The 55,781-nt window shown below is 42.1% G+C and carries 65 protein-coding genes, 1 tRNA gene, 3 pseudogenes and 2 riboswitches (2 of these 71 running past the window's edge); of the genes and pseudogenes, 36 read left to right on the top strand and 33 right to left on the bottom strand.

Annotation, left to right across the window (positions count from 1 at the left end):
- The 10 genes from QF06_RS04770 to cotO form a co-directional block, all read left to right on the top strand.
- On the top strand, positions 1-182 hold the final stretch of the coding sequence (locus QF06_RS04770) for a monovalent cation:proton antiporter family protein (RefSeq protein WP_015715673.1). 1,663 nt of this gene lie to the left of the window's left edge; the window shows 182 of its 1,845 coding nt (coding positions 1,664-1,845); its start codon lies beyond the left edge, outside the window; the stop codon is at positions 180-182.
- A gap of 61 nt (positions 183-243) precedes the next feature.
- A riboswitch (TPP riboswitch) is annotated at positions 244-352 on the top strand.
- A gap of 78 nt (positions 353-430) precedes the next feature.
- Complete coding sequence (tenA, locus tag QF06_RS04775) at positions 431-1,141, top strand: thiaminase II (protein WP_003232909.1); 711 nt, start codon at positions 431-433, stop codon at positions 1,139-1,141.
- Positions 1,116-1,733 (top strand): thiazole tautomerase TenI, encoded by a 618-nt coding sequence (gene tenI, locus QF06_RS04780; protein ID WP_041850973.1) that lies wholly within the window; start codon positions 1,116-1,118, stop codon positions 1,731-1,733. Before tenA ends, tenI begins: the two co-directional genes overlap by 26 nt.
- Positions 1,717-2,826, top strand: a complete 1,110-nt coding sequence (gene thiO, locus QF06_RS04785) for a glycine oxidase ThiO (RefSeq protein ID WP_041850972.1) — start codon at positions 1,717-1,719, stop codon at positions 2,824-2,826. Before tenI ends, thiO begins: the two co-directional genes overlap by 17 nt.
- Positions 2,826-3,026, top strand: coding sequence for a sulfur carrier protein ThiS (gene thiS, locus QF06_RS04790; RefSeq protein ID WP_015252345.1), 201 nt, complete (start codon positions 2,826-2,828; stop codon positions 3,024-3,026). The genes thiO and thiS overlap by 1 nt, the downstream gene beginning before the upstream one ends.
- A complete protein-coding gene (gene thiG / locus QF06_RS04795; RefSeq protein ID WP_010886483.1) occupies positions 3,023-3,793 on the top strand; it encodes a thiazole synthase in 771 nt (256 codons plus the stop codon). The genes thiS and thiG overlap by 4 nt, the downstream gene beginning before the upstream one ends.
- Positions 3,790-4,800, top strand: coding sequence for a thiazole biosynthesis adenylyltransferase ThiF (gene thiF / locus QF06_RS04800; RefSeq protein WP_033883575.1), 1,011 nt, complete (start codon positions 3,790-3,792; stop codon positions 4,798-4,800). Before thiG ends, thiF begins: the two co-directional genes overlap by 4 nt.
- An 18-nt stretch (positions 4,801-4,818) precedes the next feature.
- Positions 4,819-5,634, top strand: a complete 816-nt coding sequence (gene thiD, locus QF06_RS04805; RefSeq protein WP_014479462.1) for a bifunctional hydroxymethylpyrimidine kinase/phosphomethylpyrimidine kinase — start codon at positions 4,819-4,821, stop codon at positions 5,632-5,634.
- Between the two features lie 135 nt (positions 5,635-5,769).
- Complete coding sequence (gene fabI, locus QF06_RS04810) at positions 5,770-6,546, top strand: enoyl-ACP reductase FabI (RefSeq protein WP_003232896.1); 777 nt, start codon at positions 5,770-5,772, stop codon at positions 6,544-6,546.
- Positions 6,547-6,646: 100 nt separating this feature from the next.
- Complete coding sequence (gene cotO / locus QF06_RS04815) at positions 6,647-7,330, top strand: spore coat protein CotO (protein ID WP_003232894.1); 684 nt, start codon at positions 6,647-6,649, stop codon at positions 7,328-7,330.
- Between the two features lie 92 nt (positions 7,331-7,422).
- On the opposite strand, the gene cotZ is transcribed toward cotO, so the two are convergent.
- The 5 genes from cotZ to cotV form a co-directional block, all read right to left on the bottom strand.
- A complete protein-coding gene (gene cotZ, locus QF06_RS04820) occupies positions 7,423-7,872 on the bottom strand; it encodes a spore coat protein CotZ (RefSeq protein WP_041850971.1) in 450 nt (149 codons plus the stop codon).
- A gap of 127 nt (positions 7,873-7,999) precedes the next feature.
- Positions 8,000-8,488, bottom strand: a complete 489-nt coding sequence (gene cotY / locus QF06_RS04825) for a spore coat protein CotY (RefSeq protein ID WP_014479465.1) — start codon at positions 8,486-8,488, stop codon at positions 8,000-8,002.
- A 150-nt stretch (positions 8,489-8,638) separates the two neighbouring features.
- On the bottom strand, positions 8,639-9,154 hold the full coding sequence (gene cotX / locus QF06_RS04830) for a spore coat protein CotX (RefSeq protein ID WP_014476454.1): 516 nt from the start codon (positions 9,152-9,154) through the stop codon (positions 8,639-8,641).
- Positions 9,155-9,242: 88 nt separating this feature from the next.
- A complete protein-coding gene (gene cotW / locus QF06_RS04835; protein ID WP_041850970.1) occupies positions 9,243-9,572 on the bottom strand; it encodes a spore coat protein CotW in 330 nt (109 codons plus the stop codon).
- A 40-nt stretch (positions 9,573-9,612) separates the two neighbouring features.
- Positions 9,613-9,999 (bottom strand): spore coat protein CotV, encoded by a 387-nt coding sequence (gene cotV / locus QF06_RS04840; RefSeq protein WP_041850969.1) that lies wholly within the window; start codon positions 9,997-9,999, stop codon positions 9,613-9,615.
- 159 nt (positions 10,000-10,158) lie between these two features.
- On the opposite strand from cotV, the gene yjcA reads away from it, so the two are divergent.
- The 4 genes from yjcA (at position 10,159) to spoVIF (ending at position 11,621) form a co-directional block, all read left to right on the top strand.
- Positions 10,159-10,515 (top strand): sporulation protein YjcA, encoded by a 357-nt coding sequence (gene yjcA, locus QF06_RS04845; protein WP_041850968.1) that lies wholly within the window; start codon positions 10,159-10,161, stop codon positions 10,513-10,515.
- A 281-nt stretch (positions 10,516-10,796) separates the two neighbouring features.
- Positions 10,797-11,003 (top strand): hypothetical protein, encoded by a 207-nt coding sequence (locus QF06_RS04850; protein WP_014479470.1) that lies wholly within the window; start codon positions 10,797-10,799, stop codon positions 11,001-11,003.
- 81 nt (positions 11,004-11,084) lie between these two features.
- Positions 11,085-11,234, top strand: a complete 150-nt coding sequence (gene yjcZ, locus QF06_RS04855) for a sporulation protein YjcZ (RefSeq protein WP_003232872.1) — start codon at positions 11,085-11,087, stop codon at positions 11,232-11,234.
- A gap of 132 nt (positions 11,235-11,366) precedes the next feature.
- Positions 11,367-11,621: a sporulation-specific transcription regulator SpoVIF gene (gene spoVIF / locus QF06_RS04860; protein WP_003232870.1), complete on the top strand. Its 255-nt coding sequence runs from the start codon at positions 11,367-11,369 to the stop codon at positions 11,619-11,621.
- A 73-nt stretch (positions 11,622-11,694) separates the two neighbouring features.
- On the opposite strand, the gene QF06_RS04865 is transcribed toward spoVIF, so the two are convergent.
- Positions 11,695-13,974, bottom strand: a complete 2,280-nt coding sequence (locus QF06_RS04865) for an ATP-dependent helicase (RefSeq protein WP_014479472.1) — start codon at positions 13,972-13,974, stop codon at positions 11,695-11,697.
- A gap of 116 nt (positions 13,975-14,090) precedes the next feature.
- On the opposite strand from QF06_RS04865, the gene QF06_RS04870 reads away from it, so the two are divergent.
- The gene (locus QF06_RS04870; RefSeq protein ID WP_003232866.1) at positions 14,091-14,345 is read left to right on the top strand and encodes a hypothetical protein; all 255 of its coding nucleotides are present in this window, start codon (positions 14,091-14,093) and stop codon (positions 14,343-14,345) included.
- Between the two features lie 72 nt (positions 14,346-14,417).
- Here QF06_RS04870 and QF06_RS04875 read toward each other — a convergent pair whose 3' ends face one another.
- The 3 genes from QF06_RS04875 to QF06_RS04885 are packed head-to-tail and all read right to left on the bottom strand — an operon-like array spanning position 14,418 to position 16,118.
- A complete protein-coding gene (locus QF06_RS04875; protein ID WP_043940093.1) occupies positions 14,418-14,840 on the bottom strand; it encodes a GNAT family N-acetyltransferase in 423 nt (140 codons plus the stop codon).
- A gap of 3 nt (positions 14,841-14,843) precedes the next feature.
- A complete protein-coding gene (locus tag QF06_RS04880; protein WP_003232861.1) occupies positions 14,844-15,359 on the bottom strand; it encodes a YjcG family protein in 516 nt (171 codons plus the stop codon).
- Between the two features lie 36 nt (positions 15,360-15,395).
- Entirely contained in the window at positions 15,396-16,118 is a 723-nt protein-coding gene (locus QF06_RS04885; protein WP_029726266.1) for an esterase family protein, read from the bottom strand.
- 167 nt (positions 16,119-16,285) lie between these two features.
- Positions 16,286-16,406, top strand: a riboswitch (SAM riboswitch).
- A gap of 67 nt (positions 16,407-16,473) precedes the next feature.
- Between QF06_RS04885 and metI the strand changes: the two genes are divergently transcribed.
- Together metI and metC are read left to right on the top strand one after the other, a co-directional pair.
- On the top strand, positions 16,474-17,595 hold the full coding sequence (gene metI, locus QF06_RS04890; protein ID WP_015715681.1) for a cystathionine gamma-synthase/O-acetylhomoserine thiolyase: 1,122 nt from the start codon (positions 16,474-16,476) through the stop codon (positions 17,593-17,595).
- Complete coding sequence (gene metC / locus QF06_RS04895; RefSeq protein WP_021479530.1) at positions 17,588-18,760, top strand: cystathionine beta-lyase; 1,173 nt, start codon at positions 17,588-17,590, stop codon at positions 18,758-18,760. Before metI ends, metC begins: the two co-directional genes overlap by 8 nt.
- 32 nt (positions 18,761-18,792) lie before the next feature.
- Here metC and QF06_RS04900 read toward each other — a convergent pair whose 3' ends face one another.
- Positions 18,793-19,338 (bottom strand): GNAT family N-acetyltransferase, encoded by a 546-nt coding sequence (locus QF06_RS04900; RefSeq protein ID WP_003232852.1) that lies wholly within the window; start codon positions 19,336-19,338, stop codon positions 18,793-18,795.
- Positions 19,339-19,407: 69 nt separating this feature from the next.
- A complete protein-coding gene (locus tag QF06_RS04905; protein WP_038428797.1) occupies positions 19,408-20,598 on the bottom strand; it encodes a DUF819 family protein in 1,191 nt (396 codons plus the stop codon).
- 172 nt (positions 20,599-20,770) lie between these two features.
- Here QF06_RS04905 and QF06_RS04910 point away from each other — a divergent pair.
- Positions 20,771-20,843, top strand: a tRNA-Val gene (locus QF06_RS04910).
- A 157-nt stretch (positions 20,844-21,000) separates the two neighbouring features.
- On the opposite strand, the gene QF06_RS04915 is transcribed toward QF06_RS04910, so the two are convergent.
- The 3 genes and pseudogenes from QF06_RS04915 to QF06_RS20985 form a co-directional block, all read right to left on the bottom strand.
- A complete protein-coding gene (locus QF06_RS04915; protein ID WP_038428798.1) occupies positions 21,001-21,300 on the bottom strand; it encodes a contact-dependent growth inhibition system immunity protein in 300 nt (99 codons plus the stop codon).
- Positions 21,301-21,352: 52 nt separating this feature from the next.
- Positions 21,353-21,662, bottom strand: a pseudogene (locus tag QF06_RS04920) (hypothetical protein).
- 20 nt (positions 21,663-21,682) lie between these two features.
- Positions 21,683-21,835 (bottom strand): EndoU domain-containing protein, encoded by a 153-nt coding sequence (locus QF06_RS20985; RefSeq protein ID WP_224912872.1) that lies wholly within the window; start codon positions 21,833-21,835, stop codon positions 21,683-21,685.
- A gap of 186 nt (positions 21,836-22,021) precedes the next feature.
- Between QF06_RS20985 and QF06_RS22230 the strand changes: the two genes are divergently transcribed.
- On the top strand, positions 22,022-22,153 hold the full coding sequence (locus QF06_RS22230; RefSeq protein ID WP_256683353.1) for a peptidoglycan-binding domain-containing protein: 132 nt from the start codon (positions 22,022-22,024) through the stop codon (positions 22,151-22,153).
- Positions 22,154-22,196: 43 nt separating this feature from the next.
- On the opposite strand, the gene QF06_RS04935 is transcribed toward QF06_RS22230, so the two are convergent.
- Together QF06_RS04935 and QF06_RS04940 are read right to left on the bottom strand one after the other, a co-directional pair.
- Positions 22,197-22,487: a contact-dependent growth inhibition system immunity protein gene (locus QF06_RS04935; RefSeq protein WP_029316956.1), complete on the bottom strand. Its 291-nt coding sequence runs from the start codon at positions 22,485-22,487 to the stop codon at positions 22,197-22,199.
- Positions 22,488-22,503: 16 nt separating this feature from the next.
- Complete coding sequence (locus tag QF06_RS04940; RefSeq protein ID WP_043940094.1) at positions 22,504-24,366, bottom strand: ribonuclease YeeF family protein; 1,863 nt, start codon at positions 24,364-24,366, stop codon at positions 22,504-22,506.
- A 136-nt stretch (positions 24,367-24,502) separates the two neighbouring features.
- Here QF06_RS04940 and QF06_RS20990 point away from each other — a divergent pair.
- Positions 24,503-24,607: pseudogene (locus QF06_RS20990) on the top strand (peptidoglycan-binding domain-containing protein); the annotation flags it as partial.
- 33 nt (positions 24,608-24,640) lie between these two features.
- On the opposite strand, the gene QF06_RS21730 reads toward QF06_RS20990, so the two are convergent.
- Positions 24,641-25,300 carry a hypothetical protein gene (locus QF06_RS21730; protein WP_038428800.1) on the bottom strand — a complete coding sequence of 220 codons (660 nt, stop codon included), beginning with the start codon at positions 25,298-25,300 and terminating at the stop codon, positions 24,641-24,643.
- 197 nt (positions 25,301-25,497) lie between these two features.
- Between QF06_RS21730 and QF06_RS04955 the strand changes: the two genes are divergently transcribed.
- Positions 25,498-25,878 (top strand): hypothetical protein, encoded by a 381-nt coding sequence (locus QF06_RS04955; RefSeq protein WP_029317635.1) that lies wholly within the window; start codon positions 25,498-25,500, stop codon positions 25,876-25,878.
- A gap of 474 nt (positions 25,879-26,352) precedes the next feature.
- On the opposite strand, the gene QF06_RS04960 is transcribed toward QF06_RS04955, so the two are convergent.
- Positions 26,353-27,048 carry an SGT1 domain-containing protein gene (locus QF06_RS04960; RefSeq protein WP_231573531.1) on the bottom strand — a complete coding sequence of 232 codons (696 nt, stop codon included), beginning with the start codon at positions 27,046-27,048 and terminating at the stop codon, positions 26,353-26,355.
- Positions 27,049-27,294: 246 nt separating this feature from the next.
- Here QF06_RS04960 and QF06_RS04965 point away from each other — a divergent pair, with 246 nt between their 5' ends.
- Positions 27,295-27,612: a putative quinol monooxygenase gene (locus tag QF06_RS04965; protein ID WP_080265339.1), complete on the top strand. Its 318-nt coding sequence runs from the start codon at positions 27,295-27,297 to the stop codon at positions 27,610-27,612.
- A 236-nt stretch (positions 27,613-27,848) separates the two neighbouring features.
- Positions 27,849-28,604 (top strand): SDR family oxidoreductase, encoded by a 756-nt coding sequence (locus QF06_RS04970; protein WP_041850962.1) that lies wholly within the window; start codon positions 27,849-27,851, stop codon positions 28,602-28,604.
- 159 nt (positions 28,605-28,763) lie between these two features.
- On the opposite strand, the gene QF06_RS04975 is transcribed toward QF06_RS04970, so the two are convergent.
- Positions 28,764-29,111: a BLB8/JUQZ-1 family protein gene (locus tag QF06_RS04975; protein WP_003232839.1), complete on the bottom strand. Its 348-nt coding sequence runs from the start codon at positions 29,109-29,111 to the stop codon at positions 28,764-28,766.
- Positions 29,112-29,678: 567 nt separating this feature from the next.
- On the opposite strand from QF06_RS04975, the gene manR reads away from it, so the two are divergent.
- From manR to QF06_RS04995, 4 genes are all read left to right on the top strand, one after another.
- Complete coding sequence (gene manR / locus QF06_RS04980; protein ID WP_041850961.1) at positions 29,679-31,625, top strand: mannose transport/utilization transcriptional regulator ManR; 1,947 nt, start codon at positions 29,679-29,681, stop codon at positions 31,623-31,625.
- A 147-nt stretch (positions 31,626-31,772) separates the two neighbouring features.
- Complete coding sequence (gene manP, locus QF06_RS04985; protein ID WP_041850960.1) at positions 31,773-33,725, top strand: PTS mannose transporter subunit IIABC; 1,953 nt, start codon at positions 31,773-31,775, stop codon at positions 33,723-33,725.
- Between the two features lie 14 nt (positions 33,726-33,739).
- Entirely contained in the window at positions 33,740-34,687 is a 948-nt protein-coding gene (gene manA / locus QF06_RS04990; RefSeq protein ID WP_041850959.1) for a mannose-6-phosphate isomerase, class I, read from the top strand.
- A 169-nt stretch (positions 34,688-34,856) separates the two neighbouring features.
- Entirely contained in the window at positions 34,857-35,339 is a 483-nt protein-coding gene (locus QF06_RS04995) for a YjdF family protein (protein WP_080332610.1), read from the top strand.
- Between the two features lie 45 nt (positions 35,340-35,384).
- On the opposite strand, the gene QF06_RS05000 is transcribed toward QF06_RS04995, so the two are convergent.
- Together QF06_RS05000 and QF06_RS05005 are read right to left on the bottom strand one after the other, a co-directional pair.
- Positions 35,385-35,891 (bottom strand): GNAT family N-acetyltransferase, encoded by a 507-nt coding sequence (locus tag QF06_RS05000; protein ID WP_041850957.1) that lies wholly within the window; start codon positions 35,889-35,891, stop codon positions 35,385-35,387.
- Positions 35,892-36,109: 218 nt separating this feature from the next.
- A complete protein-coding gene (locus QF06_RS05005; protein WP_009967031.1) occupies positions 36,110-36,505 on the bottom strand; it encodes a hypothetical protein in 396 nt (131 codons plus the stop codon).
- 228 nt (positions 36,506-36,733) lie between these two features.
- On the opposite strand from QF06_RS05005, the gene ybaK reads away from it, so the two are divergent.
- Positions 36,734-37,213: a Cys-tRNA(Pro) deacylase gene (ybaK, locus tag QF06_RS05010; protein ID WP_041850956.1), complete on the top strand. Its 480-nt coding sequence runs from the start codon at positions 36,734-36,736 to the stop codon at positions 37,211-37,213.
- Positions 37,214-37,254: 41 nt separating this feature from the next.
- Here ybaK and QF06_RS05015 read toward each other — a convergent pair whose 3' ends face one another.
- The 4 genes from QF06_RS05015 to cotT form a co-directional block, all read right to left on the bottom strand.
- Positions 37,255-37,449 (bottom strand): DUF4177 domain-containing protein, encoded by a 195-nt coding sequence (locus QF06_RS05015; protein WP_003232825.1) that lies wholly within the window; start codon positions 37,447-37,449, stop codon positions 37,255-37,257.
- A gap of 131 nt (positions 37,450-37,580) precedes the next feature.
- A complete protein-coding gene (locus QF06_RS05020; protein WP_003232822.1) occupies positions 37,581-37,910 on the bottom strand; it encodes a YjdJ family protein in 330 nt (109 codons plus the stop codon).
- A gap of 620 nt (positions 37,911-38,530) precedes the next feature.
- Positions 38,531-39,532: a heme o synthase gene (gene cyoE / locus QF06_RS05025; RefSeq protein WP_170948340.1), complete on the bottom strand. Its 1,002-nt coding sequence runs from the start codon at positions 39,530-39,532 to the stop codon at positions 38,531-38,533.
- 111 nt (positions 39,533-39,643) lie between these two features.
- Positions 39,644-39,877, bottom strand: coding sequence for a spore coat protein CotT (cotT, locus tag QF06_RS05030; protein ID WP_043940096.1), 234 nt, complete (start codon positions 39,875-39,877; stop codon positions 39,644-39,646).
- A 252-nt stretch (positions 39,878-40,129) separates the two neighbouring features.
- Between cotT and pdaC the strand changes: the two genes are divergently transcribed.
- Positions 40,130-41,533 (top strand): peptidoglycan-N-acetylmuramic acid deacetylase PdaC, encoded by a 1,404-nt coding sequence (gene pdaC / locus QF06_RS05035; RefSeq protein ID WP_032725486.1) that lies wholly within the window; start codon positions 40,130-40,132, stop codon positions 41,531-41,533.
- 39 nt (positions 41,534-41,572) lie between these two features.
- Here the strand turns inward: pdaC and QF06_RS05040 are convergent, their stop codons facing one another.
- Together QF06_RS05040 and QF06_RS21000 are read right to left on the bottom strand one after the other, a co-directional pair.
- On the bottom strand, positions 41,573-42,046 hold the full coding sequence (locus QF06_RS05040; RefSeq protein WP_043940097.1) for a YjfA family protein: 474 nt from the start codon (positions 42,044-42,046) through the stop codon (positions 41,573-41,575).
- A gap of 128 nt (positions 42,047-42,174) precedes the next feature.
- Positions 42,175-42,342 carry a YjfB family protein gene (locus QF06_RS21000; protein ID WP_014476499.1) on the bottom strand — a complete coding sequence of 56 codons (168 nt, stop codon included), beginning with the start codon at positions 42,340-42,342 and terminating at the stop codon, positions 42,175-42,177.
- 126 nt (positions 42,343-42,468) lie between these two features.
- Between QF06_RS21000 and QF06_RS05045 the strand changes: the two are divergent.
- Positions 42,469-43,361 (top strand): annotated as a pseudogene (locus tag QF06_RS05045) (DUF2268 domain-containing protein).
- Between the two features lie 9 nt (positions 43,362-43,370).
- Here the strand turns inward: QF06_RS05045 and QF06_RS05050 are convergent.
- The gene (locus QF06_RS05050) at positions 43,371-43,769 is read right to left on the bottom strand and encodes a ribosomal maturation YjgA family protein (RefSeq protein WP_041850954.1); all 399 of its coding nucleotides are present in this window, start codon (positions 43,767-43,769) and stop codon (positions 43,371-43,373) included.
- A gap of 100 nt (positions 43,770-43,869) precedes the next feature.
- A complete protein-coding gene (locus QF06_RS05055) occupies positions 43,870-44,445 on the bottom strand; it encodes a YjgB family protein (protein WP_014476503.1) in 576 nt (191 codons plus the stop codon).
- A gap of 145 nt (positions 44,446-44,590) precedes the next feature.
- Here QF06_RS05055 and fdhF point away from each other — a divergent pair, with 145 nt between their 5' ends.
- The 4 genes from fdhF to QF06_RS05075 all read left to right on the top strand — a co-directional run bounded on the left by fdhF (position 44,591) and on the right by QF06_RS05075 (position 49,644).
- Positions 44,591-47,548: a formate dehydrogenase subunit alpha gene (fdhF, locus tag QF06_RS05060; protein WP_043940098.1), complete on the top strand. Its 2,958-nt coding sequence runs from the start codon at positions 44,591-44,593 to the stop codon at positions 47,546-47,548.
- Entirely contained in the window at positions 47,541-48,101 is a 561-nt protein-coding gene (locus QF06_RS05065; RefSeq protein ID WP_043940099.1) for a helical membrane plugin domain-containing protein, read from the top strand. The genes fdhF and QF06_RS05065 overlap by 8 nt, the downstream gene beginning before the upstream one ends.
- A gap of 197 nt (positions 48,102-48,298) precedes the next feature.
- Positions 48,299-48,943, top strand: a complete 645-nt coding sequence (locus QF06_RS05070; protein WP_014479525.1) for a DUF4352 domain-containing protein — start codon at positions 48,299-48,301, stop codon at positions 48,941-48,943.
- A gap of 116 nt (positions 48,944-49,059) precedes the next feature.
- A complete protein-coding gene (locus tag QF06_RS05075; RefSeq protein ID WP_231573537.1) occupies positions 49,060-49,644 on the top strand; it encodes an NUDIX hydrolase in 585 nt (194 codons plus the stop codon).
- 30 nt (positions 49,645-49,674) lie between these two features.
- On the opposite strand, the gene QF06_RS05080 is transcribed toward QF06_RS05075, so the two are convergent.
- Positions 49,675-49,953, bottom strand: a complete 279-nt coding sequence (locus QF06_RS05080; protein ID WP_003232791.1) for a hypothetical protein — start codon at positions 49,951-49,953, stop codon at positions 49,675-49,677.
- A 390-nt stretch (positions 49,954-50,343) separates the two neighbouring features.
- Here QF06_RS05080 and yjiB point away from each other — a divergent pair, with 390 nt between their 5' ends.
- Together yjiB and QF06_RS05090 are read left to right on the top strand one after the other, a co-directional pair.
- Positions 50,344-51,534 carry a monooxygenase YjiB gene (yjiB, locus tag QF06_RS05085; RefSeq protein ID WP_043940100.1) on the top strand — a complete coding sequence of 397 codons (1,191 nt, stop codon included), beginning with the start codon at positions 50,344-50,346 and terminating at the stop codon, positions 51,532-51,534.
- Between the two features lie 22 nt (positions 51,535-51,556).
- Positions 51,557-52,735: a glycosyltransferase gene (locus QF06_RS05090; protein WP_043940101.1), complete on the top strand. Its 1,179-nt coding sequence runs from the start codon at positions 51,557-51,559 to the stop codon at positions 52,733-52,735.
- Between the two features lie 83 nt (positions 52,736-52,818).
- On the opposite strand, the gene QF06_RS05095 is transcribed toward QF06_RS05090, so the two are convergent.
- The 3 genes from QF06_RS05095 to QF06_RS05105 form a co-directional block, all read right to left on the bottom strand.
- Positions 52,819-53,682 (bottom strand): DNA adenine methylase, encoded by an 864-nt coding sequence (locus QF06_RS05095; protein WP_231573532.1) that lies wholly within the window; start codon positions 53,680-53,682, stop codon positions 52,819-52,821.
- 19 nt (positions 53,683-53,701) lie between these two features.
- Positions 53,702-55,438, bottom strand: coding sequence for an AAA family ATPase (locus QF06_RS05100; RefSeq protein ID WP_043940103.1), 1,737 nt, complete (start codon positions 55,436-55,438; stop codon positions 53,702-53,704).
- 288 nt (positions 55,439-55,726) lie between these two features.
- On the bottom strand, positions 55,727-55,781 hold the 3' portion of the coding sequence (locus QF06_RS05105) for a DUF8096 family protein (protein ID WP_003232781.1). 134 nt of this gene lie beyond the right edge of the window; only the last 55 of its 189 coding nucleotides appear in the window; the start codon falls outside the window, past its right edge; it ends in the stop codon at positions 55,727-55,729.

A 55,781-nucleotide genomic window follows, 5' to 3' on the forward strand; every position in this document is an offset into this window, starting at 1 on the left:
AATATGATGGTGTCATTTTACGGGAATTCCCTTTAACAGGTGACGTCATCTTTGTCAGGATCTTCAGAGGTGTGGACAGCATCGTTCCTCATGGGGATACAAGGCTGAAACTTGGAGACCGTTTAATTGTCACCGGATCTCGGGGGTACGTAACGGATCTTAAGAAAACATTGGAAGGATAAATCTTGACCAAATAAGGATTCGTGTTAATATAGAGGTGCAGAACAATTCAATATGTATTCGTTTAACCACTAGGGGTGTCCTTCATAAGGGCTGAGATAAAAGTGTGACTTTTAGACCCTCATAACTTGAACAGGTTCAGACCTGCGTAGGGAAGTGGAGCGGTATTTGTGTTATTTTACTATGCCAATTCCAAACCACTTTTCCTTGCGGGAAAGTGGTTTTTTTATTTTCAGAGGGGGAATGATTTGTGAAGTTTTCAGAAGAATGCCGCAGTGCAGCCGCAGAATGGTGGGAGGGGAGCTTTGTCCATCCGTTCGTTCAAGGAATCGGTGACGGAACGCTTCCGATTGACCGTTTTAAATACTACGTACTTCAGGATTCCTATTATTTAACGCATTTTGCAAAGGTGCAGTCATTTGGTGCCGCTTATGCGAAGGATCTTTATACAACGGGGCGGATGGCAAGCCATGCCCAAGGTACATATGAGGCGGAAATGGCGCTTCATCGCGAGTTTGCCGAGCTGTTGGAAATCAGCGAGGAAGAGCGTAAGGCGTTTAAGCCGTCTCCTACGGCGTACTCTTATACATCCCATATGTACCGTTCGGTTTTGAGCGGGAATTTCGCAGAAATCTTAGCGGCCCTGCTGCCATGCTATTGGCTCTATTACGAGGTTGGTGAGAAATTGCTGCATTGTGATCCGGGGCATCCAATTTATCAGAAGTGGATTGGCACATATGGCGGTGATTGGTTTAGACAACAGGTCGAGGAGCAAATCAACCGCTTTGATGAGCTGGCGGAAAACAGCACGGAGGAAGTGCGTGCCAAGATGAAAGAGAATTTTGTCATCTCCAGCTACTACGAATATCAATTTTGGGGAATGGCCTATCGAAAAGAAGGCTGGTCTGACAGCGCCATAAAAGAGGTGGAGGAATGTGGAGCTTCACGCCATAACGGATGACAGCAAGCCGGTAGAAGAGCTAGCGAGAATCATCATTACGATTAAGAATGAAGTTGATTTTATTCATATTCGGGAACGCTCAAAATCGGCGGCGGATATTTTGAAATTGCTCGAGCTTATTTTTGAAGGCGGTATAGATAAACGAAAATTGGTGATGAACGGGCGCGTGGATATTGCACTTTTCTCTACTATTCACCGCGTGCAGCTGCCAAGCGGCAGCTTTTCACCGAAGCAGGTCAGAGCCAGATTTCCACACCTTCATATCGGGAGGTCGGTGCATTCACTGGAGGAAGCGGTTCAAGCAGAAAAGGAAGACGCGGACTACGTGCTGTTCGGCCATGTGTTTGAAACGGATTGCAAAAAGGATCTTGAAGGCAGAGGAGTATCTTTGCTGTCAGATATCAAACAGCGGATTTCCATCCCGGTTATAGCCATCGGGGGGATGACGCCGGACAGGTTAAGAGACGTAAAACAAGCAGGGGCAGACGGCATTGCTGTTATGTCAGGAATTTTCTCTTCCGCTGAGCCCTTGGAAGCAGCCAGACGATATTCCCGTAAGCTAAAGGAGATGCGCTATGAAAAGGCATTATGAAGCAGTGGTGATTGGAGGCGGAATTATCGGTTCCGCGATTGCTTATCATTTGGCAAAGGAAAACAAAAGCGCCGCATTGTTTGAAAGCGGAACAATGGGCGGCAGAACGACAAGTGCCGCTGCTGGAATGCTGGGCGCCCATGCCGAATGCGAGGAACGTGACGCGTTTTTTGATTTCGCTATGCACAGCCAGCGTCTGTACAAAGGACTTGGAGAAGAGCTTTATGCATTATCCGGTGTGGATATCAGGCAGCATAACGGCGGTATGTTTAAGCTTGCATTTTCTGAAGAAGATGTGCTGCAGCTGAGACAGATGGACGATTTGGACTCTGTCAGCTGGTATTCAAAAGAAGAGGTGTTAGAAAAAGAGCCGTATGCGTCTGGTGACATCTTTGGTGCATCTTTTATTCAGGATGATGTGCATGTGGAGCCTTATTTTGTTTGCAAGGCGTATGTGAAAGCAGCAAAAATGCTTGGGGCGGAGATTTTTGAGCATACGCCCGTCCTGCATGTCGAACGTGACGGTGAAGCCCTGTCCATCAAGACCCCTAGCGGAGACGTATGGGCTAATCATGTTGTCGTTGCCAGCGGGGTGTGGAGCGGAATGTTTTTTAAACAGCTTGGACTGAACAATGCTGTTCTCCCTGTAAAAGGGGAGTGCCTGTCCGTTTGGAATGATGATATCCCGCTGACAAAAACGCTTTACCATGATCACTGCTATATCGTACCGAGAAAAAGCGGCAAACTGGTTGTCGGCGCGACAATGAAGCCGGGGGACTGGAGTGAAACACCGGATCTTGGCGGATTGGAATCCGTTATGAAAAAAGCAAAAACGATGCTGCCGGCTATACAGAATATGAAGGTGGATCGTTTTTGGGCGGGACTCCGGCCGGGAACAAAGGATGGAAAACCGTACATCGGCAGACATCCTGAGGACAGCCGTATTTTATTTGCGGCGGGCCATTTCAGAAACGGGATCCTGCTTGCTCCCGCAACGGGCGCTTTGATCAGTGATCTCATCATGAATAAAGAGGTCAACCAAGACTGGCTGCACGCATTCCGAATTGATCGCAAGGAGGCGGTTCAGATATGATGCTACAGCTGAACGGTAAAGACGTGAAGTGGGAAAAAGACGCAGGTACAATTCAAGACCTGCTGGCGTCGTATCAGCTTGAAAATAAAATCGTTATCGTGGAAAGAAATAAAGAAATAATCGGGAAAGAACGCTATCACGAGGTTGAGCTTTGTGATCGTGATGTCATTGAAATTGTCCATTTTGTAGGAGGCGGATGAGCATGTTAACAATTGGCGGAAAATCATTTCAATCAAGATTGCTGCTGGGCACGGGGAAATACCCATCGTTTGACATTCAAAAGGAAGCAGTAGCTGTTTCTGAGTCTGATATTTTAACATTTGCTGTAAGGAGAATGAACATCTTTGAAGCATCTCAGCCGAATTTTTTGGAACAGCTTGATTTATCCAAATATACGCTTTTGCCGAATACAGCGGGCGCCAGCACTGCTGAAGAAGCGGTTCGGATTGCAAGGCTGGCGAAAGCGTCCGGCCTTTGTGACATGATTAAAGTTGAAGTCATCGGATGCAGCCGTTCCTTGCTGCCTGACCCTGTTGAGACATTAAAAGCGTCTGAACAGCTTCTTGAAGAAGGCTTTATTGTGCTCCCGTACACGTCGGATGACGTTGTGCTGGCGAGAAAGCTGGAAGAGCTCGGCGTTCATGCCATCATGCCGGGTGCATCTCCGATTGGATCAGGACAAGGAATCTTAAATCCTTTGAATCTGTCGTTTATTATTGAACAGGCGAAAGTGCCGGTCATCGTGGATGCGGGAATCGGCTCGCCTAAAGATGCGGCATACGCAATGGAGCTTGGAGCGGATGGCGTACTGCTCAATACGGCTGTATCTGGCGCTGACGATCCCGTGAAAATGGCTCGTGCCATGAAGCTCGCAGTGGAAGCAGGGCGCCTTTCTTATGAGGCGGGCCGAATCCCGCTTAAGCAATACGGAACGGCAAGCAGTCCGGGAGAAGGTCTTCCTGTATGACAGGCAGGTATTCAAGGCAGGAGCTGTTTGCTCCGATCGGCCCATCCGGCCAGAAAAAATTGAAAGAAGCGCGCGCCGTGATTATCGGCGCCGGCGCGCTCGGAACAGCCAGTGCAGAAATGCTGGTGAGAGCGGGAGTCGGCTCTGTGAAAATTGCCGACAGAGATTATGTTGAATGGAGCAACCTCCAGCGCCAGCAGCTTTATACAGAAGATGATGTCAAAAAAGAAATGCCGAAAGCAGCCGCTGCGGAGCGCCGTCTCCGTTCGATTAACAGCGATGTTGATGTGACCGGCCTTGTCATGGATGTGACAGCAGAAAATATCTTCGAGCTGATTAGGGATGCATCAATTATAGTGGATGCGGCTGATAATTTTGAAACCCGCCTGATCGTAAATGATGCTGCGGTAAAGGAAGGGATTCCTTTTCTTTACGGTGCCTGTGTAGGGAGCTACGGTCTCACCTTTACCGTGGTGCCGGGTTCTACTCCTTGCCTGCATTGCTTGCTCGATACACTTCCGATTGGCGGAGCAACATGTGACACAGCCGGCATCATCAGTCCGGCTGTTTTGCAGGTAGCAGTCTTTCAGGTAACAGATGCACTGAAGCTGCTGACGGGAGAGGAGTGCGAGCCGGTGCTGCGCTCCTTTGATTTGTGGAAAAATGAGCGGTCAGAAGTGAGAGCAGCCAGTCTCAAACATGACGCATGCCCAAGCTGCGGCACAAAGGATTTTCCGTTTTTGTCATATGAAAATCAAACAAAAGCGGCTGTATTGTGCGGCAGGAACACGGTGCAGATCAGATCATCTATTACGAAAGAAGCGGATCTTGAAGCGCTTGCCGGTCAGCTGAGGCAGGCCGGGCTTGAAGTAGCTGCGAACCCGTATTTAATTTCCTGCCGCTCGGATGATATGAAAATGGTGCTGTTCCGGGACGGCAGAGCTTTGATCCATGGAACAAATGATATTGCCCGGGCAAAATCCATTTATCATAAATGGATCGGGTAATAAAAGGAGTGTAGTGTAATGAGTATATATAAAGCATTGACAATCGCCGGATCAGATTCAGGCGGCGGCGCAGGGATACAGGCTGATATTAAAACCTTTCAAGAGCTTGATGTATTCGGAATGTCTGCGATTACAGCGGTAACCGCTCAAAATACGCTTGGCGTTCATGGGGTGCATCCGCTGACTGTAGAGGCGTTGAGACAGCAAATTGACGCTGTTGCTGAGGATTTGAGACCGGATGCAGTCAAAACGGGAATGCTCTGGAATGCCGACATGATTGAAGAAGTGGCAAGAAAAATTGACGAGTACGGATTCAATCGTGTAATTGTTGATCCGGTTATGATCGCAAAGGGCGGGGCATCCTTGCTGCGTGATGAGTCAGTTGCCACCTTAAAGGAGTTGCTCATTCCAAGAAGCTACGCGATTACGCCGAATGTCCCGGAAGCAGAAACGCTGACAGGAATGACAATCAGCTCGCTGGATGACCGGAAAAAAGCAGCAGAGCAGCTCGTCAAGATGGGTGCGCAGCATGTCATTATCAAAGGCGGGCACCAGCCTGAGGACAATCACATTACTGACCTTCTTTTTGATGGCAGCATGTTTATGCAAATCACCCATCCTTATATCAATACGAAGCATACGCATGGCACAGGCTGCACCTTTGCTGCGGCTTTAACGGCCCAAACGGCTAAAGGAGACAGCATCCATCAGGCATTTGAGGTTGCGGCCAACTTTGTCCGTGAAGCGGTGGAAAATACGCTCGGCATCGGATCGGGACACGGGCCGACAAACCATTTCGCTTTTAAACGAAACAGCTTAAATACAAGCCGATGAGATCACCAGCTGATGGTGATCTCTTTTGCGTTTGCTACGGTATGCGCTTTTCATCTGGACAAGGTTATGATATGATAGGAATTAAGATCAGGTACTAATACTATGTCTTTATTAAATATAGGAGGCTTTATACATATGAATTTTTCACTTGAAGGCCGTAACATTGTTGTGATGGGGGTAGCCAACAAACGCAGCATCGCCTGGGGCATTGCGCGTTCTTTACATGAAGCGGGTGCACGTTTGATTTTCACATACGCTGGTGAACGCCTGGAGAAATCCGTTCACGAGCTTGCCGGAACATTAGACCGCAACGACTCCATCATCCTTCCTTGCGATGTTACAAACGACGCAGAAATCGAAACTTGCTTCGCAAGCATTAAGGAGCAGGTCGGTGTAATCCACGGTATCGCGCATTGTATCGCGTTTGCCAACAAAGAAGAGCTTGTGGGCGAATACTTAAACACAAATCGTGACGGCTTCCTTTTGGCTCATAACATCAGCTCATATTCTCTGACTGCTGTTGTCAAAGCGGCACGTCCGATGATGACTGAAGGCGGAAGCATTGTCACTTTGACGTACCTTGGCGGAGAGCTTGTGATGCCAAACTACAACGTTATGGGTGTAGCAAAAGCTTCTCTTGATGCAAGTGTGAAATATTTAGCTGCTGACTTAGGAAAAGAAAATATCCGCGTCAACAGCATTTCTGCCGGCCCGATCAGAACATTATCTGCTAAAGGCATCAGCGATTTCAACTCTATCTTAAAAGACATCGAAGAGCGTGCACCGCTTCGCCGCACGACAACACCTGAAGAAGTGGGCGATACAGCTGCGTTCTTGTTCAGCGATATGTCCCGCGGGATTACAGGTGAAAATCTTCACGTTGATTCAGGTTTCCATATCACTGCCCGCTAAGCAGGATCTATTTCAAGCAATCCCGAATAGGGATTGCTTTTTTATTTCTTCTGATTTTCAGCTTTCTGTCATATAGATAGAATATGACACAATCGGAGGGATGAAGATGTCTAATAAGAAAAGAAACGCGGATAAAAAACCGCTCATGTATATTGTTCAGCCGGATTATGCAGAAACTACAAGGTCATCCATGCAGGAGATTGTCATCAAAAGAAAGGCCGACAAACCCGCTCCGCCAAAAGCTGAGGAAAAGCCGGCTTACCATGAGAAGCAGCAGGAGGAAGCTGTGGCACAGGATGTCCTGCAAGAAGACCAAAAGCCTGCAGCTGAACCAGTGAGTCAGCAAACTCAAGAGGTGAGAGAACCAGAGAACATAAAAAGCCAGGAGGAACAGAAAGCAGAGCCGCAGGCCGTAGAAGAAACCGTCGAACACGAGCCCCCGAAAGCAGAAAAAAAGGAAGAGCCTGCACTTGAGACCCGGAAGCCTGAGAAAGAACCGGAAGCTGTCCATAGTGCTGATAAAGCGGAGGAAAAAGCACCGCCGGCACGAAAAGTGAAAAAACCGATGAGCAAGATGACGATCCACGAAAAAATTGATTTTTTAACAAAGCTGCCTCATAACATGCCGAGAGCGCTTTGTTTGATTGAAGCCAATGGAAGAACGTACAGGGGCGTGATTGTCGGAAGAAGAAATGATTCCGTCCTGCTTCGAACAACCGGAAACGGAGCCCCAACCGAACTGGCAATCGATGATATTACCTCTTTGCACCCACTCGGTTTTTAACGAAAAAGAAAAAAGCTGCCCGGCTGATGTTGCCGGACAGCTTTTTTACATAGAGAAAAGCCTGCAGGCCTGCAAGCTTTTCCAGCTTATGATTAATGCTGATGATGTGTACGATTGATTAATCGAGGATTTAAGCAGTTGATTGCGCAGAAGCAGTCTAAGTCAACTTCAATACAGTAGTTCGTTTTTTCGAGTCGGAACACTTCACACACCGTATCTTTATCGGTGAAGTCCAAAATGTGTTTGTGTTCGTCAAATGCGATTAATAATGACAGTGTTGCGCAGCTTCCATGCACTCTTTCGACCCTGAAAAATACTGTATTAAAGCAAGGGCCGTTATCGAGTTCGCCGACATTTCCGAAGGCGACTAATGGCGTTGATTTTGATGTAAATATTGCAAAAGGCACTGTGTCGCCTAACGAATGGCTTACAGATAAAAGCTTAGAGTGGCTGCCGGTCGGGCAGTCTTCTTCAACAGCGTTTTGCAGATCTTCAATATTTTCTACAGCTTCACGCACGCAGCTTGATGTTTTCTGGCTCATATTATCCCTCCTGCCTTATAAATTTGAGACTGGCGAAATGATGGAGAGTCAGCTGCCTCACGCTGGAAGCAGCTGAATGATTTGCACCTGTAATAGAGTTTGGAAGGGGATTCCTCTTTACAAGTGTTTATCCATTGTGATGATGCTTTTTATCTTTGTGAGGCGATGTTCTGTCAACTAGCTCTGGTGACAGGCACTGAATCGCGCAGAAGCATCCGAGATCCACTTCAATGCAGAAATCTGTTTTTTCTAGCCCGAAGAAATCCGGGTCGCAAGGGTGGCAAACACTTAAGGTATCGCCTTTGACATCGACAGGGCGTAAAATAGACAGTGTTGCGCAGCAATCACATAATTTTTCAACGCGGAAGAAAATGGATTCAAAGCATTGCATATCATCCACAAATCCCCCCACGTTTCCGAATGTGGAGAACAATCCGCCTTTTTTATCAAACAAGAGAAACGGAATTGTGTCTTTACCTGCAATTGTCGGATTCAAAAGGTTTGTATAGCAGCCAGTCGGACACTGTTCCTCAACTGCCTCCTGCTCTGCTAAAATCTTTTCCACTGCATCGCATACACAGTTCTCATGCCGGCCATGGGTTTTTCCGCAGCTCATTGATTTCAGCTCCTTCTTTATAGGGTATTTGACTTTAGTCCTTAACAACATATGTACCCGTGCCCCACTTGGTGTGGGTGAACGTCTATATATTCATCATATGCTTGGAAAATAAGAAAAAGCAGAGCGTTTTTAGCTCTGCTTTTAGAGTTAGAGGACGAGTGTGATGGCTAAGAGTGCCACAAGTGTGTTAGTAGCTGTGGAAACCAATGTTGCTATATCAGCATCTACTGTTGTGATATTTACGCCCCGGGAGCATTCGATGAGAAGTTTTTGGCGGTTTACTTGTTTATTAGCTGAAAGCTGCAATAAATCTTGTGCGACTAATTCGGCAATTACTCCGTCTGCAATGGATGTGAGAGCTACTGTTAGGACAGCTGCATTAACCGCCGTTACAACTGATGTTACGGCTTGAACGTCTGTAGATGAAACGTTGATATCACAAGAGTCTCTGATAATAATTGTTTCATCTGAGACTTGTTTATTGAGATTTGCCTGAGCCAGATTTTGGTCAATGAAGGCATTGTCGTTGCCAAAAAACCCATTGCCATTACAGCAAACATCGCAATGACATTTTCTTTCTTCTTTTTTATCTTTTTCTTTTTCGTCTAACGGATGGTCACAGTCAGGATCAAGTGCAACCCAAGAGTATGGTCTGCTTTCCATATCTATTCCTCCTTTTCTTTTACTGTTATTAAATGAGCGAGCCTCTTACTTTGACTGAGGCATATATCCTGATGAAGAACCCTATTTTTTATGATTGGTTTGAATTGTTATTGTTTTGACGTCTTTGTCTGAGCTGTTCAATTAATTGTTCTCTCCGGCTTAGCGGTTTTTCGTTCTTTTTCTCTTGCGCGGCGGCTTCTTCTTTTTTCTTCTTTTGATTTTCAACTAATGCAGCTGATTTAGCCTGCAAGTCTTTTACCAGATTCAAGAGCATTTCTTTTTCTTCATCTGATACTTTTTTCATTTTGTCTTTCGTGACACCGTGTTTAAGAAAGATGTTTTGAACCAGCATTTTCGTCATTGGATCAGCTTCCGGAAGCTTTTCAAGCTCTTCTTTGAATTTATCGTTATCTGACATTTGTTTTCACCTCGTCTTTTAAGTTTGTGAAAAGAAAGGGTTAAAGGACGTCAAGTTCACTAAGAATGCTGTTTAACACCTGAAGCAAGATTTGTACAAAGGTTATTATCTCGTCGGCAGACAAAGTAATTTTGACGTTGCGGCTGTTGATAATTTTAATGATGGTTCTTTTTTTGATTTGGGAGCTATCGAGAATAAGAATTTCACTTGCCACTGCGTCAGCCAAATCCTCGTCGGCGATGACGAGCTGAGTCGCCACGATAATCATGGTTGTCACAAAGGCTTGTATAGAAAGGGCAGCTGTTATATGTGACGTGTCAATTGTGATATTTTCGCAATCAATCACTTCGATCTGCTGTTCGAATTCGCTTGATAATTGCTCAAATATTGCAGGGTGCAGGGATTCGACTTTTTCTTCAAATGACATAACCTTCACTCCTTTCTTATCCATACTCTATATAATGCAAATGGGGTGCCGAGCGGAATAATAAAAATAACCAATTTTCTGCCGGACAAGATACAATTCATGAAGAATAGGGTTTTCGCATATATGTGAAGGGATCATGATTGGCAAAGGAGTGAACGAGTGGTTATAAATGGGCTGACAATTGTTCTTCTATCGCTTGCGGTCTTTCGGCTCGCCCGCCTGCTGGTGTTTGACACGATTATGGCGCCGCTTCGCAGTCTGTTTCATGAAGAGAAGGAAGAAAAGGATGTGGACGGGAACATTGAAACCTATATCGTGATTAAGGGAACCGGTGTCAGGGCGTTTATTGGTGAATTGCTGAGCTGCTATTGGTGCACAGGCGTGTGGTGCGCCGGCTTTTTGATTTTATGCCAGGCGTTGATCCCGCAAGCGGCGCAGTGGCTGATTTTACTTTTAGCGATCGCCGGCCTTGCCGGCATCATAGAAACGCTCGTATCAAAATGGCTGCAAGAATGAGGCGTTACCACCAGCAACTTTTCACTAGCATCAGCATAAAGTAGCATATATGACATAAGGAAAGGAAGGGGACAAAAATGAACCAACATCATAAACCTTCCCAAAAATCTCCATATACAGATTCATCGTATCAATCAAAAAAGATAAAAAAGAAAGGCTGCGGGTGCGGAAATAAAAAGAAAAAGCCTCAATAGCCTGGCAAAGAAACCGGAGAACTCCGGTTTTTTGTTTTTTTAACGGAGCGGCCTCGCTCAGCATATATCATAAGCGGGGGGATAAAAGTGAATGAGTTTGAAAAATGGATAGAAGGAAGATATGAACCTCACGAACAAAAGCAAAAAAAGCATGAAGACACGATGGGCAGTATCAGAAAAGACTTGGATGCATTTGATAAAGCCGGTCTGGAATTTGAAGATGAGATTGAAGAGCTGGCTGAAAAAACAGAGGCCTTACTTAAAAAACATCAAGCTCAATATGATCAATCGTAAATCCGCAAACGCCCTATGCGAATATCCAAGCCGATCCAAGCAGCTCACATAGTGTATAGAGAGTAAAGGAGGTGCTTATCTATGGGCTTTGGATACGGATTCGGCGGCGGCTACGGCGGCGGCTGTTATGGCGGTTATGCTGGCGGTTACGGCGGCGGCTATGGTTCAACATTTGTTTTGTTGGTCGTATTATTCATTCTCCTCATCATCGTAGGTGCATCTTTCTTTTAAGATGTATTGAGGAAGTACGGGTTATAACCCGTACTTCCTTGCCTTGTGTTTATTTTTAAAAATGTTGGAAAAGCACATTGTATTATGTGCATTCATACAATACCGTATTACTCCGCCAAAAGGAGGCGCATTATGGATAATCAATTTTTTAAGAACATCGAAAAGAAAACAGGTGTGAAGATGCAGGATGTAATGAATCTTGCCGGATCACTCCAAAACGCTAATTTTAAAGATGAAAATACAGTGCGCAGTGTGATTAACCGCGTAGCGCAGATGGCAAACAGACGCGTGCCAAAAGAATTAGAAGATAAAATTGTGGAATCTATTACAAGCGGAAAAGAAAAGCTTGATTTTGGCACGATTTCTAAAATGATGGATAATAAATAAGTGGATGGCCTGGCTGACTCACTGCAGCGGGCCTTTTTTTACAGTAAAAACCCGGCAGTAATCTGCCGGGCTGTTAATGATGCAAGGGCTGTCTTGCTTTCTGTAGCAGGGGATACAAAAATCTTGAGCGGTTGGCTGTTTTGCCGCGCCTGTTAGCGGGGCAAGACAAATATAAATGCTGTTTCGCCCGGGTCATGGCTACATATAAAAGGCGTCTTTCCTCCTCAAGAGCGGCCTCGTCTCCTTTTCTTGCCGTTTCTAATGAGAAATCGTGCGGAATCGAGCCGTCTACAGTGCCTAACACGTAGACTGTTTTGAATTCAAGGCCTTTTGACCGGTGAATGGTCATCAGCTGAACGCCATGTTCATCCGTTCTGTTTTTCTCAGCGGCCCTCATATGGTCTACGTGGGCAAGAAAGTCAGGAATCGTTTTGAACTTCTTGGCGACAACCTTGATGTCACGCAGGTCATCAGAGCCTTTTTCCAGCTTGTTGCCCTCATTGCCCCGCTTTTTTAAATACTCGGAGAAGCCCATTTTTCCTTCTGCAAAGGTGATGGCTTCTACGGGCTTCATCGTGCGGAGGCTTGCAAAAAACGGTACGATTTTCTTGATTTTGTCCAGCTGGAATGGCTTCAGATCAGGCAATTTGGCCAGCGCTTTGATCATGGTACAGTCCTCTGTAATCGAGAGCGCCTTCAGCGTATTCAAAGCGGACTGTTTTAAAAACAAGGCGGGAAGCAAATGTTTAATCGCTTCGGTGTCATCCTCATTTTGGCTGGCATACAAGTAGGCGAGAATCTGGCGGACGATCCGTCTGCTGTAAAACGATTGGACGCCGCGGTCAGCTGTATACGGAATTGACGATTGATGAAGCCTTTCATATATAGCACGGCCTCCGCTGTTTGTGCGGTAAAGAACCGCAAAGTCTTCTGGACTGGCTCCATTTTGAATTTTTTCTTTGATATCGGAAACGACCATTGTGGCTTCTTCCTCTTCATCATAAGGATAAAACAGCACAGGGACCTGAATGTCATCGCGGGCCGCTTCAAGCGTTTTGGCATATCTGTTTTTGTTCTTTTTCACAACGATATCAGCACTAGAGACGATCGGGTGCGTAGACCTGTAGTTCGCAGTTAAATAGATCGTCTTCGCTCCCGGATAATCCTTTTGAAAATCAAGAATGAAAGACGGATTGCTTCCGCGAAACGCGTAGATGGACTGGTCATCGTCTCCGACACAGCACAGGTTTTGCTCCGGACTGGCGAGCATTTGCATGATTTTGTATTGAACCGGATTAATGTCCTGAAACTCATCAATTAAGATATACGTAAACCGAGATTGATATTGTTCCAGAAGGTCAGGCCGCTCGATAAACAATTCATAGCAGGCTGAAGCCATGTCATCAAAATCAAATTGGCTGTGTTCTTTTTTCTGGCGTTCATAATGTTCATATAAACGATAAACTTGTTTTTCCCACTCATCTTTTAGAGGGATGCGTTCATTTGGGACATAAGTGTTTTTCCAAAAACCGATCTGCTGCAGAGCTTGGTCAACTGGGAATTCTTTCTCATCGATGCCTTCTTCATAGAGTGCTTTTTTGATATATTGTTCCCGCTGCCACTCCATTTTCAGCAGATGCTCACCGTTCCATTTAGCAGAATTAGAGTGATACAAGATCTTATAAAACAGACTGTGGAATGTTCCTGTCACAAGTCTTCTGACTTTTGCCGGCTGTAATCCGTACTGGTTCGCCATACGCTCTTTCATTTCAGCGACAGCTTTTGTTGTAAAGGTGACAAGCAGCATATTTTCAGGCGGTATGCCTAAGTGTTCGATCATGTGGGCGGCACGGGCTGTCAGCACCCGTGTTTTTCCGCTCCCCGCACCTGCAAGCACGAGCAGCGGGCCCTCTGTTTCCGTGACAGCTTTCAGTTGATCCGTGTTTAAACCGACAGACGGAAAAAGGCTCGTATCGGGTTCTATTGTTTTTGGCACAAATGGTGTTCCTGGTTTAATGCTTCTAGGACGGTGCCATTCCGTAACAGCTGGGGACGGGTCAGCGGCGATCGCTTTTCCCTTGGGTAAACGAATGACACCAGATTCCTGATCGTCTTCTTTTTTTTCCTCTTTAGAGGGCTTCGGTTCGCACGCCTCCTCACATGCCGGAAAATCGCCTGGCTGGCGATGGATAAACTCTGGCGGATCGGCGATGTTAAGCCGTAACAAAACGGGCTTTCCGCAATGAGAACAAAATAAATGTCCTTTTATTCCCTCTTCAAAGAGGAATTGATAATGTTCTCTCGAATATGTATGTAAATGTATGATTCTATCATTCAGTCGGGCGCATTTCAAAAAGGGGTCCTCCCAATCAAAAGGTGTTCATTACAGACAATGACTATCATATCAAAAGAAATGTGTTTCAAAAAGTAAGTTTAAGGGAAAAGAGACAGCAGAGGGGTGGGTATTGTATGATATATGCAGGTCAAATTCAGAACCAGCAATACGCTCAATATGCTAATAGAACGATTGGACATAAGCAGGATTATGCCGGAACCGAAAAAATCAGCTATGTCCCGTTTCAGCGGGTATACAAAGAACTGGAAAAGCAGCAGGAGAATCAAACGGCAGCTGAAAGAAAAGTAAACGAGATGAAACGTAAGCGCTCTCTTTATAAGAGATTGCGAGAAAAAGGAATGGGCACATATATTAATCGATATGTATAAAAAACCGTTCATACGAGAGAACGGTTTTTTTATATGCAGTAAAAATCCGGATCTCAAAAGATCCGGATGCGTTCAGTCCTTCATCATTTGTAAGTGCGGAATGCCGGCATCGAGGAATTCTTTTTCAGAAAGCACGCGATACCCGTGTTTCTTGTAAAACGGCACAGCCTGTGTTTGCGCGTTTAAAATGAAACCGTAAGCGCCTCCGTCTGCCGCGGCTTTTTCGAGCGCTTTCATAATGATGCCGCCGACACCGGCTGAGCGGTGGCTTTTCAGTACGCAAATGCGCTCTAACTTGCCGTAGCCGTCCTTCATGCGCCATCTTCCGGCACCGACAGGCTTTTCACCGTCATACACGACGATATGCTCTGACTCATTTTCAAGTTCGTCAATTTCTTCTTCAGCAGGCACGTTTTGTTCTTTGACAAAGACTTCTTCTCTTACATAGAATGCATCTTTCAGTTGTTCTTCATTTTTTGCGATAACTGCTTTCAAACATTATTCTCCTCTGCCTAGCAAGAAGGTTTCATATACTGTCCACGATCCGTTTTCCAGCTGGTAAAGCAAGTGGAAACGGTCAACGATTTCTTCATGCGACACTTCCTGCATTTTTAATTGTCCCAGCACATCTGAATGCTCATCGTCGGAAAGGTTTTGGCCGACCGTCACATGCGGAACGAAATTATATTCCTGTTCTCCTGCCAACACACCGGTGTATAGCTTTTCATTGAGTGTTTTTAACTCTTCCGTCGGTTCTGCTTTGATGTAAATGACATTATTGACAGGCGCAAATGAGCTGTATTTTGTCATTTTGAGAACGAGTGGGTGGGACTCTTTTGCGATGTTTCTTAAATGTGATACGAGCTGATCCGCTTTCTCCTCCGCGCATTCAAAGGATGCTCTCAGCGTCAAATGAGGCGGGATCAGAGAGTAGCTTGGGTCATAGCGCTTTCTGTAAGAGTTTGCAAGGTCTTGGAGCTTTTTTGATGGAAATAAAACGATTCCGTATTTCATATTATGTCCCTCCTGGAAATAAAGTATGATAGAGTGTTAAAGCATTTTTTTCAGCGCCGGGGTGATGAGCGGCTGCCAGTATGTCCATTTGTGGTCTCCGTCAAATGGCTCGAAATCATAATCGGAAAGCTTTTTCTCCAGCAGCTGTTTCAGCTCCCGGTTCGGTTCTGTAAAGTCCAGAATGTTCCCGTCTGTCGTGTGGACGTCAGTTTCTTTTGTTCCGATTTGGTGATAAATAGAGAGGTGTTTGATATCGCCTGACTGTTTCACGGCTTCTAGTACGTGTTTGTCAACATAGGGAGACTGCATGATGATGTTGCCAAACATATTCGGATAATCAAGCGCTGTCATAAGTGACACGGTCGCTCCGAGTGAATCACCGATCAGCGTTCGGCCGTAACCGATCTGATAGGTTGGATACTCATCATCTGCAAAAGGAACGAGTTCATGGGCGATGAACCGTTTATACGCCGAAAATTTTGAACCCTCCGGATGATAGGTGTTTCTGCGCTCTTTTACATCCTTATAAGGAACACCGATAATAATGCTCCGGTCTATTTCGCGTTTCGACAGCAATTCCTCAACCTGTCTGCCGATCCTCCCCAGCCTGAAATAATCGTGGCCGTCCTGCGCGATAATGACATGGTATTTATAAAGCGGGGAGTAGTTGGACGGCAGATAAACAAGCAAGGTCATTTCCTCGTTAAGCTCTTTTGAAAAGAATTTCTTTTCTTGCACTGTGCCGTTTTTCGGTGCCATAAAAACATTCCTCCAGGACATCACTATACTTTCTTGCATTTTCAATTATTGTACCATGAATTATTAGAAATTTCTCTCTTTAAACGGTTCGGCACACGAAGAAAAAAGTGTTGAAATAAACTGTGAATTGCGCTAATATAAAACAATCAGAAAATTGAAATCGATATTTCTTATCGTGAGAGGTGGAGGGACTGGCCCTTAGAAACCTCAGCAACCGGCTTGTTTTGCATGTGCAAAGCGCCAAGGTGCTAAATCCAGCAAGCGTTTTTTATGCTTGGAAGATAAGAAGAAGCGTTAAACCCCTTCTTCTTATGAAGAAGGGGTTTTTATTTTGAAAAGGGAAGGTGTCAGCTATATGTCACAGCACGTTGAAACGAAATTAGCCCAAATAGGGAACCGTAGCGATGAAGTCACGGGAACAGTGAGTGCTCCTATCTATTTATCAACAGCATACCGCCACAGAGGGATCGGAGAATCTACCGGATTTGATTATGTCCGCACAAAAAATCCGACACGCCAGCTTGTTGAGGACGCGATCGCTAACTTAGAAAACGGCGCGAGAGGGCTTGCCTTTAGTTCGGGAATGGCTGCTATCCAAACGATTATGGCGCTGTTTAAAAGCGGAGATGAACTGATCGTTTCATCGGACCTATATGGCGGCACGTACCGTTTATTTGAAAATGAATGGAAAAAATACGGATTGACTTTTCATTATGATGATTTCAGCGATGAGGACTGTTTACGCTCTAAGATTACGCCGAATACAAAAGCGGTGTTTGTGGAAACGCCGACAAACCCCCTTATGCAGGAGGCGGACATTGAACATATTGCCCGGATGACAAAGGAGCACGGTCTTCTGCTGATCGTAGATAATACATTTTATACACCGGTCTTGCAGCGGCCGCTTGAGCTGGGAGCTGACATTGTCATTCACAGCGCAACCAAGTATTTAGGCGGGCATAACGATCTGCTTGCTGGACTTGTCGTGGTGAAGGATGAGCAGCTCGGAGAGGAAATGTTTCAGCATCAAAATGCGATCGGCGCCGTCCTGCCGCCATTTGATTCGTGGCTTCTGATGAGAGGAATGAAGACGCTGAGCCTCAGAATGCGTCAGCATCAGGCAAACGCGCAGGAGCTTGCGGCGTTTTTAGAAGAGCAGGAAGAAATTTCGGATGTGCTGTATCCCGGAAAAGGCGGCATGCTGTCCTTCCGTCTGCAAAAAGAAGAATGGGTCAATCCGTTTTTAAAAGCACTGAAGACCATTTGTTTTGCAGAAAGCCTCGGCGGGGTGGAAAGCTTTATTACATACCCTGCGACCCAGACGCACATGGATATTCCTGAAGAGATCCGCATCGCAAACGGGGTGTGCAATCGGTTGCTGCGCTTTTCTGTCGGTATTGAACATGCGGAAGATTTAAAAGAGGATCTAAAACAGGCATTATGTCAGGTCAAAGAGGGAGCTGTTTCATTTGAGTAAACACAATTGGACGCTGGAAACCCAGCTCGTGCACAATCCATTTAAAACAGACGGCGGAACCGGGGCGGTCAGTGTACCGATTCAGCACGCCTCGACTTTTCACCAATCTTCATTTGAAGAGTTCGGGGCATATGATTACAGCCGCTCTGGCACGCCGACAAGAACAGCTCTCGAAGAAACAATTGCCGCATTGGAAGGCGGAACAAGAGGATTTGCTTTCAGTTCAGGCATGGCTGCTATCTCAACAGCATTTTTACTGCTGTCACAGGGTGATCACGTTCTTGTGACAGAAGATGTATACGGCGGAACCTTCCGTATGGTGACAGAGGTGCTGACCCGGTTTGGCATTGAGCATACGTTTGTCGACATGACGGATCGTAATGAAGTGGCGCGGAGCATCAAGCCGAACACAAAGGTCATTTATATGGAGACGCCATCAAATCCGACACTTGGGATTACGGATATTAAAGCAGTTGTTCAGCTTGCAAAAGAAAACGGCTGCCTGACCTTTCTGGACAATACATTCATGACACCGGCACTGCAACGTCCGCTTGATCTCGGCGTGGATATTGTACTTCACAGCGCGACAAAATTCTTAAGCGGACACAGCGATGTACTCTCAGGTTTAGCTGCTGTCAAGGATGAAGAGCTTGGGAAGCAGCTGTATAAGCTGCAAAACGCGTTCGGCGCCGTCCTTGGCGTGCAAGATTGCTGGCTCGTGCTGCGCGGCTTAAAAACGTTGCAGGTCCGTTTAGAGAAAGCGAGCCAAACAGCGCAGCGGCTTGCGGAATTTTTCCAGAAGCATCCGGCGGTGAAGCGCGTGTATTATCCGGGACTGGCTGATCATCCCGGCGCTGAAACCCATAAAAGCCAGTCAACGGGAGCGGGCGCCGTACTATCTTTTGAGCTTGAAAGCAAAGAGGCCGTTAAGAAGTTAGTCGAGAATGTGTCACTTCCAGTCTTCGCTGTCAGCCTTGGCGCCGTGGAATCGATTTTGTCCTATCCGGCAACGATGTCTCACGCGGCAATGCCTAAGGAAGAGCGTGAAAAACGCGGTATCACTGATGGCCTGCTCCGTCTGAGTGTGGGCGTCGAACATGCAGACGATTTAGAACACGATTTCGAACAAGCGCTGAAAGAAATTGCTCCAGTTGCGGTTCGTTAAAAAAGAAGCCGGGGATGGCCCGGCTTCTTTTATTATTGTTCGTCATCAGGATTCAGAATCGCGAGGACTTGATGATCCTCCCAAACGCCATTAATTTTTACATTTTTTCGGGCGATGCCTTCTTTATGAAATCCCGCTTTTTCTAAAACACGCATGGACCCGAGATTACGGGGCATCACACCGGCTTCAATCCGATGCAGTTTCAATTCGTGGAACGCATAATCAACAACCAATCTGACTGCCTCTGTCATAATGCCCTTTCCATTATGGGCTTTGTCTAAAAAATACCCGATGAACGCAGTTTGCAGCGCGCCACGGATGATTTGAAAGAGCGAAACCGTCCCGATTAATCTATCGTCTGACGCTGTAAAGATGCCAAAATGATATTCTTCATCTTTCTCAAGTCTTTCCTGATACTCGGTTATTCGTTTTCTTTGCCCCTCAACCGTATAGTAATCGTCTGCGCGTATCATAGAAAACTGTTCGAAAAAATCCCGATTTTCGCTTTGCAGCCGCAAATTTTCTTCGGCATCCGTTACTTCTAAAGGTCTAACATAAATGGTTTTTCCTTTTAACATACAGTGATCTCTCCGTTCTCATGTCAGCATTCCTCTTACATTATTCTCAGGGAAATGCAAATATCCTTTTTATAAGAAGGAAGAAAACCAATTTCCCATAAAAGTGCCAACATAGTTGCCGATTAAGTAGCCGAGCGTACCGACAAGCATGATCGGGGCAACAAGCTCCCGCCATCCCTTGGCAATTGCCATCGCAGCCGCAGTCGTCGGTCCCCCGACAGTAGCGTTGACGGCGAGCAGAATTTCTTCAAGCTGCACACGGAACAATTTTCCGGCAGCTAAGGAAACCGCTAAATTGCTGATCGCAATGATAAACACGAATAATAGAATAAGAGGCGCATTCGTGACGATTAAACGGAGATCTGCAGGAATGCCGATCACCACAAAAAACAAATAAATCAAAAAGGTTCCAAGTTCCTGAGATCCATTGAGCCTTTCAAAAAAACGTGGGAAAAGAAAAATGATAAGAACAGTTAAAGACGTAAGCACCAGGTACTGATCGCCAAGCGTACCGGTCAGCAGGGGATGAGAAAAAATGCTTTTAAAATAACCAGAAACCTTCATACTTACCGCAACAAGTGCGAAAGCAGCACCGGCATTAAAAGCGATATCCTTTAAGGAAATATCCTTCCGTTTCCAATAGCTTTCAGCACTGTTTCCGCTGTTTCCATCGGCTTTTACCTTCTCTTCAAACGGCATGGCATAATGCCGCTGAAACCATTTGAGTGCAGGAATGCTGATTAAAATAAAAAACAAAAGCGCCATCATAAAATTATCAGCCACAACGGTAGCCGACACATATTCACCAGGCGTCTCAAATTTTGCCGCCATCGCCGCAAAGTTGACCCCGCCGCCGATATAAGAGGCGCTGATCATCCCGCCGATTTTATCGAGATAGGGAATATGCTGTTTAAGTAGAAAAAAAGCAAGAATGCTCCCAAGCACAGTGCCAGCGGAGCTAATCAGAAAAATAAACAGCAAACGCCTGCTTTCCTTAAAAATTTGCCGAACATTGATCTGAAACAATAAAAGTGGTATCGCCAGCGGCACCACATAAGACCACACAGTATCATACACAGGCGACTCAACAGGAAGCACTCCTACATTTGTAAACACCATAGCACCTGCCAGCGCGATAATAGCACCCGACACAGCGGACGCCCACTTAAAGCGCTGCTCCAGCCCGATGCTCACTGCCGCCCACACCGCAATAAACCCCCACAATACCCATACATCATCAGAAGAAATCAAAGAATGCAAAATCCCATCACCCCTATTGTTAGAAAATTAAGACATATTATAATAGCCGGGGAACGGAACAGCAAGTCCAAAAAAAGTTTTTCTAAAAAAGCAGTTGACGAATAGAAGGGAAGGTTATATAATAGAACTTGTCAGAAAGACAATAACATACCCAGCAACACATACATATCATGATTCCGTAGCTCAGCTGGGAGAGCGCTACCTTGACAGGGTAGAGGTCGCTGGTTCGAGCCCAGTCGGAATCATAGCTTAAACCCTTGCGCAGCAAGGGTTTTTTACTTTGCTTATTTATTGATTTTGTCATCATTCATCGAGTTGGGGACGAATTGGGGACGGAAGTTCTTTAAGCTGATTTTGAAGTGAATTCAAAATCAGCTCTGTTTCTATGCTAGGTTTAATGGATTATACAGTTTCAATATTCTTTTCGATTTTTTGAATAACTTGTTCGAGCCATATGATTGGAGATACGCCGTAACTAAGAACGTCCACTCCGTCAGCAGCTTCATCGATAAAACCATTCTTTTCTTCATCCGAATAATCGCTGTTAATAAAATCTTTCAATGCAACTATATCAGTTTCTTGCTCTTCTTTTGGAATCTCTTCTAAGTATTCGTCCAGTGCTGACTCTGGAGTTTCTATATCTTGATGAAATATACCTCCTAGAAATTGAAATACAGGTTCATAAATTTCGATTTCAATCATTACTTATCACCGCCAAGAAATGTTAACTTCAAATCTGAGAAATGGTGGAATCTTATTCTATATAACTTTCTGCTATATCAATATCGTTTGGCATTTCTAAGTCAGGGTATTTTTTCATCTAATTTTCTTAAACAATTAATAAGTTCTTTACTTTGTAAACTATCAGCTAAATCTTCAAATACCTCACTGATCCAATATAAATCTTCTTTATTACAATTTTCTAGATAACTAATTGTATTTTCTTCATTTTCTGAGAGCACTTCAATTATTTCATCCCAACTATTTTGAATTCCATAGTCATCATTAAGATTAAGTTCTTTTCTTTTAATTAATATAGCTTCCATTTTTTTCTCTAAGTTCATATTGATTCTCCATACTTTGTCTATGGTTGTTTAGTGACATCTGGGAAAATGGTTCCTATTTCTCCATTTGTTTTAATAACTCCAATCCTAACACCTTTATACTCTCCGAATATAGTCACACCATTTTCTGCATTAGTGAATTCGGGTGTTTCAGCAATCTTTGCACCAGCAATATCAGACTCTGTCCAACTTTCGGGAACCCAAGATTGATTGGAGCCTGATCTTTTTTTGCTAAATTAAAAGCGCTTGGCGGCAAAACATCAAGTGAAAAAGTAACTTCACTGTGAAAAAAAACAAGCTCAAGCAAAAAGAAAACATCTATTAATCTGCCTTCGAGCATTTTCAAAGCGAAAAGCCCATTGAGGCACAGCGATGCTATTGAGCAGATCCAAACAGCGTTGGCGGCATTGCGTTTCTATCAAGATAAGCAAGCCAAAAACTTCGGTATCGATGGCTATTATGAACCAGCTACAAAAGCGAAATTGAAGTAATATAAAAAGGCCCTCTTAAAATGGGGGCCTTTCAGTGTTTCTTTTAAATAGCTTCTTTTAGTTTTTCTATTACACTTTTCAACCATTCTATAGGTGGTAATCCAATTGTCGGGAAATATATTTCTGCATTACACTTTATAATGTCTTCCTTTTCTTCTTTAGTTAGATCGCTATTTAGAAACTCTTCGCAAAACTTAACTGTAAATAGCAAACCTTCTTTACTAATTTCCTCAATAAATTCGTCTAATGCGTGTTCAGGGGATCTGATATCTTGATGAAATGTTGCACCTAAAAAATTTTCTAATTCGTCTAAGAAATCATAACTTTCATCCATGATACTTCCTCTCTTTCTATTTGGTTGGATATCCTGTAAGAATAAAGTTACCGTTGTTATCTTTTTTGAGTATAATTTTTGCGTTTGTAACGTTCTCTACTAGTTCTGAATTTCTTGTTACACTTCTGCCGATTATTTCTCCATCGCCCTTGTATTTTAACATTAATTTAGGTTTTTTAGGATTATCAATCCAATTTTCGATTTTCTTTATATTTTTTGGATCGTTTAAGACTGAATTAGCAATTCTCTCAGCGGTAGCCCTATCTTTAAAAGTAGATGAAGCTGTAATATGTGGGTTAGGATCAGTTCTCAGTCTTTCTATTAATTCTTCATCAGTCTTTCCGATATGTCTTTCTATAAGATGCCCGCCTTTTGCTTCATGAGCAGCTAATCCGCCGCCAGGTGCGAGAGGGGTACTATCACCTTGTTTGATATTACCTGTACCCATGTTGTTAGAACTTTCAGATCTTCTGAGAACACTCTCTTTTTTATCTTCCGGAATACTTTTTAGCAGCGGAGTATTTTTCACATTAATGGTATTCTCAGCATCTTGAAGGATTCCTTCTAATGCAGGAGTATACCGGTTAACAGGAGATTTGACAAACTGTTTTACAGACTTTCCACCTTTCTTAACTGTGCCACCAGCTGCTTTCCCAACTTTAGCAAGATCCTTCGAGCCTGTTGAGATAGAGGACTTTCCACCTTTCAATAACAGAAGACTTCCGCCCAGGTAAGTAACATAGTGTAGCCGCGTGTATGCATCTCCGTGAATCATTTTTTTATCCCAATTATCCTTCAATGTGTCAACCATGCTTTGAAAGGCAGCTTGATAGTCGTATTCCAGAACTGTATCCAGCACTTTTTGAGGATCCTTGTTTAAGTTATCAATTGTCCAACCGATATTCCATCCGAATTGAATAGCTCCTTCACCGGTATCCTTGGCAAGATCGTATACACCAACAATCGCCCCTTTAGCGCCATCACCTATGATTCGCAACACTTCTTTTCCGTTATCCATGAAAGCTTTACGCTGTTCAAGAAATGAAACAAATTCAAGCTGTTCAGGGGTAAGATTCTTATAGCCGATTTTCTTGGCAATTTTTAAGTATTCATCCGGGTCAGTCACTCCGTCAGCTAGCTTATTCTTTAGATCTTTAATTTCCCGTTCTTTTTCTTCTTTCTTTTTAATCGTCAAATAAGCTTCAGTCTTTTTCTCAATATCGCCTTTTTTCTTATGTATATCACTTTCACGATATGCCTTGGCATTGTAGTGGATGGGTGTAGCATTCTTGCCTTTGCCAGTTGATTCCTCAAGTTTTTGGAAGTCCTTCTTGATGAATTGCTCGTTTGGCTCTGACTGGGCATATTCAGTAACAAGTGCTTCGTCAACGCTGTCTACTTTATTGACTGCTTTTTTGCGTTGGTTCTCCGCATCGGCGAGTTCGTCTTTAAAGGTTTCTGTCGAGAACAAATCAAGCGGAAGAATATCATCGATATCATATAAGATATCTTTCATGGCTTTCTTTTGTTCAGACATAATCGATTTTGATTTTGTATAAGCATTAGCCAGCTCGTGTTCTAAGAAGGATTCTTCTATATATGCATCAGATAAGCTGGCGTCCTCTAAAGTACCTGAAATGCTTGTCAAGAAAGCAATTTTCATATCAATTAGATCAATCCAACTGTCAGCCACACCTGCGTGGTCTTGATAAAATGCTTTAGTGTTGTCGGCGCCTTTGCCGGAAAACTCACTGTCATCTAAATCAGCTACAGCTTTAAAAGCCTTTTTTAGATTGACCATCTGACTTCTTAATTCCTTGTATTCCTTTGCGCGTTTATCTGCTTCAGAAAGCAGTGATTTGGCTTCAAATACTTTCATGTTCATATCCTTTCGTTTGAATAGCTCCAACAAGATTTTACCATGGGAAAATGAAGAAATAGACAGCGATGTGATTCAAAAGTGCGAAATGAATAATTTGATCTGTGTCAATTTACCTATTCGGATTATTTGTTTGGAAACTGATGACGCAGTAAGACGATTCCAGCTGATGAATGGTTTAAATCCTAATGGCATTTATGGCCCGAAAACTAAAGCGAAGCTCGAATCCCTTCTTAAATAAAAAAGCCCTTCCCGATTGGGAGGGCTTTTTCTCTTATTTAATAGAAACGTGATGTGTGTACCAGTTTCCGGTTGCAGTGAATCGTAATTCCATATGGCCGTGGCGGTTACCTCCATACTTTACAAACGTGTAATCAGAATTGGCGATTGCATCCTTAGCCGTTTTATCAATGTTTGCAATTTTTTTGGAAGTGATTTTACCATTCCAGCCAGCAAAACCTGAAGCGGATGCACTTGGCGGACTTTCCCACTTTGTTATTTTCTTGCCGTATTCGTATGAATAGTTGTCACTTACTCGAATATCATATAATTTTATCCCTGTAAACTTTACAGCGTAATAGCCACTTGCAGTTTTATTTTGGGTGGCTTGTGTTTTTATCTTTTCCAATCCCATATCTGTACTGACGCCCATTTCCACAGTGAAACCATTACCGAGATCAATTTCTTGATATGGATGATCTTTGGTGACATGCATACTGTTTAAAGCCTTATTCACTTCTTTAACAGTTGGGATTTTCTCAGATGAAAGGGTTCTCAAGTTTTTTTGTTTTGTTACCTCGTGAAAGGTCGCCTTATCAATAATCAGATCAGAATTCTTGTCCACTTTTTCGGCAGCATTTGCACTTTGAAGACTAAACAGAGATGAAAAACTCAAAGCTAGGGCAAAAACCACACCCACAAGTAACTTTTTCATTTTATCCCTCCTTAATGTTTTCGTCCCCATCTTATCTTAATGTATAATATTGGTAAATGGGATGAAAGTAACAAATGGTGCTATTGATTAAAGTATTAGGCTTTGAAGGAGCGGGAAGATTGAAAAGTAAATGAATGGTTTTACCCATTTAAACAACCTTATATCACGTGTATATTGGATTGTAGGGGAGGGATATCATGGTCAAGATCATATTGGCATTTGTTTATCTATTTGGCTTCGTTGTGTTGAGCAATTGGGCTTTCGACGGAATATTTTCCGAGAGCTATTTCTCGCCAATCGGTTTCCTTTGGTCTATCTTATTTACATTTTTCATAGGGGTTTATACCGGCTTGCCTTTAATCTACAAAAAGTTTACTCAATCAAGCCGTTTGACTTTGAAAAGTAAAAAGCCGATTTATTTCACTATCGGTACAGCCGTTATTCTCTTTGGGCTTTATTTTCTCAAAAACGAAATCGCCCCCTATTTTATGCTATGTGGCTATTTTTTAACTCTGGCATCAGGTATAGCCCTGACCATCTTATTACAGCCCAAAACCAACAACTGTAAAACAGTATAACCAACAAGAATTAATTAAAAGCCCGTCGTTTTTTAGACGGGCTTTATACAAATTTAATCAAAAAGGAATATTTTTAATCAGAAACTTATGTAAGAAACCCTATAAAATAGGGCTTGGGAATAAAACGTCTGTTCGTGTCAGAACATAATCGCTACCTTGTGACAGGGGGGAGATCCCTGGTTCGAGCCCAGTCGGAATCATAGCTTAAAACCTTGCGTAGCAAGGGTTTTTTACTTTTTATGGGCTGTCGGTTTATTAATGCAGTATATGATTTAAATGAAAACTCAGGAATAATATTGAGTTGAGAAGATAAAATAAAAACCCCATTTCTAAAGTCCAAAATGGGGTTATTTCTTAATATCATATTAAGTTGCTGCTCTATCTGCGACCTTATAAGTGGACTGCTCAGAAAGAGCGTATGAAGCGCTGGATACTCCAACAATGCCAAGCAAGAGCGCTAAACAAATTGCAATTTTACATTTTTTCATTTAAATGTTTCCCCCTTTGAATTTGTTTACGTGCTTCAATTGCCATTTGATAAAAATCGACCGCATCATGTCTGTCTTCTTTGTTGGTCAAAAAATCAGCAACAGCAACAGCGTATTCTTCCATATCACCATAAAGGTTTTTCTCTTTGAAGAACTTGAACACTTCTCTAAGTATTTGTAAGTCAAATGATAAATAAAGACCTTTAACCAGTTTTAATTTCTCGGTTACTTCCTGGTTGTTGTGTCGGGCAGCAACCTTCTGACCTTCCTGATATAATTCTAATGCAGCCTTTAAATCATTCTTCTTTGCTTTGACATATGCCAGATTAAAAATCGCTTTGGACTCATAAATGTGCTTTCGATTCTTATAAATTTCATAGGCGATTTGAAAATATTTCTCAGTATTGTAAAGTTCTTCAAGATTTTTATAACATAATCCCACATTAAAATGAGCTGAACCAATTAAATGTTGCTCCCCTATTTTTATAGCATCATTTAAGGCTTTTTCAGCTGTTTCTAAAGCGTCCTCATAACACATTTTATCTAGCCAGTTCCCAAAGATAACAAACTGACATTGGACCATTTCTTTGCCATATGTAAGGTTCCCCTGAGCATCTTTTTGCTCTTTAAATATAGAGTATGCTCGCTGGGCATAGTTCATTGAACAATGAGTCTCTTTCATATAGTAATAGACTTCTGACATTTTGAAATAGAACTCTGCCTTATCTGTATTTGCGTTTTTATCTAATAAATCAAGATATTTTTCGGCTTCGCGATAATATGTTAAAGCAATAACTAAATCTCTCGTTCTAAAATGATACATGCCGGTAAAAAAATGATAATAGAACTAATTGTATTGGTGAGGGATGCACTCGAAGTTGTCTAATGATTTATAAATGGCATCTATCTTTTTCAAGAAAATGTTATAATGAAAAGCCATAAAATGATAGGAGGGGGAATTTCGATGCATTACATAACGGCATGTTTAAAAATCATCAGTGATAAAGGCCTTAATGAAATAATGAAGGAATTCAAAAAACTTGAGGAAGAAACGAACAAAGAAGAGGGTTGTATTACATTCCATGCTTATCCGCTTGAGCCATCAGAACGTAAAATAATGCTTTGGGAGATTTGGGAAAACGAAGAAGCTGTGAAAACCCATTTCACGAAAAAACACACAATAGACGTTCAAAAACAAGAATTAACGGAAGTAGAATGGTTAATGAAAAGCAATGTGAATGATTGAAAGGCTCTTTAAAAAGAGACATTCAATGACTTAGTATCAGCCACTTGTGACTAAGTAGTAAATTGTTGTCCAACTCTTATTTTTTCTATTTAATATTTTTTGAGACGAAAATGTTTTTTAAAGCTGATTTTAAAATGTATTCAAAGTCAGCTCTGTTTGATTTAATGGATTATATTCTTTGGATAACTTGTTACCATCATAATGGAGATACTCCGTATAAATTGGAGGTTAAAATAATGAGTCATTCTCAAGAAAAAATTGCACTAATTACAGGAGCAAGCAGTCAAGGGGATATTGGTACGGCTATTTGTCGTAAGTTAGCCTCACAGGGTATACATATCTTCTTTACTCACTGGAATTCTGATACGGCCTGGATAGAAGAATTTCAACAAGAAATTTTACGTATGGGTGTCCGCTGTGAGGCAATGAAAATTGATTTATCAGATGCACATGCTGCATTCACAATACATGAAAAAATTTCAGATAAATTAGGATATCCTTCCATCCTTATTAATAATGCAGCTCATTCCGCAAGTGATAATTATGTATCGTTAGATGCTAAATCACTTGATGAGCATTATGCGGTTAATATGAGATCGAATTTTCTTCTTTGTGTTGAATTCGCCCGTCGGTTTAAAAAATCTAATTTAATATCAGGAAGAATCATCAATATGACATCAGGGCAGGATTTAGGTCCTTTGCCTGGGGAGTTAGCGTATGCAGCTACTAAAGGAGCTATTTCTGCCTTTACTAGGTCGTTATCACAAGAACTTGCACCATTGGGCATCACTGTTAACGCCGTAAACCCAGGTCCAACAGATTCTACATGGATGACAGATGAAATAAGAAATTTTCTTTCACCTAAATTTCCAATGGGGCGTATTGGCACGCCAGATGATGCGGCACGAATGATTACTTTTCTTGCAAGTGATGAGGCTGAATGGATAACTGGACAAATTATTCATTCAGAAGGTGGATTTATTCGGGGCTAAGCTAATGAAACACAATATACAACAATGTATGATGTATTCCCAAAACTAAATCTAAACTTGAAGCGCAATTGAAATAAAATAAGGTCCCTTCTCTTTTTAGAGGGGGACCTTATTTTATTCATGCATGTTTTGCATCCAGAAAATCTGGCGGATAAGAGATTAATAAACCGTTACATATACTTTTCCGAATACTGCAGTACCTTTAAACAAAGTAATCGTGGCTTTTCCTTTTGATTTAGCCGTCACTAAACCATTTTGATCGACTTCAGCAACTTTTTGGTTATCAGTCCAATAACGAGTAGCTGAATTATTTTTAACAGAATAGGTTTCTCCAACTTTTAGAGGTAAATTATAGTCTTGAATCTTGATAACATGTGTAGGTGAAATAGAAATGTTCTTTACTTCAGTAGGTGTGGAGTTTATTTCATGAGCTGAAGCTACCCCGCTGACCGACAGAGCTAACGCAGAAATCGATAAAGCAGAAACAACAGTTTTTTTGAAATTCATTTTGAAACACTCCTTTAAAGTTTTTTGTCTTGCACTATAACAATTCAATAAAAGTAATTATTTTCCTTGTAAATAAATGTTAATAATATGTGAACGATCAATTGATTTGAGCTAAGACTATTGTGTGCCCTGCACAGAGTTTGTATTTATCATTGAAAATTGCTGAGAGAGAATGGCCATCCTTAAAATGTTGATAAAACACATTTGATGGGGTTATTAGTTTGTTGAGCGTGTGGAAATTTTGTTTGTTATCTGCACTTTATCCCCGAAGATGCCAAATCACTTTTCTTCATCATGTTCTTACTTTCGTACTCATACATTAGAAAATCTTCGTTCTAAATAGGTGAAGAATTGGAGTATTTTTATGAATTTCTGCTGAATAACGATAAAAAATACATTACATAGCAAACTCAAAGAATATAAAAATCGCTTTTTTCCGGAAGCTTCGGTAAAAAACGAAACTTTTGTCTCTATGATTTTATTTTATAATGTAAACGGTTTCTTATATAGTATACTTATACTATCAATTTGCTCAAGTAGATACTGACAGGAAGGATAGAAAAACAGATGGAATACATAAATACAAGACAAAAAGAGATTTTGTATCTGTTGTTATCTGAACCTGATGACTATTTAGTTGTGCAAGATTTCGCAGATAGGGTACAGTGTTCTGAAAAAACAATCCGGAATGATTTGAAAGTGATCGAGGATTATCTCAATGAGCATTCTCATGCACAGCTTATTCGAAAACCAGGGTTGGGCGTTTATTTACATATAGAAGAACAGGAAAGGACCTGGCTAAGCCAACAATTATATACTGAACATTTTTCTTCTAGGCAGCGGAGCGATGAAGAAAGAATGCTGCACATTGCTTATGACTTATTAATGAATCCGAAGCCTGTTTCCGCAAAAGACATTGCCGCTCGGCATTTTGTCAATCGATCTTCCATTAAAAAGGATTTATACGCAGTAGAAGAGTGGCTGAAGCGTTTTGATCTCACACTGGTTTCTAGGCAGCGGCTTGGATTAAAGGTTGAAGGGAACGAAAGAAATAAAAGAAAGGCATTGGCAAGAATATCTGATTTGATCCACAATACAGCGTTTACCAGCCAATTTATTAAAAGTAAGTTTTTACATTATGAAGTAGACTTTGTGACGAAAGAAATCAAATCATTGCAAAAAAAGCATTCCCTCTATTTCACAGACGAAACGTTTGAAAGTTTGTTGCTGCATACATTGTTAATGGTCCGCCGCATCAAAATGAAGCAGCCGATTTCATTGTCCCCAAAAGAAATGGCGGCAGTAAAAAAGAAGAAAGAATATCAATGGACATTTGCTTGTTTACAGCGGCTTGAACCGGTTTTTGCAATTCGCTTCCCTGAAGAAGAAGCCGTGTACTTAACATTACATATATTGGGCGGTAAGGTTCGTTATCCATTGCAGACAGAAGAGAACCTTGAAAATGCTGTGCTTCCTAAGGTTGTAGGGCATTTAATCAATCGTGTTTCAGAGCTGAAAATGATGGATTTTCATAAGGATCAGGATTTGATCAATGGTTTGAACATTCATCTCAATACTGTGCTGCAACGGCTGAGCTACGACCTTTCTGTAGCAAATCCTATGCTCAATGACATCAAAAAGATGTACCCTTATTTGTTCCACCTCATCATTGATGTTTTGGAAGAGATCAATCAAACTTTTGATCTTCAAATTCCTGAGGAAGAGGCAGCATATTTGACATTGCATTTTCAGGCAGCGATCGAACGGATGCAGTGCAGCAGCGAGACACATAAAAAGGCGATTATCGTCTGCCACATGGGGATTGGGATGTCACAATTGCTGCGGACAAAAATTGAACGGAAATATCACCAAATCGCTGTAATGGCTTGTATTGCAAAGGCCGATTTAAAGGATTATATCAAAAAGCATGAGGATATTGATCTTGTCATATCCACCATTGCGCTGGAGAATATTACGGTTCCCCATATTGTTGTATCTCCGCTTTTAGAGCCTGGCGAAGAGAAGAAATTAAGTGCGTTTATACGTCAGTTGGGCGAATCACACCGCCAAAAACAAAAAACGTTTCAGATGCTGAACAATACGACTCCTTTTTTGGTTTTTTTGCAGCAGGAGGCGGAGCATCGCTACAAGTTAATCGAACAGCTGGCGACAGCTTTGTTTGAGAAAGGCTATGTTGATAAGGACTATGCGGTTCATGCGGTGATGAGGGAAAAAATGTCGGCGACAAATATTGGGTCAGGCATTGCCATTCCTCATGCAAACGCTAAATTTATTAAACAATCAGCAATCGCGATTGCCACATTAAAGGAGCCGCTTGAATGGGGAAATGAAAAAGTTTCGCTCGTTTTTATGCTGGCTGTCAAACACGAGGATCAAACCATGACAAAGCAGCTGTTTAGCGAGCTTTCATATCTTAGCGAGCAGCCGGCCTTCGTCCAGAAGCTGACGAAAGAAGCCAATGTCATGACATTTTTATCTCATTTGGATTATTAAAGCAGGGATTATTCCTTGCTTTTTTTTGTTATAGGGAAAAATGCCTTTATTACCGGAACCTATGGTAAAAAAAGCGATTTTAATGAGCTGATTTCAGTATACAGTTGAGACAAGATCTTATTATTCACACTTTAAAGGAGGTTTCCTATGAAACTGTTAGCGATTACATCTTGTCCGAATGGAATCGCCCATACGTATATGGCAGCGGAAAATCTGCAAAAAGCTGCTGACAGACTGGGCGTTAGCATCAAAGTTGAGACCCAGGGAGGGATTGGTGTTGAAAATAAGCTAACCGAAGAGGAAATTCACGAAGCGGACGCAATCATTATTGCTGCAGACCGCTCGGTAAACAAAGACCGGTTTATAGGCAAAAAACTGCTGTCTGTGGGGGTACAGGACGGCATCCGCAAACCGGAAGAATTGATTCAAAAAGCTCTTAACGGGGATATACCGGTCTATCGTTCCGCTTTAAAATCGGAATCCGGTAATCATCAGGAGAAGAAACAAAATCCAATTTACCGTCATTTAATGAACGGCGTTTCATTTATGGTTCCTTTCATTGTTGTCGGCGGATTATTGATAGCGGTTGCATTAACGCTTGGAGGGGAGAAAACACCTAAAGGCTTAGTTATTCCGGATGATTCCTTCTGGAAAACGATTGAACAGATCGGCAGTGCTTCATTTTCATTTATGATTCCGATTTTAGCCGGCTATATCGCCTATAGCATCGCTGATAAACCGGGACTTGTGCCAGGGATGATCGGCGGTTATATTGCGGCGACTGGAAGTTTTTATGACAGCGCAAGCGGCGCCGGATTCCTCGGGGGGATTATTGCCGGGTTTTTGGCTGGATACGCGGCACTTTGGATCAAAAAATTAAAAGTTCCAAAAGCAATCCAGCCGATTATGCCGATTATTATTATTCCGGTGTTTGCATCACTGATTGTAGGTTTAGCGTTTGTGTTTTTGATCGGCGCGCCTGTAGCTCAAATTTTCGCCTCTTTAACAGTTTGGCTGGCGGGGATGAAAGGGTCGAGCTCGATCCTTCTGGCATTGATTTTAGGGGCGATGATCTCATTTGATATGGGCGGCCCCGTAAATAAGGTGGCGTTTCTGTTTGGATCGGCAATGATTGGAGAAGGGAATTATGAAATTATGGGACCAATTGCTGTCGCCATTTGTATCCCCCCGATTGGCCTTGGCATTGCGACGTTTTTAGGAAAAAGAAAATTCGAGGCATCTCAAAGAGAAATGGGGAAAGCGGCATTTACGATGGGGTTATTCGGCATTACTGAAGGAGCGATTCCATTTGCGGCGCAGGACCCTCTGCGCGTTATTCCAAGTATTATGGCAGGCTCAATGACAGGTTCTGTGATAGCCATGATTGGCAATGTGGGAGACAGAGTGGCGCACGGCGGACCTATCGTTGCAGTGCTTGGCGCAGTTGATCATGTCCTGATGTTTTTTATTGCTGTGATTGCAGGATCTCTTGTCACTGCTCTGTTCGTCAATGTACTAAAAAAGGATATTACGGCGTCTCCTGTGCTCAGTGAAACTGCACCGCCCTCCGCGCCAAGTGAAGCTGCGGCAGCAAATGAAATAAAGCAGCCAATTCAAAGCCAAAAAGCTGAGATGTCGGAATTTAAAAAACTGACAGACATTATCAGCCCGGAATTAATTGAACCAAATTTATCGGGGGAAACGAGGGATGACATCATAGATGAATTGATTCAGAAATTGTCCCGAAGAGGTGCGCTGCTTTCAGAGAGCGGGTTTAAACAAGCCATTTTGAATCGTGAACAACAGGGAACAACGGCGATTGGCATGAATATCGCGATTCCGCACGGAAAGTCTGAGGCGGTCAGGGAGCCGAGTGTTGCCTTTGGGATCAAACGATCAGGTGTTAATTGGAATAGCCTGGATGGATCAGAAGCTAAATTAATCTTTATGATTGCTGTACCGAAAGAGAGCGGGGGAAACCAGCATCTCAAAATACTGCAGATGCTATCTCGAAAGCTAATGGATGACAATTATAGGGAGCGGCTGCTCTCCGTGCAAACAACAGAAGAAGCATACAAGCTGCTAGAAGAAATCGAATAAAGCGGGGGATTTTCATGACGATTGAACCGTTATTTTTCAAGCCTGTTTTCAAAGAAAGAATTTGGGGCGGGACCGCTTTAGCTGATTTTGGCTATACCATTCCGTCACAACGAACAGGAGAGTGCTGGGCTTTTGCCGCGCATCAAAATGGTCAAAGCGTTGTTCAAAACGGAATGTATAAGGGGTTCACGCTCAGCGAATTATGGGAACATCACAGACATTTATTCGGACAGCTTGAAGGGGACCGTTTCCCTCTGCTTACAAAAATATTAGATGCTGACCAGGACTTATCTGTTCAGGTGCATCCGAATGATGAATATGCCAACATACATGAAAACGGTGAGCTTGGAAAAACAGAATGCTGGTACATTATTGATTGCCAAAAAGATGCCGAGATTATTTATGGCCACAATGCAACAACAAAGGAAGAACTAACTACCATGATAGAGCGTGGAGAATGGGATGAGCTCTTGCGCCGTGTAAAGGTAAAGCCGGGGGATTTTTTCTATGTGCCAAGCGGTACTGTTCATGCGATTGGAAAAGGAATTCTTGCTTTGGAGACGCAGCAGAATTCAGACACAACCTACAGATTATATGATTATGACCGAAAAGATGCAGAAGGCAAGCTGCGCGAGCTTCATCTGAAAAAGAGCATCGAAGTGATAGAGGTCCCGTCTATTCCAGAGCGGCATACAGTTCACCATGAACAAATTGAGGATTTGCTTACAACGACATTGGTTGAATGCGCTTACTTTTCGGTAGGGAAATGGAACTTATCAGGATCAGCAAGCTTAAAGCAGCAAAAACCATTCCTTCTTATCAGTGTGATTGAAGGGGAGGGCCGTATGATCTCTGGTGAGTATGTCTATCCTTTCAAAAAAGGAGATCATATGTTGCTGCCTTACGGTCTTGGAGAATTTAAACTCGAAGGATATGCAGAATGTATCGTCTCCCATCTGTAACATGGCAGGGCTTGAGAAATAAATTTGCGAGTGAAGACGCCTATTCTCCAGCAATGATCTAAATAAAATAAGAGTTTAATAGTTGGAGAAGAAATGTTACACTCTTTTCTGTATATGGTAAAGAATGAAAAAACACGATTCGGTTGGTAGTCCGGATGCATTATTGACAATGTCAGTAACCTTCCCCTCCTCGGGATGTCCATCATTCTTTAATATCTTTTATGAGGAGGGAATCGTTATGAAATTAACGATTTACTACGATGGTCAGTTTTGGGTAGGCGTTGTTGAAGTTGTGGACAATGGAAAGCTAAGAGCCTTTCGTCATCTTTTTGGCAAAGAGCCGAGGGATTCTGAAGTATTAGAGTTTGTTCATAACCAACTCCTGAATATGTTGGCCCAAGCTGAGCAGGAAGGAGTTCGTTTACAAGGCAGACGTCAAAAAAAGATCAATCCAAAAAGATTGCAGCGCCAGGTTTCAAAAGAGTTGAAAAACGCCGGAGTAGCTTCTAAAGCTCAAGAGGCGATAAAGCTAGAGCTTGAAGCAAGAAAGCAAAAGAAAAAACAAATAATGAAAGAACAGCGAGAACATGTAAAAGAGCAAAGGTATATGCTCAAAAAGCAAAAAGCGAAAAAGAGACACAGAGGTAAATAATCCAAACAAAAGCAGGCGCAGTGCCTGCTTTTGTAATTAAGGACTCTACTTTGTAACATATAGCCAATGTTTATAATCCGCTGATTTATGATTCAATATAAACCCTAACTTCTCCAAGGTTTTTTGTGAGCCTAGATTATCATGTTCGCATCTTGCGGTGATCCGGTTTACTGTTTCTTGGTTTAATGCCCAGTTTATTAGTTTTTGGGCGGCTTCCACACAATAACCTTTGCGGCGATGACTTTTATTTGTTGCAAAACCGATTTCAATCATGCCATTTTCGTCTGGGTCACCTAAAAATCCAGTTCCCCCAACAATTTCATGACTGTCCTTCTTTACAATAATCCATGAATCAAATCCTTTTGTTCCATTGTTTTTGACTAAAATCTCGCGGAAATAAGGTATCGCTTCAAAAAAATCAGAATTTGGCCATTCACCATTTGTTTCATAACCTAAGTCTTTGATAGCCTGATGATCTTGTTTAGACGCGGCGTCAAGAAGGGGAATATCAATCGTTTTTAATCGTAATCGATTCGTCTCAAGGAGAACCATATATCTAATCCTCTTTTCTTTTTACTGGGAATAATGATAACATATAACAATTTTCTCTGATACCTTGGCAGTAGAGAAAGATGAAAAAATTGAGGGAGATTGAAAGAGTGACAGGTAAGAGTTTGCCCAGACCAAAAACGGGTGGGAAAATACCGATGTTAATGTGTCCCTACCCGTTTTTCTGTTCCTGAATGCAGGGTTTCTGATAACATGTTGTGCTACCTTTTCGCAATCAAATAAAGCGATATGGCTCTTTGGGTTTGCACAGGATTATGAATGATAATGACCCATTGGTTTCTTCGTCTTGGAAAGCTTGCTACAGCATACAATGGAGCAGTATCGCGCGGAGTGAATCCACCATTTATCACGTTGATATCTCTTCCTTCAAGATGACAAACTAAGTATTCACCTGGATTGATGACCTGTTGGTTCGTCCATGCGTAAGAATAAAAGCCGTCTCCAAGATCTTCGGTGGAAGATGGGGGGACAAAGCCATCTACAGTCAACGTGATTTCTCTTCTTCGCTGTCTTTCTGAAAAGTCTGGACTTCTTTGAGGGTTATGAGTATGTGAAAAGTAAGGAATTAACGCAGGGCCATAAAAGTAATGATACAAAGCAACCACTCCTTTATTTTCCATTCATACAAATTGTATGTGGGAGTTATTTGTTCATTCCTGTTTTGTTCCATGTAGTCTAATAATGGGCTATAGGCGTCCAAGGAAATCAATTTGTCCTTTCGTTGATTCAATGCTAGTAACCTTGAAAATGCAGGTTAGGATGATAGAATTTACATATTACTGCAAGAAGTTAGACATACATCATTTTGATAGTGGGTGAAAACAATGGCGAAAAAAATGGCAAAAACAAATGCGGTTCGTCTGATAGAACAGCAGAACATCTCTTATGAGGTATTAGGGTATAAAACAGACGGCCAGCCGGTAGATGGCATCTCTGTTGCGGAAAAAATCGGTTATCCTTTGAAATATGTATATAAAACGTTGGTTGCAGCAGCAGGAACAAATCATTATTATGTCTTTGTTGTACCCGTTGCAGAAGAGTTAGATGTAAAAAAGGCAGCAAAGGTGACAGGGGAAAAGAAAATAGAAATGATTGCAATGAAGGAGCTATTAGCGGTAACTGGCTATCTTCGCGGCGGCTGCTCGCCAATTGGCATGAAAAAATTGTTCCCGACCTATATTGATGCATCTGCAGAAACGCTTGATTTTATCATTGTCAGTGCAGGGAAAATCGGTATGCAGCTAAAGTTGGCGCCACAAGATTTAGCCAAATCATGTGATGCCGCATTTGCAGAAATTGTATAGATGCAGATATAGGGGGAAACAAAAAAGCTTAGTCATATCGATTAAGCTTTTTCCGCATCCCTTTCAAATATGATTTCAAAATAAGCAGCTGCCCCATACCCATCTATACTGGGAGCGAAAATCTGAACAAATCTCCAGCCTCTTTTCGCATAATCATGGATGATTTGCTGGTAGTCTTCTTTAGGCCTTCTTCTCATCGTACTCAGCTCAACTCTTACGAATTCATATTCTTTCATCGTTTGATCCCTCCTATTAAGGTATACGCATAATTGAGCAAGAAGTTCCGAAAACATAGGTTAAGGTCTGCCTCACTAAACACAGGAACATCTTGAAGAGTTAATGGGCTATAAAAACGAATTTCACCGGGTCAGCAGTCCAAATGAATCTCTTGCTTATTGCATTTGACTGAGTATATAAGTAAAAAAAGAGCGGCCAGAACATATAAGAAAGAGATGATCATTAACGCACTCATAACAGGGTAGTGTTTAGCGGAATAGATGAAAAAATCAAGCTGTGAAATTTGTTTGGGGCTGCTGACGGCATCAATTCCATTTAGCAGTTTTGAGAGTTTAGCAGTATAGTTCCAATCAAATCGATCTGAAACAAGCTCGCTTCCTTGATACCAATTAACAGCAGCTAAAAACAGAAATACCATAATAGAAAATCCAAGCTGAACAACTAAAAATATTCCCTTCACTTTTGTATGACCTCCAAATCTATGAATATGGGAAAATCAAACAATATATTACCACCGTAAGGGTTATTCTTGCAATTTCACTTCCATACAACTCAAACGCAAGTCTATTTTTTTGTTTGTTTTTGGCTTATAATACCTGATGATCAGAAAAAGAGTGCGGGTTTATAGATTAGAGAAACAAATGTATTTCTTAGCATTTTTTATTTGTGGAGAGAGTATAGAAGCATTCGATTAGATCTGCTTTTTCACAGAAACGGTTTTCATCTGTTTGCCTGAGCTTTACAATTGGCTGGCAAAAAAACAATGATTTCTTTCAATCAAAACATGCAACGATGCGACACATTTTATATCTTGATGACTTATCTCATTGCCTTTAAGTCATCCTATCGAGAAAGCGATGGTATTTTATGAACAAAGAAACCCTAAAAAACATACTCATGATTTTTTCAATATGCGCAACCCTCCGAGAAACCGATGGTATGCGCATAGCTGATAGCTGGATTTTGAGTGAGATTATACGATTTTTGATTTGCATGGTTGTGTTTTTTGCCATGACATTTCTATTAGATGCTGTTTTTCCAAACAAAAAAGAGTCACATTAATGTGTGGCTCTTTTTGCATCATCTGATCAGAAACATCATAAATGAATCGATCATCATGATGAAGAACAGCAAGCAAAAATAAATAAGCGAGTAGACAAACATATCCTTTGCCCACTTCACGTCATCGTCTATTTTGAATCCCTTGATGCTTTTTTTGATCCATATGCCTCCGAGAACCAAGGCTGCTAAAAAATAAAATGGGCTCATATGGCCGGTGCCGAGAGAGAAAGGAAATAATAGCGTGACCGGCACCAGGACGGCAATATATTGCATCATTTTTATTTTTGTTACATGATTTCCTTTGACTACTGGCAAGAGCGGAATGCCAGCGGCACGATATTCCTCTTTGCGTCTTATCCCAATCGCCCAAAAATGCGGCGGCTGCCACAGAAACATAATCGTGTACAACAGCACTGCTGTCATACTGAAGTCACCGGTTACGGCACAATACCCCATCAATGGCGGCGCAGCTCCTGGAAAGCTCCCGGCAAATGTGCTCCACACAGACGTTCGTTTCACCCATACCGTATAGATGATCGCATAAAAAATAAAGGCGGCGAGTCCGAGAAAGGCCGTTAATGGATTAAGGGAATAAAGCATGGCAAGACCTGCGATTCCTAACACAGAGCCATATGTTAAGATCATGGCTGGCGGCATTTTCCCTGTGACCGAGGCCCTGCTGCGAGTGCGTGCCATTTTTGCGTCCATATGCCGATCAAAATAGTTGTTATAGACAGTGCCGGAAGCCATCACAAACGCGGTTCCCAACATTGCTGTTACCATTGTCATCAAAAAAGCCATGCCGGTTAACGTTTTTTCTGCGCTTGCAAACGCGATCCAAAACCCGCCGAAGGCTGCTATCGAGTTTGATATGATAATGCCGGGTTTTGCAAGTTTGATAAAATCGTAAATGGTTACCCGGTTTGAAGCTTTTATGTATTTTGTTTCAGATATGGCTGCAGAATCTCTTGTATTCTCCAAAAATAGACGCCTCCCCCTAAAACTGCATGCTTTTGTTATCGTAACAAGAGGGATACGGAATCACAATTATTTCCTATATTTGTCATGATATTGTCATTTTTAAAATAAAAAAATGGGGAGCTGGACTGCCCCCATTTTGATATGCGGCGACTAGTAACCGTAACCTCCGCCATATCCTCCGCCATAACCGCCGCCGTAACCGTACCAAGGGTAGTAAGGCGGGCGCGGGCGCGGGTAGTAATAAGGCGGGCGCGGATAAAACGGGTAGAACGGATAATAATAAGGCTGATAAAATGGCCGTCTCGGACGCGGATAATAATAAGGCTGTCTTTCATCATAAGGGGTAATTTGTTCAAATGGCTGTTCATTCAAAGGGTAATCCAAGAGGAAAACCTCCCTAGCTTTTTTTATTCCTTTTACCATATTCTTGATGCTTAAGTTGGGTGTATGTACATTTATGAAACTCGGTTTTTTTATGATGAAATTCCTTAAAAAGGATTGACATGAACTTCTAAATCTCATAGTATTACAAATGTGAAATAAATGTTACTACAATGTTACAAAAGCATTTCTAAATAGATACAGTTCCAACTGATGAAGAGTAAATCGAAATGGCTACGAAAGAAGGAGTTTTTGTTGTTGGCAAAAAGAATCAAATGGTTTCATGTATTAATAGCAGTTGTATGTGTGGTGGGCCTTATCGGCTTTTTCCATAATCATTCATTGAAAAAAGAAACGGTCATGAATAAAGTAAGAACTGATTCTCAATATGGGAATGTTGAGATCGCAACGCTTGTGAATGACGGGAAAACTTTTAATTACGCGGTTAACTATCCCGTTTTCAAAAATGAAAAAATGGATTCGGCATTAAAAAGATTCGCAGAAAAAGAGGTTCGTCAATTTCAAAAGGAAACAAAAGACGTTGACCAAGAGCATACGACAAAACGCAACGAATTAAATGTTGATTATAAAATTGTCCATTATGCCAAACAGACAGTGGCGATTGTATTTAATGAATATAAATACATCGGCGGGGCACACGGGCAAACCGTGAAAAAAACGTTTAACTATGATTTTAGTAAACAAGCGTTTCTTTCCATTGATGATATTTTCAAAGAGGACGCTGACTACCTACATAAGCTTTCGTTAATCGCTTATCACGAACTGAAAAAGAATAAGGACATTGCAGCGGACGATGCACTGTTAAAGGAAGGGACGGCTCCGAAAAAAGAAAATTTCAGCCGCTTTGCCATCAAGGAGGATTATATCGAACTTTACTTTGACACATATCAGGTTGCAGCAGGCTATCTTGGAGAGCAATCGATTGCCATTAAGAAAAGTCTTTTGAAAGACATTCTGAAAGAACAATATATTGATAAAGCAAAAAATAAAAATAAAATCAAAGAACAAAAGCCGAAGCATGAAGTGATTTCTTTACCCAAAGAGGAAACGGTTGATCCAAATCAAAAAGTCATTGCGCTTACTTTCGACGACGGCCCGAATCCTGCGACAACAAATCAGATTCTAGACTCCTTGAAGAAATATAAGGGTCATGCCACGTTTTTTGTTTTGGGGAGCAGGGTTCAATATTATCCGGAAACGCTAATAAGAATGCTGAAAGAAGGAAATGAGGTGGGGAACCATTCATGGAGCCATCCACTTCTCACAAGGCTTTCAGTGAAAGAAGCGTTAAAGCAGATCAATGACACGCAAGACATCATTGAAAAAATAAGCGGATACCGCCCGACGCTTGTAAGACCCCCATACGGCGGCATTAATGATGAACTGCGGAGTCAAATGAAAATGGATGTTGCGTTATGGGATGTTGACCCGGAAGATTGGAAAGACCGTAACAAAAAAACAATCGTTGACCGTGTCATGAGTCAGGCGGGAGATGGAAGAACCATTTTAATTCACGATATTTACCGCACCTCTGCTGATGCGGCCGATGAAATTATGAAAAAGCTCACCGATCAAGGATATCAATTGGTGACGGTTTCTCAGCTTGAAGAGGTTAAAAAACAAAGAGAAGCGAAATAAATTACAAAAGGCTGTCCGTACGGACAGCCTTTTTTCTATTTAATAAGAGCCTGTGGTGGCCCAAACATTTAAGTTTGGCCCTGAATACTTGCCGAAAGCGTAAGAAGTCCTTGGATCTAAATCATATACCATCGGTGTATAGCAAGACTTTTGGCCGGCCACCGCTTTTCCATTGCCGCCTGCAGAATCACAATTATATCTCTTGCCGTCCGTGTTTCGGGTAATCTCCGCATTTGCTTCAAAGCCAGACGTCAATATATTATTCATCGTGATTTTTGCCCAAGCCGTTTTACATGTACTGCTGAATTTAAGCTCAACTACTCCGATGACTTGATTGCTGGCATTCACTAAGTTTGAGGATTTTTTTGTAGAGCCGGTGGACGCACAATCATTGTAATAAGGGCTTTTTCCATCGTAGGCATGGGTTTCCGCATTGGCGGGTACACCTTTGACGGCAAAAACAAATACTACTGCAAATAACACCAATGAAGCCTTCGTAAACAGTCTTTTCATATCCTTTATGACCTCCTTAATATGGCAAACAATAAATCATACGGAGGAACAATCAAAACATGCATGCTTTTTTGTGAACAATAAAGGCGGCCGGGAGGATGGAGTTATTGGCCGCCTTTGGTGTGAGGTTAAGCTTTTACATCAATGGTTTGTCCGAGAGTCGGATGCTGAATCATCTTTAAGGTTTGATCGGCATTTTGCTGGGCGGTGTCCAGCATTTTTTTCGTTAAAGCGATATTAACATTCTGGGCAAGGGATGCTTGATGCATTGCAACTGATAAAGCAGGAATATCCATCGTTCCACCTCCTATGCCTTACCTATCGGCGGGTTTGTATGATTTTACAGTGAAAAATGGCTTAATTTTCGCTGTTGACCCTTACGCTGCGGCATATCGTATGTTTTTGACAAGGAGGGAATCAGGATGAATCTAGTAATGGAAAAGATCTTTGAGCAATACGAAAAGCTGTTTTCAATGGAAGAACAGAAAAGAGAAGATGTATTTCGGTATACGATGATGAGGCCGTTTGAAAAGATGTGGACCGCCATCCAAGTTCCGCTGAAAGCGAAGGAGCCAAGCTATGATGTGATCATGGCTGCGAAAATGCTGGGCTATTTGGATGTCCGTGATGCTGAAAGCGGCCAGAAAGCACTACAAATACTGAAAGAATCACATGTTTCAGAGACAGCTGAATCTGCACTTCGGCAATGCATATTTTTTGCTGAGCGCGAACAGCTGCGGGTGAATGCAGAGGAGATCAAATTCGGCCTTTATATCGCTGATCCAAATAAACTTCAGCTGCAAAAAGGCTACTGCGGGTTTGGCGGGATACCGGGCTTTATTCATGTATGGATTGATCCGAACCGTTATAACCTGCCAAGGATTCCTTCAATTATTGCTCATGAGTTTCATCATCATGTGCGGTTTTCGTATATAGATTTTCATCACGGCTCTGTAAGTGTCGGGGATTATCTTGTGATTGAAGAATTGGCGGAATCATTCGCCAGAGAGCTGTTTGGGAACGATTGGGCCCTTGGGTTACTCGTTTTGATCATGAAGATTTGCAATATTCCATTGATGTGATCAATGAGGTGCTGGATGTGAAAGGATTTTCGGAAGTCAGCCGTTATATGTTTGGTGATCCAATTGCTAACGACCAAGGCTTTAAGCCTGCAGATTTATCGGCTTTTGCGGGTTATGCAGTTGGCTATCATGCCGTTCAGTCATTTATGAATCAACATCATATCACGATAAGCGAGGCCACGCGTTTGGATGCGAAGACCATTCTTTCTCAGTGCGGATTGTTTTCCAAATGAAAAAAAGCGTCACATACAGCGGCGCTTTTTGATTCCCAAAACCAGCAGTTCTATGGCGGCACAGGCGGCAATTCCGATTGTATATGCTTCGATATCGCTCCATAAAAAACCGTACCCCAGTACAAGCCCGCCAAGAGAAGTATCCCTAATCTGGTCGATCCATTCAGCATGATAGAGCTGGCTGAATTCAATGACAAAACAGAAAGAAAGACTGATAATGCCCGTTATCATTGTCTTCAGCTTCCGAAATAGAAATCCGCATCCCGTAAAGATCATGGCGGCCCACAACGAGTCCCCAAGATAAGTATTGAGGGTATCAGGAAGAACACTGGAGTATGCTCTGGATCCAAGCCCCAGCCCAATGATCAGTAAGGTGAAAACTGCATATATCCAACGATTTCGCTTCATTGCGAATTGATACCCCGTCTCTGCTTCATCTCCCTGTATTGTAAGGAATATAGCTTTTATTTGTCCACTAAAAAAGCGGCTGAATAGCCGCGTAGGGTGTTTATTTTGCTTTTAGGTTTACATGGTCGGCTGTCTGATCCGTGCCTATTACAAAATGGAGTTCATAGCGGCCTGTATCATATACATAATCGATTTCATCGGTAAACGGGACGGTTAACACCCGATTTGCTGGCCCTAATTGCTTCTGCAGCACTTCCGGCGTAACTCCGCCTAAATTCAGCTGCCGTTCCACACCGGTTCCAAAGTAGCGGATTTCTGAAATTGTCATGTCTTTATGATAGGAAAATCCGTAGCCCGGCTGTCCCATATTCCAGTGATATAAATCAAATCGATTGTCTCCACCGACTGGCCTTTCCGGTTCTCCAAACGCAGCGTGGACATCCCCTTTTGTGCTTTTGTTAATGGTAAGGCCTTGCGCCTGCTGAGGCATTTCCCCTTTATAGGCGGTGTTATAGAGGTTTTTGACAAGCTCGGCGGCTGATTGATTCGTGTTTTCTGAGAGCGTGTTTGTTTGAGCTGCGGCCTTTGCCGGTGCTGAAAAGGACGCAGCCCCAAAGCCGGTAAAACAGCTTGTTACTGCTGCCGCAGCGGTAATAGCAGACATTGTCTTTTTCATGTTGATCCCTCCTTATTGATCTACCATCCCGTTTCCCGGTGTTAGTGCAATAAAACATGTGAGTGCGCTTTGTATGTTTTATTGAGTTGTTGTAAGGGAACTGAAATAGGTAATTCGGTATATAAAGCAAGAAAGGGGAATGGAGATGGCTGGCAAGAAAAAAATCACAATAAACGGCGTTGAAATGGAAGCGTCCGAGGAACAGACGGTGCTGCAGCTTTTGAATAACAGCTCGATTGAAGTGCCGCAAGTTTGCTATCATCCAAGCTTAGGACCGATTGAAACATGTGATACGTGCATCGTCAGCATCAATGGTGAGCTGAAGAGGTCGTGCTCCGCTGAATTAAAGGATGGGGATATCATTGATACGCTCTCACCTGACGTGAAAAAAGCGCAGGTCATCGGGATGGACAAGATTTTATATAATCATGAGCTTTATTGTACAGTTTGCGATTACAACAATGGGGGATGCGAAATACATAATACGGTGAAGGAAATGAAAATCAATCACCAAAGCATTCCGTTTGATCACAAGCCATACCATAAGGATGAATCCCATCCGTTTTATCGGTATGATCCAGATCAATGTATTTTGTGCGGACGCTGTGTTGAAGCATGCCAGGACGTTCAGGTAACTGAAACGCTGACCATTGACTGGGAGCGGAAACGCCCGCGCGTCATTTGGGATAACGACGTGCCGATCAATGAGTCGTCATGTGTGTCATGCGGCCATTGTTCAACGGTCTGTCCATGCAACGCGATGATGGAAAAAGGAATGGAAGGGAAAGCCGGATATTTAACAGGCATCAATAACGAAACGCTGCGACCGATGATCGAGATCACGAAAGGCGTAGAGACAGGCTACGGCTCGATTCTCGCGATTTCTGATATGGAATCCGCTATGCGCGATGAACGAATCAAAAAAACGAAAACCGTCTGCACGTATTGCGGCGTCGGCTGCAGCTTTGATGTCTGGACAAAGGGCAGAGACATTCTGAAAGTAGAGCCGCAGGAGGAAGCGCCTGCCAACGGCATTTCTACTTGTGTGAAAGGCAAGTTCGGCTGGGATTTCGTTAACAGCGAAGAACGCCTGACAAAGCCGCTGATCCGTGAAGGTGACCATTTCCGTGAAGCAGAGTGGGAGGAGGCGTTATCGCTGATCGCCAGCAAGTTCACTGAATTAAAAGAGGCGTTTGGCCCGGATTCTCTCGCTTTTATTACATCTTCTAAATGTACAAATGAAGAATCCTATCTTATGCAAAAGCTGGCCAGAGGGGTCATTGGCACAAATAATGTGGACAACTGCTCTCGCTATTGCCAATCTCCTGCGACTGCCGGCCTGTTCCGGACAGTCGGCTATGGCGGTGATTCAGGATCAATTACAGATATCGCGCAAGCGGACCTTGTTTTGATTATCGGTTCGAACACGTCTGAGTCGCATCCAGTCTTATCCACTCGCATTAAACGGGCTCATAAGCTGAGAGGGCAGAAAGTGATTGTCGCCGATATCAGAAAACACGAAATGGCAGAGCGCTCAGATTTATTTGTCCAGCCGCGTGCCGGATCGGATATCGTCTGGCTGAATGCGATCGCCAAATATTTAATAGAAAACGGCAAGGCCGATGAACGATTTTTGAGAGAAAGAGTGAACGGACGGGATGAATATGTAAAAAGCCTCGCGCCGTACACACTTGAATATGCTGAGGAGAAAACCGGGATTGATCAAGAAACCCTTATCCAAATGGCAGAGATGATCGGGCAAGCTGACAGTGTGTGCGCATTGTGGGCGATGGGCGTGACACAGCACATTGGAGGAAGCGACACGAGCACGGCAATCTCTAATCTGCTGCTTGTGACAGGAAATTACGGAAAACCGGGAGCAGGTTCTTACCCATTGCGCGGTCATAATAACGTGCAGGGAGCAAGTGACTTCGGAAGCATGCCTGACAGAATGCCAGGCTATGAAAAAGTGACGGATGAACAAGTCCGCCAAAAATACGAGCGTGTGTGGGGTGTGCCGCTGCCGAAGGAGCCGGGTATGACCAACCACGAAATGATTGAAAAAATCCATTCCGGACAGCTGAAAGCGATGTATGTAAAAGGTGAAGAAATGGGCTTGGTGGATTCCAACATCAATCATGTACATGCCGCATATGAAAAGCTTGATTTCTTTGTGGTGCAGGACATTTTCCTTTCACGTACAGCGGAGTTTGCTGATGTGGTTCTTCCTGCGAGCCCAAGCCTTGAAAAAGAAGGAACGTTTACAAACACAGAACGCCGGATTCAGCGTTTGTATCAGGTGTTTGAACCGCTGGGCGAATCAAAGCCGGATTGGCAGATTATTATGGAGGTTGCCAATAAGCTTGGCGCCGGCTGGCACTATAAGCATCCTGCAGACATTATGGAGGAAGCAGCCAAGCTGTCGCCGATTTATGCCGGTGTCACCTATGAACGTCTTGAGGGCTATAATTCCCTGCAATGGCCTGTAAATGCTGATGGAAAGGATTCGCCTTTACTCTTTACAGAGCGCTTCCCTTTCCCGGACGGCAAGGCCATTCTCTACCCTGTCCAGTGGACAGAGCCTGAGGAATTCGGTGAGGAATATGATATCCATGTCAACAATGGGCGGCTCTTGGAGCACTTCCACGAAGGGAACCTGACTTACAAATCAAAAGGGATTTCGGAAAAAACACCGGAAGTGTTCTTAGAAATTTCTTCTGAGCTTGCGGCAGAACGAGGGATTCAGGACGGAACCCTCGTCAGACTCACATCGCCTTTCGGAAATGTCAAAGTGAAGTGCCTGATTACTGATCGAGTCAAAGGGAAGGAAGTATATCTGCCAATGAACGATTCAGGGGAAGCGGCGATCAACCTGTTAACAGGCAGCCATGCCGATAAGGATACCGATACGCCTGCTTACAAAGAAACCTCAGCCAAAATGGAAATTTTGAAGCACGACGGAATCAGCCCGCTGCCTAAGATCAACCACCGCAACGGCAATCCGCAGCCGCAAATCGGTGTGCAGGTTCATAAGAAATGGGCGCGGAAGGATTATATTTTCCCTGGTGACGCTGTGAAAAGGGGGATGGGCCATAATGGCTAAAGCGATTAAACGAATCCAAAAAATCGAGGTAACCGAAGAGGATCAGCGAAAGCGTGATTTAAGAGAAATTGAAGATGCTCTAGTTGACCATAAAGAAGCGATTCTCGAAACCTTGCATATGCTCGGCCATATGAACGAGCGCGGCGTGCTGCCATTGCTGCGCGGCCTTTTTGGCCAAGGAGATAAAGTTCTTGACATCTTAGTGAAAAAGGCTGATACAGAGGAAACGGCCAACACATTGAAAAATCTATTGCTTCTGTTTGGAACCCTCGGCATGCTGGACGTGAAGCAGCTGGAGCCCCTCATTTTGAAAGTGAATGCGGGTGTGGCAAGCGCTGTAGAGCAGAAAAACAGTGAAGAAAAGACAGGTTATTTTGATATTATCCGCTCGCTAAAAGACCCAGAAATCAACAAATCAATTACACTACTCTTTTCTTTTTTAAAAGGAATGGGACAAGATACAAAGGAGCTAGAACGCACGACGCAGCCTTCGGAACACCAAAAACATCATCAGGAACCCCGAGAGAAAAGAGGAATGAACAAGCGAGATTGACCTCCCGCCCGAGCCGGCTTCAGCCAGCTCGGGTTTTTTGATGAAAAGGTCTAATGGACTAGTAAAAAATATTCAAATACTAGGAAGAAGTAAGATTGTGATGAATGAGATAGAAATAATCGTTACTTTCTTACCTGTTAGGAAAAGGAAAAATCTGATTATAATAGAAATCGATTACTTTAGATGGGGGAACAATCATGAAAAAAGTCTTATTACTATTATTTGTCTTGACGATCGGGTTAGCGCTTTCAGCGTGCAGCCAATCGAGCGATGCGTCAGAGAAGGAAAAACCGAAAGAGAAAAAATCGCAAGAAGAGCTTGAAAAGGAACTTGATAAGGAATTGAAAAAAGGCGGTGAGCCGAAGACCAAAAAAGATGATCAAATACATAAAATAGGAGAAACAATTAAAGTAAATGATATTAATTTCACGGTGAATAAAGTGGATCGTGAACAGAAGGGCCAATATGGAGATTTGGGTGGAAAAGACTATGATAAAACAAAAACAGTAAAAGATAATGAAGAGCGGTTAATTATAGAAGTGACCCTAGAATACGTTGGAAAAGGTTCAATGGAATACAACCGATTAGGATTAGATCTGAAAGACAAGAAGAATAAATCAGTTCGCTCAGTCATTTCATTGGAGGATAAAGGAAAAATGTTTTTGGGGGGGAATCTGGCGTCAGGAAAAAAGGTGACAGGAGTAGTTAGTTATGTAATACCCAAAGGGGAACAGAAAAATTACACATTAGTGTATAACCCTTTTTTAATAGATACTGGAAGTGATAGAATTGAAGAAAGCGCAAAATACAATATAGATTATTTGATAAAATTAGAAAAATAGCATTAAAAAAAAGCACGTTTTCATCAGGGAAGAAGCGTGCTTTTTTTATAGTGACAAATAATGTGAAGGGGAGAGTGATAAAAGTGCAAACCAAATGGCTGGAACGGGCATAGCGGATTCGGGCGATCGCACAGGCGGGGCTTGCTTTTTCCAAGGATGTGTACGACAGGGAGAGGTACGAAGAGCTAATGAAGCTCAGCGCGGAAATGATGGCGGATTACTCACAGACGGACATTGAAGTTATCACTGATTTATGGAAAAGGGAGAGCGGCTATCCGACACCGAAAGCGGATGTGCGCGGCGCAGTATTCCGAGAGAATCAGATTTTGCTTGTCCGGGAGAAGCATGATGAGCTGTGGTCGCTGCCGGGTGGATTTTGCGAGATTGGTTTATCGCCAGCTGAAAACGTCGTCAAGGAAATCAAAGAAGAGTCGGGGTACGATACAGAGCCGTCTCGATTGCTGGCCGTGCTAGACAGCCATAAACACTCTCATCCCCCTCAGCCTTATCACTATTATAAAATCTTCATCGCATGCAGCATGACGGGCGGGCAGGGGAAAACAGGGATCGAGACGAATCATGCCGCTTTTTTTCCGAAAGACAGCCTCCCGCCGCTTTCTCCCAAACGAAACACACCCTCACAGCTTAGCATGCTGTTTGACTTTTTGCGCCATCCGGACAAGAAAACGATATTTGACTAAAAAAGAAAGAGCCTATGGGCTCTTTCTTTTTTATAATGTAATGTGTTTTTCGTTGGCGAGTTTCAGAAGGGTCAAAATAGAATCGGCTTGTTTATGGCCGAGTTTTTGCTTTAATTTGTTTTCTTCAACTAATCGGCTGCCATAAATTTTGACAGAGGCTTTGTCGACGACAGTATGCCAGTTTTCCTGTTTTTTTCCCTCAACAAGCGGTTTTTCATGTCTCTCAGAAAAAGAGAACACAAAGAGTACGAATGCAAGTGAAAGTAGGATTCCGACAACTTGTTTTTTGTAATCAGTCTGTGCTGCCACGTTGTTCTCTCCCTCATCTTTTACCTTCTATTTAATCATAGAACCAAATTATTTTACATAATGGGAAAGTCATTTTTGGAGTTAGTGCATTTGGTTGAAAACAGAGACGTTTTTTGAGCGGAGCGGTGCAATTGAATCCATATTGGATTTGCGTGCTTATGCCTAAGGTCACGTTGTGAGCCAAAACAGCAGTGCAGAATAGAGAAAAATTGAAAGATTATGGTAAGATGAACGAAATTCGAGGGGGAATATATGATGCCTGCATCGAACATCGTGATCGCCTGCCTGCTGTTATCAATTTAATTATTTGTGGTAGTCCCTCTCTTTTTCGAAAGCGGGAGGTGAAGTGGAACATTAATTGCTGAATTCTTTCAAGGGGAGTGACCGTACATGAATGTGTTAAACCGCCGGCAAGCCTTGCAGCGAGCGCTGCTCAATGGGAAAAACAAACAGGATGCGTATCATCCGTTTCCATGGTACGAATCGATGAGAAAGGATGCGCCTGTTTCCTTTGATGAAGAAAACCAAGTGTGGAGCGTTTTTCTTTATGATGATGTCAAAAAAGTTGTTGGGGATAAAGAGCTGTTTTCCAGTTGCATGCCGCAGCAGACAAGCTCTATTGGAAATTCCATCATTAACATGGACCCGCCGAAGCATACAAAAATCCGTTCAGTCGTGAATAAAGCCTTTACTCCGCGCGTGATGAAGCAATGGGAACCGAGAATTCAAGAAATCACAGATGAACTGATTCAAAAATTTCAGGGGCGCAGTGAGTTTGACCTTGTTCACGATTTTTCATACCCGCTTCCGGTTATTGTGATATCTGAGCTACTGGGAGTGCCTTCAGCGCATATGGATCAGTTTAAAGCATGGTCTGATCTTCTGGTCAGTACACCGAAGGATAAAAGTGAAGAAGCTGAAAAAGCCTTTTTGGAAGAACGAGATAAGTGTGAGGAAGAACTGGCTGCGTTTTTTGCCGGCATCATAGAAGAAAAGCGAAACAAACCGGCACAGGATATTATTTCTATTTTAGTGGAAGCGGAAGAAACAGGCGAGAAGCTGTCCGGTGAAGAGCTGATTCCGTTTTGCACGCTGCTGCTGGTGGCCGGAAATGAAACCACTACAAACCTGATTTCAAATGCGATGTACAGCATATTAGAAACGCCAGGCGTTTACGAGGAACTGCGCAGCCATCCTGAACTGATGCCTCAGGCAGTGGAGGAAGCCCTGCGTTTCAGAGCGCCCGCCCCGGTTTTGAGGCGCATTGCCAAGCGGGATACGGAGATCGGGGGGCACCTGATTAAAGAAGGTGATATGATTTTGGCGTTTGTGGCATCGGCAAATCGTGATGAAGCGAAGTTTGACAGGCCGCACATGTTTGATATCCACCGCCATCCCAATCCGCATATTGCGTTTGGCCATGGCATCCATTTTTGCCTTGGGGCTCCGCTTGCCCGTCTTGAAGCAAATATCGCGTTAACGTCTTTGATTTCTGCTTTTCCTCATATGGAGTGCGTCAGTATCACTCCGATTGAAAACAGTGTGATATACGGATTAAAGAGCTTCCGTGTGAAAATGTAATAGATAAGGAGACTGGAGATTCATGAAAAAGTACCATATTTCGATGATCAATATCCCGGCGTACGGACATGTCAATCCTACGCTTGCTTTAGTAGAGAAGCTTTGTGAGAAAGGGCACCGTGTCACGTACGCGACGACTGAGGAGTTTGCGCCCGCTGTTCAGCAAGCCGGTGGAGAAGCATTGCTCTATCATACATCCTTGAATATTGATCCTAAGCAAATCAGGGAGATGATGGAAAAGAATGACGCGCCCCTCAGCCTTTTGAAAGAATCACTCAGCATTCTGCCGCAGCTTGAGGAGTTATATAAGGATGATCAGCCTGATCTGATCATCTATGACTTTGTTGCGCTGGCTGGTAAATTGTTTGCTGAAAAGCTTAATGTTCCGGTCATTAAGCTCTGTTCGTCATATGCCCAAAATGAATCCTTTCAGTTAGGAAATGAAGACATGCTGAAAAAAATAAGAGAAGCAGAGGCTGAATTTAAAGCCTACTTGGAGCAAGAGAAGTTGCCGGCTGTTTCATTTGAACAATTAGCTGTGCCGGAAGCATTAAATATTGTCTTTATGCCGAAGTCTTTTCAGATTCAGCATGAGACGTTCGATGACCGTTTCTGTTTTGTCGGCCCCTCTCTCGGAGAACGGAAGGAGAAAGAAAGCCTGTTGATTGACAAGGATGATCGCCCGCTTATGCTGATTTCTTTGGGTACGGCGTTTAACGCATGGCCGGAATTTTACAAGATGTGCATCAAGGCATTTCGGGATTCTTCATGGCAAGTGATCATGTCGGTTGGGAAAACGATTGATCCAGAAAGCTTGGAGGATATTCCTGCTAACTTTACCATTCGCCAAAGTGTGCCGCAGCTTGAGGTGTTAGAGAAAGCTGATTTGTTCATCTCTCATGGCGGGATGAACAGTACGATGGAAGCGATGAACGCAGGTGTGCCGCTTGTCGTCATTCCGCAAATGTATGAGCAAGAGCTCACTGCAAATCGGGTTGATGAATTAGGCCTTGGCGTTTATTTGCCGAAAGAGGAAGTGACTGTTTCCAGCCTGCAGGAAGCGGTTCAGGCTGTATCCAGTGATCAAGAGCTGCTCAGCCGCGTCAAGAATATGCAAAAGGATGTAAAAGAAGCTGGCGGAGCGGAGCGTGCGGCAGCTGAGATTGAAGCGTTTATGAAAAAAACTGTTACTAATGCATAGCAAAAGATTTAGATTAAGTTAAATTGTTTAAATATGAATAATAAATTAAATATTATAGCTAAAAACCCTGTCATTAGACAGGGTTATGAATTAAAAACTATCTTTAAGGGCAAGGGTTGATTAGAAGGAACTTTAGTCTTTTTTGAGAAAAACATATACTCTTTTCCTTGGGTTTTACGTTGTGCTGTGTAAGTAAGATAAAACTCAATATAATTTAAGTCATTGTACATCTTTTTTATTTGATCACACATATCATAAGTAACAATCCATTTTCTGTTTCTAAGAGTTTTCTTTATCTTTTCTGATAAAATTAAATGGTCATTTTCAGAATAAAAATTTGTATAAAGAGAAGGTCCCTTATTAAAATAAGGGGGATCAAAAAAAGTAAAAGAGTTTCTGGTTTTTGGTATTATTTTATCGATGAAATCTATAGCGTCCATATTATTAACTTGTATAAAATCTCTGTAAATAGCGATATTCTTAATTTTTTTTATAATATCTTCTTTAGAGAATCTGCAATCCATTTTATATATTCCATTTTGATTTTTACCACCAATTACACCTGCTTTAATAATTCCAGATCGATTGGTGCGATTTAAAAATAATGTAGAAAAACCTAGGTCAATTAAAGAAACACTATCTTTTCTTTTTTGAACTTCTTTTTGCTTATACCACGTCTCCATTGTAATATCAGTTTTTCGTATACGATCAATTATTTCTTCAGTTTCATATAAAACTGAATACCAAAAAGCAAAAATTGATCTGTCATAATCATTTATAATTATTCTTTTAACATCTCCATTAAGCAATAATTTTAAAGCAACCCCGGCTCCACCAGCAAATGGCTCTATATACGAAGTGCATTTGTTCATTTTTATGAGTAATTTTATATAATCGTATGTTTTTGATTTTCCGCCTGGATAACGTAAAGGTGAATAGCTCTTCAAATCTGTCATCCTTTGTAAGTTAATTATAAATTAAATTTGTTTCAATAGTCATCTTATCTATTTCGAAATCATCTTTTATAAATTCAGTTAAGGTGTATTTAGAAATAGAATTGTGTGAATTAATTAATAATCTTGCAAACCTTTCGCTATTATTTTGATTTTCAATAATCCAATATTCAACTAAGTTAGTACTATTTAAAAAATCACTATTATTAAAAAACCAGTTCTTATTTATCTCTTTTTCAGAAGGGTTCTTCCCATTGTATTTTATCAATGTTTCAGTCCTATCTAAATCACTGATTAATACATCCCTACTAAAATTTCTTTCATAGCAATTATCATTGCTAAAATAAGTATCAGATTCATCGCTTTTTAAAAAGTCAATAAGTACTTTCTCAGGATAGTTTTGCCCAGGTAAAGTTAAAATATTGTTATAGCCTTGCTTGTCTTGTGGTATATCTGTATCACCATCTACCACAATAATAACTTTATTTCTAAAGTATTCATCTCCTTCAACAAGATTCATTAATTGATTATTACTTAAATTCAAGGGACGAATTTTATTCTTTAATCTTTGAAATTTAGAATCCACTTTATACAATTTAGAAAACGAAACGATAAATTGCTCTAAAAACCATTTTGCAGTATCATCTTCAGTGTATATTACGATATTAGAGTCTTGAAAGTCATTACTATGATTTAATTTAAAATTTAATTTTGCATTTATATAGGAAATATCAAAATTATTATTTACAATTACTTGAGAGTCTTTGTAATCAAGAAAAATTATATTATATAGGTTATTAGGATTGTTAAAATTTCTTGAGTTATTTGAATATCTCTTCCACATATAATCTATTATGATAGATGAATGTGAAGTGAATATTATCTGTAAGTCTAACTCTTTGCTTAGTTCATCTAATAATTTTAGAAGGCTTTCTTGAGCATGTGGGAAAAGGCTAGCTTCTAATTCGTCAATTAGGAAAACACCACCTTTATAATCTGGATAATTATCTTTTAGTCTTTTAAAAGATAATAAAGATATTAATATTTGTAGAATGTTATCTTGACCAACGCTGTTGGCAGTAAAGTCATATAAGGTAGTATTTATTCCTATTCCTGAAATTTTGGAGTCTTTGGTTCCTGCTTGATATGTTTGTATATCAACTATTTCATTATCAATTGTACCTAAAATTTTTCTTTTGTGATCAGTTATCCATTTTAATTCTTCTTGATTTAAGTCTATACTTCTATTTTTAATTTCCACTTCTTCCGGAATTTCTCCAATAGGATACAATCTGCTTAAGCCTAGATATAATACAGGAAATTTAATTTTTGCAGAAGTGTTTTTTCCATCAATACCCTTTCCGCGAGGAATCGGTCTAATCCGACTAAAATGTTTGTATTCACCACTGGATAATTTCTTTTTTTGAGTCTGTTTATTTAAAGTAAAAGATCTAGAATCTTCTTTTCCATTTATTTTTGCATAAACTTTGTATCTGTATTTTTTGTCTGTTTCATCAGTGAAGTCATATTTATCAGATAATTTAAAAATCTCTCCGAATTCCGTTCTGAACTGTTTGTTAGTAACTGTTTTCCCATCTTTAAGTTTTAACTCCATAGTGTGCCCTAGCATAGCCAAAATAGAGGACTTACCCGTACCATTTAGTCCACAAATTAAATTGAGTCTTGTTCCAAAATTAATTGTTTGGTTTTTATATTTTCTAAAGAGTGATATCTCTAGCTTCGTAATCATGTACTCACCTACATAAAAATTTTGATGAGTATATAGTAACAAAAAAAAGTCCACGTTGATTATTTTCGACAAAAAAAGACAAATATGTTTATGGGGTTTTTGATTAAGTAAAGTAAGAACCTACAGGGAGTTAACTTAAAAATACTTCGAGTAATTAGACAGTCAATTCTTTGCTTCATAAAATAGGGGTTCTTTAATTTCAATGCAAGTATGCAAATAACCTTTAAAATGTAATTTGGTGCATTATTAAAGTTAAAGCGCGGTTTTTTATCCGCGCAGTTTTTTATGTTAAATATTTTTTTTCATTCCGCATCTCCGGCATTCTCTAAGAAATTTTCCGCCT

Origin of the sequence: Bacillus sp. YP1 (assembly GCF_000877815.1) — a bacterium.
Classification (GTDB): Bacteria; Bacillota; Bacilli; order Bacillales; family Bacillaceae; genus Bacillus; species Bacillus subtilis.

Bases quoted from the DNA above. Each gene is read 5' to 3' on its own strand.
- thiO (WP_041850972.1), top strand. From the start codon at position 1,717: ATGAAAAGGCATTATGAAGCAGTGGTGATTGGAGGCGGAATTATCGGT.
- thiS (WP_015252345.1), top strand. From the start codon at position 2,826: ATGCTACAGCTGAACGGTAAAGACGTGAAGTGGGAAAAAGACGCAGGT.
- thiG (WP_010886483.1), top strand. From the start codon at position 3,023: ATGAGCATGTTAACAATTGGCGGAAAATCATTTCAATCAAGATTGCTG.
- thiF (WP_033883575.1), top strand. From the start codon at position 3,790: ATGACAGGCAGGTATTCAAGGCAGGAGCTGTTTGCTCCGATCGGCCCA.
- thiD (WP_014479462.1), top strand. From the start codon at position 4,819: ATGAGTATATATAAAGCATTGACAATCGCCGGATCAGATTCAGGCGGC.
- fabI (WP_003232896.1), top strand. From the start codon at position 5,770: ATGAATTTTTCACTTGAAGGCCGTAACATTGTTGTGATGGGGGTAGCC.
- cotO (WP_003232894.1), top strand. From the start codon at position 6,647: ATGAAGATGTCTAATAAGAAAAGAAACGCGGATAAAAAACCGCTCATG.
- cotZ (WP_041850971.1), bottom strand. From the start codon at position 7,872: ATGAGCCAGAAAACATCAAGCTGCGTGCGTGAAGCTGTAGAAAATATT.
- cotY (WP_014479465.1), bottom strand. From the start codon at position 8,488: ATGAGCTGCGGAAAAACCCATGGCCGGCATGAGAACTGTGTATGCGAT.
- cotX (WP_014476454.1), bottom strand. From the start codon at position 9,154: ATGGAAAGCAGACCATACTCTTGGGTTGCACTTGATCCTGACTGTGAC.
- cotW (WP_041850970.1), bottom strand. From the start codon at position 9,572: ATGTCAGATAACGATAAATTCAAAGAAGAGCTTGAAAAGCTTCCGGAA.
- cotV (WP_041850969.1), bottom strand. From the start codon at position 9,999: ATGTCATTTGAAGAAAAAGTCGAATCCCTGCACCCTGCAATATTTGAG.
- yjcZ (WP_003232872.1), top strand. From the start codon at position 11,085: ATGGGCTTTGGATACGGATTCGGCGGCGGCTACGGCGGCGGCTGTTAT.
- spoVIF (WP_003232870.1), top strand. From the start codon at position 11,367: ATGGATAATCAATTTTTTAAGAACATCGAAAAGAAAACAGGTGTGAAG.
- QF06_RS04870 (WP_003232866.1), top strand. From the start codon at position 14,091: ATGATATATGCAGGTCAAATTCAGAACCAGCAATACGCTCAATATGCT.
- QF06_RS04880 (WP_003232861.1), bottom strand. From the start codon at position 15,359: ATGAAATACGGAATCGTTTTATTTCCATCAAAAAAGCTCCAAGACCTT.
- QF06_RS04885 (WP_029726266.1), bottom strand. From the start codon at position 16,118: ATGGCACCGAAAAACGGCACAGTGCAAGAAAAGAAATTCTTTTCAAAA.
- metI (WP_015715681.1), top strand. From the start codon at position 16,474: ATGTCACAGCACGTTGAAACGAAATTAGCCCAAATAGGGAACCGTAGC.
- QF06_RS04900 (WP_003232852.1), bottom strand. From the start codon at position 19,338: ATGTTAAAAGGAAAAACCATTTATGTTAGACCTTTAGAAGTAACGGAT.
- QF06_RS04915 (WP_038428798.1), bottom strand. From the start codon at position 21,300: ATGATTGAAATCGAAATTTATGAACCTGTATTTCAATTTCTAGGAGGT.
- QF06_RS04935 (WP_029316956.1), bottom strand. From the start codon at position 22,487: ATGGATGAAAGTTATGATTTCTTAGACGAATTAGAAAATTTTTTAGGT.
- QF06_RS04940 (WP_043940094.1), bottom strand. From the start codon at position 24,366: ATGAAAGTATTTGAAGCCAAATCACTGCTTTCTGAAGCAGATAAACGC.
- QF06_RS21730 (WP_038428800.1), bottom strand. From the start codon at position 25,300: ATGAAAAAGTTACTTGTGGGTGTGGTTTTTGCCCTAGCTTTGAGTTTT.
- QF06_RS04955 (WP_029317635.1), top strand. From the start codon at position 25,498: ATGGTCAAGATCATATTGGCATTTGTTTATCTATTTGGCTTCGTTGTG.
- QF06_RS04960 (WP_231573531.1), bottom strand. From the start codon at position 27,048: ATGAAAGAGACTCATTGTTCAATGAACTATGCCCAGCGAGCATACTCT.
- QF06_RS04965 (WP_080265339.1), top strand. From the start codon at position 27,295: ATGAAAAGCCATAAAATGATAGGAGGGGGAATTTCGATGCATTACATA.
- QF06_RS04970 (WP_041850962.1), top strand. From the start codon at position 27,849: ATGAGTCATTCTCAAGAAAAAATTGCACTAATTACAGGAGCAAGCAGT.
- QF06_RS04975 (WP_003232839.1), bottom strand. From the start codon at position 29,111: ATGAATTTCAAAAAAACTGTTGTTTCTGCTTTATCGATTTCTGCGTTA.
- manR (WP_041850961.1), top strand. From the start codon at position 29,679: ATGGAATACATAAATACAAGACAAAAAGAGATTTTGTATCTGTTGTTA.
- manP (WP_041850960.1), top strand. From the start codon at position 31,773: ATGAAACTGTTAGCGATTACATCTTGTCCGAATGGAATCGCCCATACG.
- manA (WP_041850959.1), top strand. From the start codon at position 33,740: ATGACGATTGAACCGTTATTTTTCAAGCCTGTTTTCAAAGAAAGAATT.
- QF06_RS04995 (WP_080332610.1), top strand. From the start codon at position 34,857: ATGTCAGTAACCTTCCCCTCCTCGGGATGTCCATCATTCTTTAATATC.
- QF06_RS05000 (WP_041850957.1), bottom strand. From the start codon at position 35,891: ATGGTTCTCCTTGAGACGAATCGATTACGATTAAAAACGATTGATATT.
- ybaK (WP_041850956.1), top strand. From the start codon at position 36,734: ATGGCGAAAAAAATGGCAAAAACAAATGCGGTTCGTCTGATAGAACAG.
- QF06_RS05015 (WP_003232825.1), bottom strand. From the start codon at position 37,449: ATGAAAGAATATGAATTCGTAAGAGTTGAGCTGAGTACGATGAGAAGA.
- QF06_RS05040 (WP_043940097.1), bottom strand. From the start codon at position 42,046: ATGAAAAGACTGTTTACGAAGGCTTCATTGGTGTTATTTGCAGTAGTA.
- QF06_RS21000 (WP_014476499.1), bottom strand. From the start codon at position 42,342: ATGGATATTCCTGCTTTATCAGTTGCAATGCATCAAGCATCCCTTGCC.
- QF06_RS05050 (WP_041850954.1), bottom strand. From the start codon at position 43,769: ATGAAGCGAAATCGTTGGATATATGCAGTTTTCACCTTACTGATCATT.
- QF06_RS05055 (WP_014476503.1), bottom strand. From the start codon at position 44,445: ATGAAAAAGACAATGTCTGCTATTACCGCTGCGGCAGCAGTAACAAGC.
- fdhF (WP_043940098.1), top strand. From the start codon at position 44,591: ATGGCTGGCAAGAAAAAAATCACAATAAACGGCGTTGAAATGGAAGCG.
- QF06_RS05065 (WP_043940099.1), top strand. From the start codon at position 47,541: ATGGCTAAAGCGATTAAACGAATCCAAAAAATCGAGGTAACCGAAGAG.
- QF06_RS05070 (WP_014479525.1), top strand. From the start codon at position 48,299: ATGAAAAAAGTCTTATTACTATTATTTGTCTTGACGATCGGGTTAGCG.
- yjiB (WP_043940100.1), top strand. From the start codon at position 50,344: ATGAATGTGTTAAACCGCCGGCAAGCCTTGCAGCGAGCGCTGCTCAAT.
- QF06_RS05090 (WP_043940101.1), top strand. From the start codon at position 51,557: ATGAAAAAGTACCATATTTCGATGATCAATATCCCGGCGTACGGACAT.
- QF06_RS05100 (WP_043940103.1), bottom strand. From the start codon at position 55,438: ATGATTACGAAGCTAGAGATATCACTCTTTAGAAAATATAAAAACCAA.